Genomic DNA, 57671 nt, shown 5'->3' with positions numbered 1-57671 from the left:
CTCGTTCACCTGAAAAAGCACGGAGTTGACGTAGTTAGCACCATTTTTCATCGCCGCGTCATTCACCGTGAGCAACAAATCCACCTTTTCTTTGATGGGTACTTCAAAGGCATTTTTCTTGATCGGAGCCTTCCAGCTCACTTCGCCGAAGCCCTTTTGCGGAGCTAGCTGCACGGGTTCCTTCATCAGCTTGGCGTTGGCTTTCGCGATGGCTACGGCTTCTTCGGCGGCCTTGGCGGTTTGGGATTCACTTTTGGCATCCACCACGGCGGCAAAGCCCCAACAGCCATCGGCGATCACCCGCACGCCCACGCCGTACGACTCGGTATTGACTAGGTTCTGCACCTTATCCTCGCGCGTGACGACAAACTGGTTCAAGTACCGTCCAATTCGAATGTCGGCGTAGGTTGCTCCTTTAGCAGTGGCGGCATTGAGGGCGGCGTCGGCCAGGCGCTTCTTCAAGGCCACATCTAGCGCGTTTTCAAGCAGCGCTTCGGGCGTGACGGCCCGGCCCAGCACCGGAATCGTCGGTAGCATTAAAGCGCCCGCGCTCATTCCGGTCAATTGCATAAAATCCCTTCGGTTCATGGCTGATTGGTTTTTGGTTAATCTAGGTTTTTGTGAGGAGAAGTTTAATAAAGTTTTGCAAAACCCTTATAGACAATCTACATGGCCTGCAAAATACACACAATACCTCATAAAGTAGCTCTTCCCTAATTTGTCAAGCTTTTCATTTGGCAAAGTTCTATACCCCGATGTTCAATTTACTGACTGTACTTGCGTTCTGAAATGCTTTACCGAAAAACCTTAAACCTTGTATTTCTACAATACATCCATTTACTTTGAATCTCAAAGTTCTTTAAATAAGAAAGTGGAGAGATTTAAATCGACTGGTAGTTCCGGATTTCATCAGAATGGACGGTCAGCCAGTGTGGAATACTTTGTTGAAAGCAACTCGGTGGTGCGGCAGATTTGGGGAAAGAGCGACACCATTCTTTTCATATTTGCGGGTGCCGCCGCCGAATTCGCCCTCAACAAAGCGGTGGACTGGCTGTACTTTACGGGACGCCTGTCTGCCGATCCTCTCGGCAGACTTTTCTCAACGGTTTCCTACGCGAGGACGATTGTCTTCTCAGAAAAAAAGTCCGCCCTACGCGCCATCGATTCTATAGCGACAATCCACGGGGCAGTTGAAACAAAGCGCGGCGCAAGTATACCTGACTGGGCTTACCGTGATGTACTTTTTCTGCTCATCGACTACTCCATCCGTTCCTTCGAGGTGCTGGAGAGAAAGCTGACCAGGCCCGAAAAGCAGGAGGTTTTCGACGTCTTTTACCGGGTAGGCAGCAGAATGGGAGTAAAAGGGTTGCCCGACACTCTTGAAGACTGGGAAGAGATGCGGCAATCTCACCTTCACCAAAACCTACGGCGCAGCCACTACACGGATGACCTGTTTAAGCAGTACCGCAGCCACCTGGGTATGGTACGGTACCGCTTATTACTGGAAGCACAAATATTGGTAGTTCCACCAAAGGTGCGCGCGTTGCTCGGTTTGCGACGCATCTCACTTTTAACCCCCTTGCTTGGCCTCTACAAGTTGAGCAGGCACATCAAGCTCGATTGGGTTTTGAAGAATCTCATTTTACCGCCTAAGTATAAGGATGAGTTTATGAGGCTGGACACGGTACCCGCTTCGCAGCAACGCATCAGCTCAACTCACTAGATCAAAACTACCCCTTCACATAGGTCGTCCCGTAAGGTGCACGTTGCGGACGCGACAGCATCGAGTTGGCTTCGGCGTCGTTGAGGAACCGCTCCTTTTCGGGATCCCATTGGAGCTTGCGGCCCAGCTTCATAGCCGTGTGGGCCAGCAGGCAGGCTGAGCAGGAGCGGTGGGCGATTTCGACGTGGCTGATCGTTGGCTTGTCATTTTGGATACTTTCCAGCCAGTTGCGGTGCTGCTCAGGGCTTTCGTAGAGGTGCACCTCATTCGCGCCGATGACCGAGCCAAGGATTTTCTTGTCGCTGGCCTTAAAAGATTCGTTTTCCTTGGCGGCTTCCGCCGCGCCGGGATCAGACGCCGTCACGCCCACGTTGCCGCGCGATACGAAAATCCAGCCATCGGTCCCCTCAAACTTCACCCCGTTGGGATTGTCCCCGCCGATTTCCATGACCACTCCGTTGGCGTATTTCGACATTACAAGAAAGCTGCCGTGAACGTTCCAGAGGCCTGAGCCGGGCAGTGGGAACGAACCTAAACCTGTAATCTCGACGGGACCGGTGAGTTCGGTATCCATGCCCCAGTGGGCAATGTCGAGGTGGTGCGAACCCCAGCCCGTGATCATGCCCGCGCCGAACTGCTCCAATCGCAACCAGCCCCCTCGTCCGCCCAGGCTATCCTGTGGGTGAACCCGATCCAGCGTATAGTACACTTCAGGCGTAGAGCCCAGCCACATATCGTAGTTGAGGTTAGCGGGCACGGGCATTTTTTCGGGATTTCCGCCCGCCGGATCGCCCGGCAGGCCAACGTACACTTTTTTCAACTCCCCAATACGACCGTTGCGCACCAGTTCGCAGGTACGCTTGAACTGCGGCCAGGGATCGGCGGAGCGCTGCTGGCTGCCGAGCTGGAACTTGATCCCTTTTTTCTGCACCATGTCGCTCAGCATCCGGCCTTCCTGAATGGTCAGCGAAGTAGGCTTCTGCATATACACATGCTTCCCGGCCACGGCGGCCTCCATGGCGGGTTGCGCGTGCCAGTGGTCAGGCGTGCTGATGATGACGGCATCAATGTCTTTACGGGCCAGTAATTCCTTATAATCGTCGTAGGTTTTTACGTCCACGTAGTTGTCCTGGCCGGTCTTGTCGGCGTATTTCTTTTCAATCCATTTTTTGCCCATCGCCAGGCGATTTTTATCCAGATCGGCCACAGCAATGACGCGCGCCACTTCGTTCTTCATCGTTTCGGGCAAATCGTGCCCACTGGAAATGCGCCCGAAGCCGATTTGCCCAATATTGATCTTATTGCTGGGCGCATTCTTGCCAAATACGCTGGCAGGAACGATGGTCGGAAATACGGAGGCAGCGATGATGCCGGCGGTGCCGGTAGCGCTGGTTTTTAAAAAGGAACGGCGGTTTTGGTTAGTCTCTTTCATATCTTTTTTTGTTAGAGTTCAGGTAGTTCGAAATACAGTGTTTTTCGAAAAAAGGCCGACAGCCAAACTAAAATCCAATCGAATTCCCTCCGTCCACGGGCAGAGAAATTCCAGTGATGAATTTGGCGGCTTCCGAGGCCAGGAATACGGCAGCCCATCCGATGTCTTCGGATTTGCCCCAAGTACCCATCGGCGTGCGGTCCATCGCCTTGTCACGGCGGGCGGGGTCGCTATCCATAGCGGTGAGCATCATGGGTGTTTCTATAAAACCCGGTGCGATGCCATTTATCCTCACATTATGTGGAGAAAATTCGGTAGCCAGCGCCTTGACCATGCCCGCCACCGCCGACTTGGACGACGAATAGGCCACCACGCGGTCGATCCCGTAGAGCGCGGCCATGGATGTAATCATGATAATGGAACCCGCTTTTCGCTCAATCATCCGCTTGCCAGTTTCGCGGGTGATCGCGAATACCGCGTGGAGGTTGGTCTGCATGATTCGGTCGAAATCCGCGTCGGTTGTGTCCACCGCGTGTTTCTTCATATTAATGCCCGCATTATTGACCAAGATGTCGATGGGGCCATGCGCTTCTTCAATGCTGGCAACCAGCGCGGGAATGGTAGCCAGCTCAGTAATGTCGTGAACAAAATAAACGGCCTGATCGCCCAGCTTGGCGACGGCTTCTTGCAAGGCACTCTCGCGCCGACCGGTCAAAACTACCTTGGCTCCGGCTTGCACCAGGCACGCTGCGATGTGAAAGCCAATGCCGCTGCCGCCACCGGTGATGAGGGCAAGTTTGTTTTTTAGGGAAAATACGGCGAGTTGCGGCATAGAGTCGCTGGAAATGTTATCGGGCATGTTAGGAAAAGATTTAATGTGGATACCAACTAGCGTAGCTGGTAGGTGGCGGTTATCTTTTTAATTTCTTCCAGCGTACGGTCTGGCTTTTGGTAAGGCGCGGGAATGGGCATTTTAGAAAATTCCTGAAAATACAGCACGCAGGCATCCCGCCACCACAGCGCCTCGCGGCGCTGCGCGGCCAGCCGCCCGGCTACATCCGCAAATAGTTCCGGATCAACGGCTGGTTCCACTTTTGCCCAGTCTTTTTGCATCTGCACCACAGACTCAGCGCCTTCGTAGTACCGATGGCAAAGTTCATCCCACAAAGTACGGCCCGACGAGAGTTTTTTGTCCCAGGCTACATGATGGAACCACAGCAGGTAGGGCAGCGGGCAAGTTTCGGGGTCGCTCCATTGGGCTTGTACTTCGGGCGCGTACTGCGCCAGCGCATTACTACCCGTTTTGGTGCGATCAAAACCAATACCGTTGGCATCGGCCCGGTGGTAGTACACGGCGGTCCAGTCGGGGCGGGCGCTCCGGGCCAGCCAGGGTTGGGGGCCAAAGTGCAGTCCCTCGCCCATGATGTGGTGGAGGCCCAGCGGCGTGGTGAAGTTGACGTAGTTTTCGCGGGAGTTTAGCAGCAGATCGGTGATGATCGCAACGGCTTTTTCGTCCTGGGTGAACGTCATTCGGGTCCATTCCTGCGCGATGGCTTCGGAAGTAAGCATGTGGTCCCAGGCCAGCCGCCCGAAGGCGTACCAGTTGGCTTGTCCGATCATATGGCCTGTCCAGTTGCGGTCGGATCCGGTATTGGCCACGCCCGCCATGGCGGTCTTTTCGTAGCCGTGCAGCGTTCCGTCCACGACCTTTGCTACCGTCGAGCCTTTTCCCTTCACGTAGGTATCCGATTCCAGACATTCTTTGAAGAGCGGAGCCAGATAAACAAAGTTGGTGGAGAAGCCCAGGTACTCCTGCGTAATCTGAAATTCGAGCGCGAGTGGCGTTTTGGGCATGGCCCCGAAAAGTGGTGAGAAAGGTTCGCGGGGCTGGAAATCAATCGGACCATTCTTGACCTGAATGAGCGCATTTTCCTTAAATGTTCCATCCAGCGGTTTGAACTCTTCGTAGGCCGCCTTGAAGCGATCGCCATTCGGATCGGCTTTGTACACAAAAGCCCGCCAGATCACAACCCCGCCGAAAGGTGCCAGTGCCTCGGCCAGCATATTGGCTCCGTCGGCGTGGCTGCGTCCGTAATCCTGCGGGCCGGGTTCACCTTCGGAATTGGCTTTGACCAGAAAGCCGCCAAAATCGGGAATAGCCTTGTAAATTTCTTTAGTTTTGTCTACCCACCACTGCCTTACTTTCGGATCCAGTGGGTCAGAGGTAGCCAGTCCGCCGAGGATTTTGGGCGCGGCGGAGTTGATGGAAAGGAAAATTTTGATTCCGTAGGGCCGAAACACACCCGCCAGCGCCTGTACTTTGGGCAGATACTCAGGCGTCAGGAATCGCGCGCTGGCGTTGACGTTGTTCACTACCGTGCCATTGATACCGATGGAGGCATTGGCCCGGGCGTAATCCGTGTAGCGCGGGTCCAGGTTTTCCGGCAACTCGTACCATTTCCACAGCGAAGCTCCCGCATAGCCGCGTTCGATGCTGCCGTTGGTGTTGTCCCAGTGGTTGAGCATCCGGAGCTGGATTTTGGGGCTGGATGAAGCATCCAGTTGCGCCAAAGATTGTCCGGTTTGGATATGACGCAGAAATGCAAAACTACCGTAGAGCAGCCCTTTGTCAGTTTTGGCAGAAATAATAAAATCGGAGTTCGCTTTATAGAGGTGGTACCCCTCGTCGTTGGCGAGTTTCTCCGCCGGGTCGATTTTCAAAATAATCTTTCCGGCTTTACCCGAAGCCGTGATTTGGACTTGTACTTGTTTTCCCAGTAATCCCTGCAAGCCTAACTGCAGTTCTTTGGTCGCTGAACCAATCATGGGCGTACTCGAACCCGAAACAATAGATTGCAAAGCCGTGGCATACTGCTTTCGCTGGGCTTCGTTTTTAATCAAATCGTACTTCAACCATAGCCGGTAGCCATCGTCGGCGGATGCAGAAAAACCCAGGCAAGTACCAAGTACCAGCAGCACCACTTGCAGGGATCGCTTGATGGCCATTTCCAGTCCTCGTAACTCAGCCAGCGCCTTCAGGCGGCCAATACCCGAATAGCCGGGATAGGTTTTTTTGTTGAGATCGTCCAGCATCTGAAAACCGTGGTCGGGGCGCATGGGTAGTTGGGCGTTGGTTTCGTTGTCACTCTCTCTTCTCTTTTCTTCCTGCAAAAGAGCCTTAACTACCCCGTACATATCGACATCACCGTTCAGGTGCGGGGCTTCGTGGAAATTTCTTGTACCCAACTCGCGGCGAGTAGTGCGCAAATGCACAAAATGAATGCGGTCGCCGAAGCGCTCGATTATACCGGGCAAATCGTTGTCTTCCCGAACGCCCAGCGAACCGGTACAAAAGGTGATGCCATTGGCGCGAATGTCGGCGGCAGCCATAAGTTGCGCCAAATCAGCTTCGGTGCTAACTACCCTGGGCAAGCCCATCAGCGGACGCGGGGGGTCGTCGGGATGGATGCACAGGTTTATCCCGAGTTGCGAGGCCGTCGGGGCAATCTCTTTGATGAAATAATACAGGTTTTCGCGTAGCTGCTGGTCGCCGATGTGAGCGTATTCGTCCAGCAGGCTTTGAAAAACGGCCAAATCAAAAGCTTCCTCCGAACCGGGTAAACCGAGTAAAACGGTATCGGTCAGTTTGGCAACCTCTTCCGGCTTCATTCCCTGGAATTTTTCCAGGGCAGAGGCCTGAATTTCGGGTTCGTAGTCGGCGGCGGCATTGGGTCTTTTCAAAATATACAAATCGAAAAGCGCGAAATCTTCCCACACAAACCGCAGCGTTTTCTGCCCTTCCGGCATTGTGTAGTCCAATGCGGTGCGCGACCAGTCTAATACAGGCATGAAGTTGTAGCAGACCGTCTTGATGCCGCAGATCGCCAGATTCATCAGCGACTGCTTGTACTTTTTAATAAGCTGGTCGCGGTCGGGTAGTCCTTTCTTGATGTGCTCGTGAACGGGCAGACTTTCGACCACCAGCCATTTCAGCGGATTGTAGCGGTTATTGTCGGCTTCGATAATCCTTATTCTTTCTTCAATCGCCTCCACCGACCACACCTCACCTACCGGAATTTGGTGCAAAGCACTCACAACGCCACTGCACCCGGCCTGCCGGAGGTCCATCAACGATACCGGGTCGTTTGGCCCGAACCAACGCATGGTATGAATCATTGTCCGCTGGTGCCGATGGGTGAATCGTCAACTTTTACGTCGCCGACGACGTACTGCATGCCGTCGAGCAGATATTTCAACAGCGCGGGATGTTCGGTGTAGCTCTGGGCATTGTGCGAGGGCGAGGCGTAGAATACCCGGCCCTTGCCGTAGCGCTTGATCCAGGAAATGTACTTTTTGGCTTCGGGATTTTCGCCCTTCAAACCCTGAATTTCGCTGGTATTGAGATACAACAAAGGATGAAAATCCTGCTTGCTGTACGCGACATTGAACATATAGGCTTCATCCACGTGGGTAAAGCCCTTACCGTCGAAGGCTTGCAGCAGTGGGTTGCCAGGATCAGCCAGTTGTACTTTGAGGGGCTGTTGTTTCGGATGATAATCAAAACTACCTCCCATCATTTCGCTGAATTCCATCGACTTGTTCTGCATTACGATGCCGCCGTGAAGGGCCATCAGGCCGCCGCCTTTCTTAACAAAACTTAAGAGATTTTCTTCCAATTCCTTCGCTTTGGCGGTAGTTTCAGCTTCCGACAGCGATTTGTTTTCGCTCAACTTGTCGTAGAATAAATCCCGGCGTGGATTGATGGAGCAGTTGTTGTTAAGTACCACAGCGTCGAACTGTTTAAGATTATTTTTCTCAAACATGGCGATGTCGTTGCTGGATACTACTTCGAAGGCGCCACTTTTCTCGCCCAGAATCTCGACTACGGCGGCGGTATGTGGAACTACCCAGTGATTGAAGCCCGTGAAGAGGGAGAAGAGCAGGACTTTGTGCTTTTTCTTGGTGGGAAAGGTAGTTTTGGCCGGGGCCAATTTTTCAATTTGGGCCTTCCAGGCGTCGGTTAACGCGATGGGTTCGAGGCTTTGCGCGTGGAGTATCTTGCCAAAGGAAAGGGATACGCAGAACAGGAATACCAGGAAACGATTTTTCATTTGCATGCAAAATTGTAGTTTATTTACTCAAAGGACGCAATTTCCTCAATTTAACCCTTTTTGATTAAACGGATGGATTGGCGTAATTAGTTTTGCTCTAAAAAAGAACCCTTGACACTATCCAATGGCCGCTATCGCGCTCTTCGACGCCACCCAAAAAACGATTCAAATTCAAGCCCGGCTGATTTTCTACGGCTCGGAAGCTACGCCCGAAGCGGGGCGGGCCATCGTGGAAGAAATCAACCGGATGTACAACGAACCCAAAGCGGAAGTAACGCTAGCGGGAAAGTCCTACCGCGTCTTTTTTGTCATTGAGTACGCACTTCTCACCACCGAGGAAGCCACGCAACTCATCGCCCAAAACGACAATTTTCAAAATAACTTCATCCGGTTGGAAAAGGAGAATATCGTCACGCGTTCGTTCATGGGCTTCGGTCTGGGCGACAACGTGGGCCACTGGATCGTGAGCGACCAACTGGGCCAGTCCACCACGGCTGCGCACGAGTTCGGTCACGGCATGGGGCTGGACCACCCAACCCGCCTCGACTACCGGGGCAGCGGCAGTCCGCCGCCGATTATGGCTCCGCGCGGTACGCTGGTCGATGCGCAATACCAATGGGAGCCCTCAGCCAAAGCGGGCGAAGTAGGAGGTACAATGAAGCCTATCCACCGGCGCGTTACGGTAGAAGAGATACAGCAGATCGTCGAAAACATCACGATTCGTCCCGACAAAACGGGCTACCTCGGACGGCTTTCAAACATTACTTTCGATGAAGTTGGTAGACACAGCACGAGTATGGGGTAGTTTATAAAAACAATAAAATAAGGCAATAAGCGATACCTATCAGTCTAACAGGCGCTCCACCAAAATATCCTCATCAAGTTCAGGCCAGTGAATTCCCTCGCCGTTGCCAATAAAACGCCAATTGGCGAGTTGCTCATTTGTAGCATCCCTCAAATTAGGAAACCACTCCAACGGCACGGCCAACTCTCTACCGTCTTCCAGAAACACGACCATTTTGTCTTCAGAAAATGACAGATTAATGGCATTATGCGATTTAGTTATTGCCCAAGTGCTCATTCCATTTTGCTTTAAAAAGTTCAGAATTATCTTCAATTATGCTTCTGATTGCTTTCAACTCTTTGGAGTTAAATTTAGCAGATTTTATCAAAACAACTGGTTCAATGATGAATTTTGCCGTTTTGTCCGCTTTCTCAACGTGTATATGTTGAGGCAGATGGTCGTTGCTATAAAAAAAGAAGCGGTAACCGTCTTGAATCAGAATCGTCGGCATAATCAAATTCCCTTTACTCCCAATTCATTCCTCAATGTCGTGTCGCCGGGCGAATTGTGCGACCAGTAATCCGAGCGGATTTGCTCCGTCTTCACGGCGCGGGTCGTAAGTACCTTCCCACGCGAGGGGTAGGTTTCTTCCCAACCCGCGATGGCGTGAGGAAAAGCTTTGTCAAAAATGATCCGAAGCTCGCGCTGAGCATCAGGATAATTCAGCGAATACTGTTGCAAAGATTTTCCGGTAAAGGCATCGCCCGCATAATCGGTCAAAGTACCCACAGCTTTTTGCGGTTCTAGCTTTTGTCCGGCAATGCGGGCAGCGTAAGCCGCCGGGATGACGCTGGTTTCTCCTTTCGGCAAAGCCTGCGGGTCCATCCGTAGCCGCGTCCAGATTTCGTCTTCCAGCCAGGCGGCGTCGATCTTGAAATCTTCCGTGGCGTCCTTCTCAAAGTACGAGCGCTTCATCACGTCGTATTTGCCGCCGTCGAGGTTGAGCTGCGTATACACCTGACCACACCAATCCTGGGATGACATCGTGACCTTCTGGCTGCGTTCGTATTTTTTGGTGTTGATCGGCGTAAACACTGAACTGTACAGCGAATAATCGTAAATCCCCGTAACGAAACGGCGGATGGAATTGAGCTTAAGTACCGAAGTCGCCTTGTCCTTGGCGTCCGATTCCAGCTTCACCTGTTTATCGGTGCGGAAGTCTTCCGTCACGAAAATCAGAACGGCCTCGCCGGGGTTGATCGCGCCGTATTGTACCTGATCCAGTTTGTACCGGCTGATTTCGGCCTGCCCGTTGTACCAGTAATCGCGGAAGTTTTGCGGAGCGGTGTAGTTGTCAGTGCCGCCCGCCAGTTGGCAGCTCGCCCAGATCGCGCTGGCAGCAAGAACAATGAGTGAAGAGTTTAGCTTTTTCATATGATATCGAGTCACGAAATTTCCAAATGCTTCTTCCGAATCATCAGACCATTGTTTTCCCCAGCCATAGCCCCAGAAAAGAAGCTAACAGACAGAAAATCAAGCTCAATCCGACATTAATAACGGCATCGCCCCAGCGATCGTTCAGCAGCATCGCCAGGGTCTCGTTGCTAAACGTGGAGAAAGTACTGAATCCGCCACAGAAGCCTACGGCAAGGAAAGCGCGGTAATGCATCGCCAGTTCGGACTCACGCAGCGCCATCCAACCCGTGAAGAATCCCAGAATCACGCAAGCCAGTACATTAGCGGCCAAAGTACCATAGGGCAAATTTACTGAGTACGCCGCCAGTCCGCGTCCGACTCCGTAACGGGCCAAACTACCCAGGCCACCACCTAAGAAGATAAGAAGGAGGTTGTTCATAGCGGCAAAATAGCAGGATTTCGGGAGGTTTTGCCAAAGTTTGGGGTAGTTGCCAGCCTTCGCCGCGCCCGACTGCTGCCAGTACTGATATCAATCGGTCATGCCAGTGTTCCGTTTACGGACTTTATTGACTTGTCAGCGTTTTTTTCGTTTGTAAGCTGTTGATAGACGCCATCCCACAGCTTGATACGGCTCTTCAGAGCTGCAATTGTAGCTTCGGTGGCTTCGGTCCAAAACGCCTCGTTATTGTCGCACAGATTAGCCGTCATTTTTAAGGCCAGATTGCTGTGGTGGTCGCCGTCTACTTCTATGTGACGTTCGATGTAGTACTTGAAAATAGAGATGTCGTTGGGGAATTTTTCGTGTATCTCGTTGACAATTGATATGAACATTCCCGGAATCAGATCTTCCCGTCCGAAGGTGAACACGGCTGCCTGCAGGTAATCTTTTTTGCTCTCAATCGTCTGAAACGTGAATTCCACAAACTCCCGGGCGGCAAGCGGAGTACCCGACGTAGTAAGAGCAGTTTTGAGATCCTTACCTCCTTGTAGTTCATTTATAAAGCCTTCGATCTGCCTCGTATCTGCCCCACACTGTTTCATGGCATCCAGGTACAACTCAAAGTGGCTCGTTCTTTTCCCATCCAAATCGACGTCTGATTCCTCACCTACCACAATCTCATTGATAAGATAGCGGGTATCAGCCGAACCCACCGGAAACCAGGGAATGGATGTACAGGTCAGATTATTTTGCAGGGCTTTCAGCAACGACATAAAATCCCAAACGGCATAGACATGGTATTGCATGAATACCTTCAAATCATCAACATCCTTAACAGCTGAGTATACTTTATGATTGATGATTTCCTGCCGCAAGGGTTCGATTTCCCTTTTTATTTTCTCAATATGCGTGATCATTGTTGTTGGCAATTAGTGGGTATAAGTGGTAGTTCATATAACTCATACTTACGCTTAAAGTTTTGTCTATAGATTGAGTTGGAGCGGCCTGTTTGTCACATAAAGAGCTTGGATGCGGATTCTATTCCAGAGAAATTCGGAGGAGAGGAACATTTGACCAGGCAGTTTCTTTTCCTCACATCCCCAGCAGTGGCAGATGCTTTACCTCATGGTATCTCAGCGCGGCCTTAATGCACCTTTTCACCTCCACTTCCGGGACCTCCTCGTCCAACTGAAAAACGATGGCGCGGTCTCCTTCGAACGTAAACAGGTCACCAAAAACCGTTTTGAAAGCGGGCACCAACCGGCTGGTGCATTTGAAATACATCGCATACTGACCGGGCCTTTTTTCCTTCCAGTCCATCCGAAGGGTGCTGCCTTTTTTGGTCAGGTAGCTGGGTTCGCCCCATTTCAGGGTTTCCTCCAGATCGGTTATTTCCTCAGTTTCATCTGCCGTTTCCAACACCAGCCTTCTCAGGTTTCCCATCCTCTCCCGCACGAAATCAGGGTAGTTTTCGAAAACGGATTTTACTTCCGGGCTGGTGTCGAGGGAAAAAAATTTCTTTAAGAGTGGGGTTGTCATCGCGTGCATTGGCTTTGCGGGTTTGCCTTTCCTTTAACCCATTATGGAATGGTTTTTTCTCAATCTGCTGAATCGCGCTGTCAAAAATCTAGACAGCGTTCAGGTTTGGCTACAAATTTCAATGGCCTGATGGAGATGATGAGTCGTTGTTTCTGGCTCATGCCTCGACTAAATTACCAACTCCCTAATCCTATGTAAAGGCTGGTTTCGAAATTTAAGGTTTACGCTCTGTTTTTCAAAGTTATGGGAAATTGGCTGGCACATCATATACTTTTTTTCCTATTTTAGGACGGAACATCCCTTATAAGGGGGTTCAGTAGTTGGGCTGATTTCGCCAAATGCCATCCTATATTGCAAGATAGCCAGAGAATTTTCGAGGCACGGACCAATTGTGAGAGCCTGATATTTAGCTGTAAATCGAACTCAACTTCTCCGACAGGTTATAACAAACTTGATAGTGACATATACCACACTGACCTATTACGCGTGACAGAATCTTTTTCATTATCCCAGCAATACGTTCAATTCTCCAGGCTCATCGAGACCCACACAAATGACAAATATTGGTTGTGGAAGGTTACCGCTTTTTGCGCCATTTTATCGTGGTGTTTAGCGGTTCCAGCTTATTCAGTTATGGCCGACGCAGATGCCTGGGCCTTCATCAAAAACCAATCGCATAATATCCTCGATCCGGCAGGCCTGGATCACTATGTCCGCCGCGAAAATATGATCATGCGCTGGACCTTGCCCCTCCTCTTCTATATTACCCGCAGCGCAGTGCTCATTCTGCTTATACAAGGACTTCTAGGATGTGGATTCCTTTATTTATTTCTACGGGAAGTTTTTCGAAGCACCGGCGACCGGGTGCTGACCGTCCTCATGGGGCTGGGGCTTTCAAATATGTTTATCTTCTCCTGGTTTTTTGTGGATACGATTGGTTATGGTGATGGATTCGCCTATTTCTTTCTAATGCTGGCGCTCGTATCTCGTAAATCTCTGCCAATCTTTATTTTTCTCCAGATTGCTTTTTTTACTGATGAACGTGCCCTGATAGGTGCAGGTTGTGTTATTCTGTGGTGGACAACCAAGGAGGCGCTACCAAACCAACATAAGGATCATACCTTCGGTAATTTCCTGAAAAAAGCGTTCACACCAAGAACCTGGGTAGTGATAGCAGGGGTGGGGGTATATTTTGCATTCCGCTCCTACATCATGGATACTTATTTCCCTCACCACACTTACAGCACCGTTGGCGAACCCGTAATGTTTGCGGACGCCCACCGTCAGGGGCTGGGCGGTAGTTTGTGGTTCGCTTTTGAGGGTATGTGGCTGATTCTGGGGATAGCGGGTTTTGTGCTATACCGCACAGGTAGGTTCTGGCTGCTGGCTGCCCTGACGGTAGCGTTCGTGATGCTATTGATAACCGGCATTTTTGTTCACGACATCAACCGAGATTACGGGTATGGCTTTCCTTTATTATTGATTGCCAACCTGATTCTTGCCAGGTGTATTCCCCCGGCCGAGTACCGAAAATTAGTTTTCGTCAGTGCCTTCTTCTGCATTGTTAGCCCCATGTGCTATACAATGGGATACAACAAGGTAATATGGGCAGAGCCCTTGCCTGTAAAGGCAATGATGGCCCTCGACCGAATCAAGGGTTGGGGAACCTTTGACTAAGCACTTTTCCGGCAGCAGTTGGGTAAAGATTGATCCAGAGCGGATCGAGTTAGCACCGAACAACTATAAAATGGTTTGATCAAGTACCTTATAATTCACACAAAAAACAAGTAGAAAACTACTGCTTAGATAGTTCCACTGTTGCCCACATCTGGCTTTTTGAGCAGAGTGTCGCAGGAACCAAATCTTACGATATATGATAAAAGAAAAGATCAAATTCATTGACTATTGGGCAAAGCAACTTGTTTTGCAAGAACAAATAGAGGAAATCAAATCTTCAACATTTACAAAAATAATATTTAGCATTGATGGGCTCCTGTTTATACTGCACATTTTAATTATCACGCCTTTACTGTCTGATCCGATTTATGATGTGAGATCGGAAAATGGATATCCTGAGATGTATCAGTATTTTAAAGAATTCATTATAGTTGTTTTACTTCTGCGCATTGTTCTGAAAACGAAAATAATAACCTTCCTCATTTGGGTATTTTTGTTTGCCTATTTGCTATTTGATGATTCTTTCCAGATTCACGAAAATGTAGGGTACTATCTAGCCAACACATTGAGCTTACCGCCTTTATTGGGTTTGAGAATACAGGATTTTGGCGAGCTGCTGGTCAGTTTCACGGTCTTTAGTGTTTTATGCCTTTTCCTTCTCCTATTTTATAGAACTGCTCCGGTTCTGTTCCAACGGGCAACCATCGTGTTTTTTATCCTGCTTTGCATGCTTGCGTTCTTCGGCATTGTCGTCGATATGTTGCATGTAGTTGTTGCTTCCAAAAGAATTACGAACTATGTATTGGGATCAATTGAAGACGGCGGTGAGATGCTGGTAGTTAGCCTGATGACAGTATATGCCTATTACTTGAATTTCTGTTATTCAAGCCAATTACTGCGCAGTTAGAAGCTTTCCGTATTGATTATAAGGTTTAGACAAGCAATGATTCGTAGTGAGTACCTCATCATACTCAGGATTCTATCCTCTTCCGAACGCAATTCGGATAGTTTTTGAAAACGGAATCTACTTCCCGGCTAGTAGTGAGGTTATGGTTTTTCATTTGAAATTGACAGATATTTAGTCCTCGCCTCTAATTTTCTTCAAATGCTCTATATCATCCATATCCTTCTTGCGAGCGGTTGCTTTTTTGTCCTCAATCAGATCAAGATAGCTTATGTAGTGAATTGGAGTTCCTTCTATATCTACTGTTCCTTTTCTTTGGTAGGCTTCGAAGAATTTGATATCGGCTTTGATTGAAGGTAAAGCATCGAAAGTAAAATCATCAAATTCAAATTTGAAAAACGATTTTCGGGGATTTGGGATTTGCTCATCTCTGAATTTAGAAATATCCTGCCCTAATTCTTCAAGAACTTTTAAAAAGTTGAAGTAATTGGTATAAGTAGGGTTATACCAAATATTAATATCAAGTTTATCGGCTAGTTTTCCGGCAGCATTTGAAGATATTCTGAAATATCCATTGAGAGCTACCGCAGTACCTCCGATTATCAAATAATGAATTTGGTACTTTTCCAGCAGCTTGCAAACACCCAATAATTTCTCCATAAGACTGTCTCCCATAAAACTCACTTGGATTCATTATTTTTCTTCTGTTGCACTGAAATTGAATAGATCTGTTTCAGTACTTCTTGAAACTTTTCATGTTTCATTAAACTCAATTCGTAATTCTCAGCTCCCTTTTCGCTGGCTTTCAATTCTTCAAAGGAGTTAAATTTCCTGACTGTCTTCATTTTCTGAGTAGTTTTAAATAATTGGGTATCTGAGCATCTGTTTTTCATTTGCAGATATCCACGTTACTAATGTAAGGAAATGCAACGCCAGATTTCTAATCGGAGTTAGCGGATTGCCCTTCGGGAGTGGTGGTGAGGTTGAGATATTTGATAATCCCATCTGCATATTCTAAATAACTGCTCAATTTTAGCGATTACCCAGCTAACCTCATTCTATGACGAGTGCTGCATCTCCTCATTTGCAACGTAATCGCGATCCGCGAAAATGAAGTAAAACAAGAGAACACCACAAAAAATCCGCCCAACTCCCTCCATTTTCCAAAGTTATCCTTACTTTCGAAAAAAGCCTCTCTCCTCCCTCTATGCAAAAAACCGCTCCCCGCCACGAACTACTCAAAATCCTGGGCGTTGGCTTCGGCATCGCTGTCACTATCGGTGGCACCATTGGTACGGGTATCCTGCGCAAGCCCGGCCCCATCGCCGAACAGCTCGGCGATCCATGGCTTATCATGGGCTTATGGGCGGCAGTGAGCTTGTACGCTTTACTGGGTACTTTGTGCACCATCGAGTTGGGTACTTCGGTACCTCGTGCGGGGGCCTGGTACGTGTATGCGCAGCGCGCCTTTGGCGACTATGCGGGCTTTGTGGTGGGGCTGAACAGCTGGTTCGGTACCTGCGCGGCGCTGGGTTTTGGGGTCTATACCATGAGCGAGTACCTGGCTTTGCTACTACCACAACTTCTTGGCTATGAGCCTTACCTGGCCGTGGCAATGCTGGCGACACTGGCCGCCTTACACTGGATTGGGCTGGCGCTGGCAAGCCAGTTTCAGAACGTAATGAGCTTTGTCAAAGCCGTCGGTCTATTCGCTTTTGTGGCTTTCTGCTATATCTACGGACAGGAAGTTACGGCGGAACAGACGATGGCCACTACCAGTCGTATTGCCGAAACGGGTAGTTGGCTGGGGCCGATGATATTTTCGTTACAAGCCATTTTCTATACCTACGACGGCTGGCACACCGCCGCCTACTTCGCCGAGGAAGACCGCGATCCGACCCGCAACCTTCCGCGTTCCATGATCGGCGGCGTCAGTCTGATCATCGTCATCTACCTGCTCTGCAATCTGGCCATCCTGTATATTCTGCCAATGGATGAACTGGCGGGTTCAAAACTGGCCGCCGCCGACGCCGTACGGCTCATCTTCGGCGAGCGCTCGGGCAAATTCGTGACGCTATTCCTGATGATTTCAATTTTGGGCATTGTCAACGCGCAGCTTATGTTTAATCCGAGGGTACTTTACTCTATGAGCCGCGACGGACTTTTCGTGCGGGCCGGAACGCGCGTCAACGCGGGCGGTACGCCTTCCTTCGCCATGCTGATCACGGCAGGGCTAGCCATTACGTTGATTTTGATCGGAAAAGAAGCCTGCGAAAAGCTCTCGGACATCGCCACATTTTTCTTCGTGTTGGGCTACACGTCGGGCTTCGCCTCGCTGCTGGCCCTGCGGCGTAAGGAGCCGGATTTGCCCCGTCCCTGGAAAGTACCTGCTTACCCGGTCTTGCCCATCGTGATGCTGATCTTGTCCGTCGCTTTTCTGGTGGGGGCCGTGGTGCAGGATTTGCCCAGTTCGCAGTTTGCGCTGCTGTTTCTGGCCATAAGTTACCCGCTGTACTTGGGCGTAAAGCGACTGAACCGCTGATTTTTTATTTCAAAACAAACAAATCAAACCTGAGAAAGGCCTGCATGAGACGACTACTCCCATTCTTTGTCTTACTATCCCTGTTTATTTCATGTACGGCAAAAAAGCAGAATGACAAAGTAGAATTTAAGGACCTACCCGCTTCGGGGCTCTCCGGTCGGGAGCTGTCGGTGGCGCATTGTGGCCAATGTCATGCCTACGTAAGCCCCGAACTACTGCCGAAAAGTAGTTGGCGGGATGTGCTCCCGGCTATGGGTCACCGGATGGGAATATACAGTGGCGGATTCAGACCCGATAGTTTGTTTGATGCCGCCAAAGGCGGCGCGGTAGTGCGCGCTGCCGGCATTTATCCTGAAACGCCGGTTGTGGCCAAAGAGGACTGGCAAAAAATAGAGAAGTTTTATTTCGACAATGCGCCCGAAATCATCCCACCTCCACGGCGCGAGAAGCCCATTCGAATAGGGTTAAAACACTTCAAGTACCGGGAAACCTCCTTTTCTCATCGACCTGCTCTGACCACCATGGTCAAAATTCTGCCTGACAAGCGAGGGATCGTTTACAGCGATGGAAAGGGAGGGCGCAATGTTTTGACCTTTCTAACTCCGGCGCTTCGGGAGAATTACAGCATTCCGTTGAATTCAACGCCCATCCAGTTTTACGAGAAAGCAAATGAACAGTACCTGACGACAATCGGGAACGGCGTTTTCCCGACGGATGCATCCAATGGTACTATGCAGCGATTGGTAAAAAACGGATCAAGCTTTAAAATGGGGGCCGTTGCTATTTCGAATCTGCGACGACCCGTTTCTATGACTCACGGAGATATGAACAATGACGGGCATGACGACGTGGTAGCCTGTGAGTTTGGCAATGAAACCGGACAGTTGGCCTGGTACAAAAACAACGGAAGAGGAGGCTACGACAAAAGAATTTTGCGCGAAAAACCCGGTGCGATCAAGGCCATTATTAAGGACGCCAACAACGACGGATTGCCAGATATCTATGTACTGATGGCGCAGGGCGATGAAGGCATTTTTCTGTACGAAAATCAGGGAGGGGGTACTTTTCGGGAAAAGAAATTACTCTCCTTCCTGCCACTTAATGGCTCTCAATATATTGAGTTGGCCGATTTCAACAAAGACGGCTTCGATGATATAGTTTATGTCTGCGGCGACAATGCCGACAAAACGCCAATTTTGAAAAATTACCACGGTATTTACATTTTCCTCAATGACGGAAAATCCAATTTTGAGCAATCTTACTTCTACCGGTTAAACGGCGCTTATAAAGCTATGGTACGGGATTTTGATCTGGATGGGAAGCTGGATATTGCCGCCATTTCTTTTTTCCCGGACTACCTTCGCTATCCCGAGGAAAGCTTTATCTATTTGAGAAATAAAGGAAATTTGAAATTTGACGATTACTCATTTCCCGAAGCCTCGAAGGGAAGATGGGTGGTAATGGATGCCGAGGATATGGATGGGGACGGAGATACCGATCTGGTATTGGGTTCTTTTGTGTATTTATTACCGCAAGGCGATACCACCGGCCTAGGCAAAAAGTGGCTGTCTACCGGGCCTTCGGTCATTGTGCTGGAAAATACCATTCGTTAGGCTTAGTATTGAGCCTGTATTTATCACCTCTCCTCGGCTGATTCAATTCCGCAGGTTTTTATGATTACCAAGTAATTATTAGAAAAACACACCTTATTCATACAACATACTATCCCAACGCGAAATGCAACTACAATTCCACGGCGCGGCCCGAATCGTTACGGGCAGCAAGCACCTTATCACTACCGACCTGGGTACCAAAATATTACTGGATTGCGGACTTTTTCAAGGCATCCAGACCGACGAACTGAACCAGAACTTCGGCTTCGACCCCGCCGAAATCGACTACCTCGTTCTTTCTCACGCTCACATCGACCACAGCGGGCTGATTCCCCGTTTGGTAAAACAGGGCTTCAATGGACCGATTTACTGCACGGGCGCCACGGCAGATTTGTGCCAGATCATGCTCATGGACAGCGCCTATATTCAGGAAAAAGACGTAGACCGCATCAACAAGCGTCGCCGCAAGCAGGGCCGCGAGCAACTGGAAATGCTGTATGATTCGAAAGACGCCGAACGCGCATTGGATTTGCTGAAACCCGTTCGTTACGGCCAGAACTTTCAGCTCGGCAAGGACGAGGTGGATGTCTTCTTTACCGATGCCGCCCACATCATCGGCAGCGCGGCGGTCAATATGAACATCAAAGACGGCGGTACTTTCAAGAAGCTGACTTTTACGGGAGACATCGGGCGGCCCGAGGACAAAATCCTGCGGCATTGGGATGCGTTCCCTCAGGCCGATTTCATCATCTGCGAGTCTACCTACGGTGACCGCCTGCACGAGGCGCAACCCGACCTGCAGGCTCACTTGCAGCGCATCGTGCACAAATGTTGCGTCGAAGATCGGGGCAAGTTGATTATCCCGGCCTTTGCCATCGACCGGACGCAGGAGCTTATCTATGCCCTCGACCGCTTGTCGAGCGCGGGCCAGTTGCCGCGCATTCCGGTGTACATCGACAGCCCGCTGGCGATCAAAGCGACCCGGATCATGAAGAGCAACGAGGCCTATTTCAATCCCGAAATTCTGGAATACATCGAGCGCGACGGCGACGCCTTCGCGTTTCCCTACCTGCACTACGTCTCGGACGTGGCCGACTCCAAGGCCATCAACGACCGTGACGAGCCTTGTATCATCATTTCGGCGTCGGGCATGGCCGAAGCCGGGCGCGTGAAGCACCACATCAAAAACAATATCGAGAAACCCACGACTACAATTCTATTCGTAGGCTATGCCGCGCCCCATACGCTGGCGGGGCAACTGAAAAACGGCGAGAAAAATGTCAGGATTTTCGGGCAGGATTTCGAAGTGAAAGCGAATATCCAGTCGCTGGAATCTTTCTCTGCCCATGGCGACTACAACGAGATGATCGACTTCCTGTCCTGTCAGGATGCATCACGGGTAAGCCAGCTATTTCTCGTCCACGGCGAATACGACACCCAGGCTGCTTTCAAGCTAAAACTTCAGCGCGAAGGCTTCAGCCACATACACATCCCGGAAATGCACGAGCGGGTAGTAGTGTAGGTTGTTGAGTTGTTGATACGAGAAAAAAGACGTTAGGCTCATCTGCTCCACCCGACTCAAAACCTTATGCGATTCTACCCATCAACTTTGTCGCTCTGTGGCTTTGCTACTTTAAAAGCTATTGCAGCTTCTTGATCACCTCCTTCTTGTCAAAAATTACCCGCCAAACGGCGAAGGGTAGTTTTTGATCAGGAAAGCATTCCTTGCAAATAGGACTACTCTTGGGAACGGGGGCGTTGTACACCAGCAGGGTATCGTTGAGTTTTTGCACATTGTCGAACTGCGGCAGGTCTTTTTCGGCATTGTAAACATAGGCACCCAGCAGTTCGCGCTCTTTGGGAGCCAATGTGGGGTTTTCAGGAGCCAGGATACCAAGAAGTTGAATGTTGACCACGTACTGTTTCTCGATGGTGGCAATGAGCGGCACGTGCCCCAGATTGGCGCAGTACTTCAGCGCCTCATCGGGGTGCTGCGCCAATTCTTTTTCCAGTCCTTTTTGGATAATAACGGCCATTTCCTTGCCCCATTCGTCCGCCGCTGCCACGAGTTGGGCGTCGGTGACGCGCCTGATCTTTGAACCCGCTATCTCTTCTTTCAAGGCCTTGGTCTGATCGATCCGATTATCGGTATTGCATCCTCCGGCGGCAAGCACTAGGAGAAGCAGCAGGACAGACGGTTGCGATAGATTCCTATTTTTAACTTTCATATATTTATTTTTCAATACTAACGACCCCAATTTGGCGCCGACCCGCTGGTTCACAAAATATTCCAGCCACGAAATTACGTATCTTTGCGCCCCCAAACGAAGGAATGTAATTGATAACAACATGCAAGATAAATTAGAAGCCATCAAAGAACGCTTTCACGAGGTGGGCCAGCAGATCATCCAACCCGAAGTGGTTAACGATATGCAGCGTTATACCAAACTGAGTAAGGAATACAGTGATCTGGAGAAGGTAGTTAAACAGTATGACGCCTACCAGAAAATCCTGAAAGATATTGCCGGAGCCAGGGAACTCGTCAATACCGAAAAAGATCCGGAGATGCGCGAAATGGCCAAGGAGGAACTCAACGAACTCCAACCCCAACAAGAGGCCATGGAGGCGGCGTTGAAAGAAATGCTTATCCCCAAAGATCCCAACGACAGCCGTAACAGCATTCTGGAAGTTCGGGCGGGAACGGGTGGTGACGAAGCGGCCATTTTTGCGGGTGACCTGTTCAGGATGTACCAGCGATTTTGTGAAAAAATGGGTTGGCGGCTTTCCATCCTCGACTTTACCGAGGGTACCAACGGTGGCTACAAGGAAATTGTGAGCAAAGTGGAGGGAGAAGACGTGTACGGCAAGCTCAAATTTGAGTCAGGCGTCCATCGCGTGCAGCGCGTTCCGGCGACCGAGTCGCAGGGACGAGTGCATACTTCTGCCGCAACGGTGGCCGTACTTCCCGAGGCGGAAGAAGTCGATGTGGAAATCAATATGAACGACGTGCGCGTGGATACCTTCAACTCTTCCGGTGCGGGCGGGCAGTCGGTGAACACGACTTACTCTGCGGTGCGGCTTACGCACATGCCGTCGGGTCTGGTGGTGAGTTGCCAGGACGAGCGTTCACAGCTCAAAAACAAGGCTCGCGCTCTCGAAGTACTTCGTTCGCGGCTTTATGAGATCGAGCTGAAAAAGCACAACGACGCCATCAGCTCGCAGCGCCTGTCGATGGTCGGCAGCGGCGACCGCTCCGATAAGATCCGTACTTATAACTACCCTCAAAGCCGGGTGACGGATCACCGCATTGGCTACACGGTTTATAATTTGCCGACGGTCATGGAAGGCGAAATCGGCGAATTCATCGAGCAGCTGCGTATCGCCGAAAACGCTGAAAGAATGCAGGAAGGGGAAACGGTATAGGTAGTTCTGCGTTCTTAGTTCAACGCTTTCGGATTGCAAAAGCAGACTGCACAGGTGTCAAACTATAAGAAAGACTTCGCAAAAACGGCGAACTATTTCTTCCCAAACTCCTGTGGGTAAGTTTCCTGCTTGTATTTTTCAAAGGCAACATTTTTGTAGAAGTCGCCGCCGAAGAAGGTTATAATTTCGTGGAATTCTTTGGCTTTCAGGTAGCCGGGCAACGGCTGAATCATGTGTAGTTGCTCGTCCAGAAACACCGTGCTGGGGTAGCTCAGTTTGTTCTGTAGAAGACTGGCCGCAAATTCGTGAACGCCGCTGTTGCCTTGCTGGACAAATTTGAATTTCTGACCGCCCAACGTGACTTCTTCGCGCTGCTCGGCGTTGAATTTCACGGGGTAGTAATGTTTGTTAATGTACTCCACCACCTTGGGGTCGGTGTAGGTTTCACGATCCATCACTTTACACCAGCCGCACCAGTCGGTGTACACGTCGATCAGAATTTTGCGCGGCTCCTGCTGGTTGAGTGCAAAAGCCTGTTCCACCGTCAGCCACTCGATTTTAGCGGGTTTCTCGCGCGGCACATAGGTTTCGGAACGTAGCGCGGTAAAGAGAAAAATCAAAGTTATGGCCAGTACGGCACCGACGAGAAGACGTATCATTTTGAATGATGAGTTGTGAATGATGAATGCTTGGTTGTGAGGGGCATATCTGCTGCTAAAATTGAAGACGCAGCGCTATTCTAACGGAAAAGCACCAAAAAACGTGCCGAAGGTGGGAATTCCGTTTTTCCGTTTTTCCTTTCCTCCCTTTCTCCTTTACTACACCACCTTCACCGCTATACGATGACAGGCGTTGTTGATGTACCCCTTTGGGTTCCAGGCGGGAATCACCATCGGCTGCGACTTGCCTTGGCTGTCGGTAGCCTTGGCCCAAACTTCGTAGTAGCCGGGGCCGGGAAATTTTACCTTCGCCGTCCAGTGCTGCCACGCCAAACGGTTTTTGGGCGCTTTCAAATCGCATTTCTGCCAGGTACTTCCATAATCCAGTGACACCATCATTTCCTTCACCGCCAGGTCGCCCGCCCAGGCGTGGCCGCGCAGATCGAGCGTTTGGCCCGTTTCCAGAATCGCGCCCGAGCGCGGGTAGGTAATCAGCGACTTCACCGGCATGGATTCGATGATTTTCATATCCTCGTCCGGTACTTTGGCCCCCGGCTCCACGGGATAAGCCGGCACTCGGTAGCTGTCGCCGCCCATTTTCTCGCCATCGTGCACGATATTTCTGATCGAAATCCGGTTGAGCCACTTGCCCGACGTGGAAGCAGGCCAGCCACCGATGACCAGCCGCAGCGGCGGGCCGTGCATGATGGGAATATCTTGTCCGTTCAGCGCCCAGGCCAGTAGCGTTTCATCTTCCAAGGCCTTGTGCATCGGTACGCCGCGCGAAATCGGGTCTTTTTTGGGATCGCCACTGAGGTGCGTATCGTTGCCGTAATAGCCGATATAAACCGCGTCGGACTTGATGCCCACGCTTTCCAGTACGTCGCGCAGCCGCACGCCCGTCCACTCGGCGCAGCTTACCGCGCCCTCGCTCCACTGGTTGCCCGAAGCAGGTGGATTGTAGCCATTGCGACCATTACCGCCGCATTCCAGCGTCAGTTGGTAAGTGTGGGCCTTGAATTTTGTTTTCAAATCCTGCATCGTGAAGGTTTTCTTCTCCTTCGCCGACTCGCCGTCGATGGTGAGCGTCCAGGTTTTCAGGTCGACATCGGCGGGAGGGTTGCCGTTGTTCCGAATAAACATTTTGTCGGCGGGCGTCACGGCATCGTCCAATAGGTGAGCGGGCGTCTCTACGTTCCAGGGTCGGTCGCTGAGTACCGTAAGATTCTTGTCTTTTCCGGCGGGCAATTCACTGCCTTCCAGCGCGAGCGGCGTGTAGTTCCTGGGTATTTTATCGGCAAAGGCCACTTCCGTTCCCAATGCGGCAGTCAGCGAAGCCAGCGCGCTTTTTTTCAAAAAGCCCCGGCGGTCGTGAAATGATTTTTTCATGGTAAAAAAACGCAAATGCGAGTAGTTTCTTTCAATTGAGCAAGGTACCAACGGTTTTTACAAACCCCAAAAACTACCCATCCCATTCCCAACTAAACTAATTGCCCGGACTTTTGCTTTTAACTAGAAGGTTGAAAAACGCTCATTAAAATCACCAATGGATAAACGTAGCATTGTCCATTATCCATTGTCCACTGAATAAATGATTACCATCGTCGCCGGCACCAATCGCCCGCTTTCCAAGACCATCGAGGTCGCTCATTTTTACCGGAATTTACTCCTGAGGCACCACACCACCAGCCAAATCCTGGACCTGGCTGACCTGCCCGATGATTTTGTCTTCTCGGCTCTTTACAACAATACTGGCCAGAACGATAGCTTCAACGCGCTGCACGATGTCATGGCGGATTCGGATAAATTTGTCTTCATCGTGCCGGAGTACAACAATTCCTTTCCCGGCGTGCTTAAAGCCTTCATCGACGGGATGAGCTACCCGAGCGTGTTGACCAATAGAAAATGTGCCCTTGTCGGCATCTCGGATGGCGTACAGGGCAATGCCTTGGGACTAAGCCACCTTACCGATGTGCTAAACTACCTCGGCATGAACGTGCTGGCGCAGAAAGTGCGGATTCCCTTTATGCAGAAGAACTTTATAGAAGGCGAAATCAAGGACGCCTTCATCGCTCAACTCATCGACGATCAGGCGAAGCTGTTGCTGCGCTTTTAAAGAAGGCGGTTTCGGCGACTGGTTCGCCAGAAAAACCAGATGATACTGGCCACGATAACAAGCGAATAATCTCTGATTTCCGATCGTCCGACCAGCATCCAGGAATTGTTATAAAAGGCATGGAACAATGTGACGAAAGCCAGGTTGCGCGTGGCGTAATACACAAAAAAATAAGCCGCGCCCATCGTGAAAGGACTCCAAAGCGACCACAGCGGATTGTTGTACTGCCATAGGTAGGCCGGAATGTGCGTGGCTGTAAAGAACACCAGTACCGCCAGAAACAGTAGTAGTGTCCGCTCCCGCGTTAGACGTCGGCTCTCTGCCAATCGCACGGGTAGGTAGCGAAACAAGTACTCCTCGATAAGCGCGCCCGGCAACGAATTCAGCAGGAAAATGGGCAGGAAACGCTCGAAGCCACGGGTCGAAATGAGCCGCTGAATGTCCCCCGGAAGCCGCAGAGCCAGGAAAATATTGGCTCCCAACCACACCAGCACGCCGATCGCCAGTCCCCACAACCAATCTTTGGCCTTAAAAGGAATAAGCAGCCAGTGCAGATCAGCGTATTTTTTTACCAGAAAGTAAATGAGCATTGCCTGCACGCTGTATACCATCAGCCCGAGCCCAATCAACGGCCATTTATTAGCCGAAAACCGCATGGGTTCGATTACTTTGAAATAAAACAGCAGATTGGCCAACAAGGCAAACAAACCGTTGGCCAGCAGGATCACCCACAACTGCCAGGTCTTCATTCCGGGCGAAATATCCGTACTTTCCAGGGCCGGTGATTCCAGATTATGGGGCGATTCGATGGTAGAGGTAGTTTTTCGGTAAAGATAATCGGGCGCAGGGGATTGGCAACCTTTGGCTTTTCTTTGGAAAGGGGAGGACGGTCAGAAGGTTAGCTTTTACGCGTATTCGCAACTACGCGCCCCGGTTGAGAACGCGGGAATAGCTCAACCTCAGTTTAATAATAGTTCAAATTCTCCTACTCCCACTTACGTTTCCCCAGCTAACACGATCATACCAAAGTAAAATACAATCAAAACGGGTTTTTAGTCAGGAAGAACCGATCATTGGAAAATTATTCTTCCTGCCATGAAAAAATACGCTTGCCTCTTTCTGTTTTTGGGGTATGGATATCTGATGGGCCAATCGAATGGTGGAAAGCTCCCATCTGCTACCCCTCCTAACGTCCTCTTCATCACCGTCGATGACATGAACGGCTGGGGTTTGATGAAGCATTACCCGCTGGCTAAGACGCCCTACCTCGACAAGCTGAAAGGCCAGTCGTACAACTTCATCCAGAATATCTGCGCCTCACCCGTTTGCGTGCCTTCCCGCGCGGCTTTTTTCAGTGGAATGTACCCCCATCGTACAGGCGCCTATTACAATGGGACCAACCCCTGGCAGGAAAATTCGGTGTTGGCCAAAACGGAAACCATGCCCGAATGCTTCAAACGAAATGGTTACGAGACCTTCGGCCGGGGCAAGATTTTCCACGCCGACATTGGAAAAGAGCGCGAAGAGGCAATGTTCGATAACCGGCCCATTTACAAGGGCGGCTTTGGACCTTTCGCCGAAAAGGAAGACTGGGTGGGGCCGGGCAATTTCGAGTCCGTCAAAGCCTGGGACGGACCTGACTCCGATTTTCCCGATGTAAAGAACGCCGAGGCGACCATCGAATTTTTGCAAAAACCGCACGACAAACCCTTTTTCTGCTACCTGGGTTACTGGCGACCGCACACGCCCTACACCGCACCAAAGCGGTTCTTCGATCTGTTCAACGAAAAAGACATCGTGCCGACGGCCGGGTACCGGGCCGGAGACCTGGACGATGTACCCATGCAGGGCCGCGAACTGGTGGACTCGCTCTGGCGCTTCGGCGGCCGCGAAAGTCTGGAAGATGCCCACCAGGTTTTCCGGCGCATGATGCACGGCTACCTGGCCACGACGGCCTTCGCCGACTGGTCGGTGGGGCGAGTCATCGAGGCGCTGGATAAAAGCGATTTTGCCAAAAATACCATCCTCATCGTGGCCTCCGACAATGGCTACCACATGGGCGAAAAGGAGCGCTGGCAGAAAGGTACTCTCTGGCAGCTGTCGGCTTATGCGCCACTGCTCATCCGCTTGCCGAATGGGCAGGCGTACGAGTGCCCACAAACTACCAACCTGATCGACCTGTACCCGACGCTCGTGGAATTGTGCGGCCTGAACCCGCCGAAGCACGCACTGGACGGTAAAAGTTTGACGCCGATTTTCAGAAATCCTTCGGTAAAATGGTCGCCTAGCGTAATGACTTACGGCGAAAACTACTCTTCCGTGACCGATGGCCGCTTCCGCTACATCCGCTACCCCGACAGCACGGAGGAGCTCTACGACCACCAAACCGATCCGCACGAGTGGAACAACCTAGCAGCCGAGACAAAGACAAAAAGCGTTAAGATCCGTCTTGCCAAGGAAATTCCGAAGACATGGGTCAAGTCGCTGGGCGGCGGCACAGAGAAAAAGGCGGGGTATTAGAATACCGAAATCTCGCGGCGGACGCCGTAGTTTCGCTGGGTAAATGTCTTTTGTACCAAAAAGGAATAAAAATGCGAATCGTCCAGCTAATTAACCCTCGACATCAGCAGCGGTGCATTGCCGTGGTCGATGAACCCGATCTGGTAGTTATCGGGCAATACGACAGTATATATGAGTTTGCGATGGCTGCCCTCGAACAAGCCAGGCCGCTGCGGGAACTGATCAGTGAAAACCTGTCGGTGGACCGCATTCTCTACGATGACGTGTATGATGGGAAAGTAGGTTGGCGATTCTTGCCCGCCGTGGATCATCCGGTCGATCCGCGCTTTTGTATGGTGTCGGGAACAGGTCTGACCCATAAAGCAAGTGCGGAAAATCGGCAGAAAATGCACGACGCCCAAGCCGCCAACCACCTGACCGACAGCATGAAAATGTACCAGTGGGGTGTGGAAGGCGGAAAGCCCGAACCGGGAGAAATCGGCACGCAGCCCGAGTGGTTTTATAAGGGCAATGGAAGTGTTCTACTGGCCCATGATTCAGTTTTGACGATTCCCAACTACGGCGACGATGGCGGTGAGGAACCCGAGCTGGCGGCCGTATATATCAACGATAAAGACGGGAACCCGCACCGAATCGGTTTTGCCACGGCCAATGAATTCTCCGATCACGTGATGGAGAAAAAGAATTACCTCTACCTCGCGCCTTCCAAAATCAGAAACTGCGCCCTCGGCCCCGAACTGGTACTAACCGATGCCATTGCCGACGTGAGCGGCCACGTTTCTATCCGGCGCGGCGGACAGACGGTTTGGGAGAAGGCCATCAAAACGGGCGAAGACCATATGGCCCACAGTTTGGAAAACCTGGAATACCATCATTTCAAATACGCCAACCACCGCCTTCCGCTGGATCTTCATGTGCATTTCCTGGGAGCCGATGCATTCAGTTTTGGTGAAAATATCCGTCTGACCGATGGTGACGAAATGATCGTGCAGTGGGAAGGTATGGGCCGTGCGTTACGGAATAGGCTGAAAATAAATACAAGTGAAGAAAAAATGATCGCGATCACCTTGCTTTAGCCAGGAAGCCATTCAATCCTGACTGCTGCGGGCAAAGCTTTATTCATAGTAAAAAGCGCGAGGATGGGGCTTTTTGACACAAACCAGCCCCGACCTATCCTCTATCTCAATGTTCAGACTTTGCATCGTTGCCCTTTCCCTGCTACTTTCTTCCGTTACCCAAAAGGAGCTGGCGCCAACGACCCAACCTAAGCCCACAGCGCAGAAACCGAGCGCGGCCCGCCGGAATGCCGTACCACCCAACGTCGTGCTTATCATGGTGGATGATATGGGCTGGAGCGACATCGGCTGTTACGGTGGCGAAATTCCGACACCTAATATTGACCGCCTGGCCAAGGGCGGGCTGCGCTTCAAGCAGTTTTACAACACCGGACGCTGCTGTCCCACCCGGGCTAGCCTGCTCACGGGTCTGTACCCGCACCAGGCGGGCATTGGCCAAATGGCCGAAGACCCTGAGCGGCCCGAAGCCTTCCACTGGGGTACGCCCGGCTACCAGGGCTTCCTCAACCGCCAATCCGTGACGCTGGCCGAAGTCCTGAAAAGCAACGGCTACCATACCTACATGACCGGCAAGTGGCACGCAGGTATGCATGGCGAGGAGAAACTACCCCTCCAGCGCGGCTTCGACCGCTACTACGGCATTCCGGCCGGTGCCGCCAGCTACCTCAGGCCCCAGGGCGGGCGAAGCGTGTGGCGCGACAACCAAAAACTCGCCCCCCCCACTGATCCGGGCTACTACACTACCGATGCTTTCACCGACGAGGGAATCAAGTTTTTACAGGAGCAGAAATCCGATGCGCCCTTCTTTTGGTACTTGGCCTACAATGCCCCTCACTGGCCGTTACACGCTAAGGAAGAGGACATCGCCAGATTCAAGGACACCTATAAAATCGGTTGGGAAAAAATCCGGCAGCAGAGGCTGGATCGGCAAATCAAGATGGGACTGATCGACCCGGATTGGGGCTTCTCGGAGCGCGACAGCCGGGTGCGGCCCTGGGAGAAATTGAGCCAGTCGGAAAAGGACACGGTGGCTTACCGCATGGCGGTGTACGCAGCACAGGTTTATGCCGTGGACTACAACGTGGGCAAGGTACTTGACTACCTGGAAAGTAACAAGCTGATGGATAACACGATGATTATCTTTCTGGCTGACAACGGTGCCTGCGCCGAAAGCTACGACGAATTGGGGTCAGCATCTTTCGGCCGCATCAACGATCCCGATTTCAGTGGTGCAGTTTCGTACGGCATCGGGTGGGCCAACGCCTCCAACACTCCTTTTTTCGAGTATAAGGTCAAGCCTTACGAAGGCGGCATCGCCACGCCCATGATCGTTCATTCACCCGGGTTGCCTAAAAACCGCCGGGGCAAACTCACCAACGAAATCGGTCATTTGATCGACTTCATGCCAACGATTGTGGAAGCAAGCGGGGCGACTTACCCCACCACTTTTCACAATGGCCAGAAAATTCAACCCATGCAGGGACTGAGCCTGATGAACACCATCGAAAAAGACGCGCCGATCGAGCGCGAATGGCTCTTCTGGGAACATCAGACTTACTGCGCCGTGCGGAAGGGCAATTTCAAGATGGTAAGGAAAATGGGCGATGCCGCCTGGCAGCTGTTCGACCTGAAAAACGACCGTACCGAACGACGCGACATCGCTGCCCTGCGTCCCGACCTGGTCAAGGAGATGAACCAGAAGTGGCAGGAATGGGCGGACACCCATCAGGTTTTTCCGAAGAAACTCGACTAGCATGATCCATTCACTAGCTTCGGCAAACAAGTACCTGATTTCGTTGCTGGCCTTAATTGCTTCGGCAGCCTTCAGCCAGAAACCTTTCATTATGGTCCTGGGCGTCGCTCAAGATGGTGGGTACCCTCAAGCAGGCTGCCAGAAAGAATGCTGTCGCGCGGTTTGGCCGGATAAGAATCTGCACGGCTCTGTTTCCTGTATCGCGATTGTCGATCCGGAGAGCCAGGAAAGCTGGCTATTCGACGCTACGCCCGATTTTGCCGGGCAGACGCACCGGCTCGCACAAGCTGATGATGGTAAAGCCTCGCTCACAGGAATATTCCTTACCCACGCTCACATCGGACATTATACGGGCCTGATGCAGCTGGGACGGGAAGTGATGGGCGCGGGTAAAGTACACGTGTACGCCATGCCCCGCATGAAAGATTTTCTGGGAAACAACGGTCCCTGGAGCCAGTTGGTCAGTTTGCAGAATATCGAAATTCGTACCCTTTCAGATAAAAAAGAAATAGAGCTGAATGAGCGCATCCGGGTGATGCCTTTTCGGGTGCCGCACCGCGACGAATTTTCAGAAACGGTCGGTTATAAGATTATGATTGGCAGCAAATCGCTGATCTTTATCCCCGATATTGACAAGTGGCAGAAGTGGGAGCAAAACCTGGTAGAAGTTGTGGAGGCAAATGATTTTCTGTTGATTGACGGTACTTTCTATCAGGACGGCGAAATAGCCCGGCCCATGAGCGAGGTACCTCATCCGTACATTTCCGAAACAATGGAGCTGTTGAGCACCCTGCCCTTGGCAGAGAAGAAAAAAGTCCATTTCATCCACTTCAACCATACCAACCCCGTCCTGCGTCCCGGCTCGGCGGAGAATCTTGAAGTCCGGGAACGTGGCTTCCGCATCGCCGAAGAAGGCCAGAAAATTGATTTTTAAAATTAGAAATGAAAAATTCAGCACCAGTAAATGAATAACAAATTGAGCAATCCCTACACGATCGGCATCGACTACGGCACGGACTCCGTGCGGGCGCTGGTAGTCGACACCCGCACCGGGGAAAGTGTTGGCACCGCCGTGCATTACTACGAGCGCTGGAAGAAAGGCCTCTACTGCGACGCCGAGGCCTCGCAGTTCCGCCAGCACCCGCTCGATTACCTCGAAGGACTCGAAAGCGTCGTGAAGGGAGCCTTAGCCGAGGCACCCGCCGAAGTTCGGCAAAACGTCGTCGGTATTTCGGTGGACACCACGGGCTCCACGCCCGTGGCGGTGGACCGGCAGGGCACTCCGCTGGCGCTGCTGCCCGAATTCGCCCACAATCCCAGCGGCATGTTCATCCTCTGGAAGGACCACACCGCCAACGCCGAAGCGGAGGAAATCAACCGGCTCGCCCACGGCTGGGGCACGGATTTCACCAAATACGTCGGCGGCATTTACTCCTCGGAGTGGTTCTGGGCCAAGATCCTGCGCACCCTGCGCACCGACCCGGCCATCCGCGACAAGGCCTTTTCCTGGGTCGAGCACTGCGACTGGATTTCCGCCGTGCTGACGGGCCGCACCGACCCGCTGACCATGAAGCGCTCCCGCTGCGCGGCGGGCCACAAGGCCATGTGGCACGAAGAGTTCGGCGGCCTGCCCTCCGAGGAATTCCTGACCCGGCTTGACCCGCTGCTTTCCGGCCTGCGCGAACGGCTCTACACCGACACCCACACCTCCGATCAGGCCATGGGAACGATTTCGCCCGAATGGGCCGAAAAGCTCGGACTGCCCCCTAGTGTTGTCATCGGGGTGGGCGCCTTCGACGCTCATATGGGGGCAGTCGGGGCCGGGATCGAGCCGTATGCCTTCGTCCGCGTGATGGGGACCTCCACCTGCGACATGCTTATTGCGCTGAACGAAGAAATTGGCCATTTGCTCATCCGGGGCATTTGCGGCCAGGTGGACGGCTCGATCATCCCCGGCATGCTGGGCACCGAGGCGGGGCAATCCGCCTACGGCGACTACTACGCCTGGTTCCAGCGCATCGTCACCGAGCCCGTGCGCGAGCTCCTCGGGGATGCCGCCGCCGACCGGCTGAGCGAAAAGCTGATTCCCCACCTTTCGGAAAAAGCCGCCCAACTACCCGTCACCGAACACGACCCGGTGGCCACCGACTGGATCAACGGCCGCCGCACCCCCGACGCCAACCACACCCTGAAAGCCACCCTGACGGGGCTGAGCCTGGGAACGGATGCGGTGATGGTTTTCAAATCACTGGTGGAAGCGACGGCTTTCGGTTCCAAGGCCATCGTGGACCGGTACATTCAGGAAGGGGTGCCCATCCGGCAGGTGATCGCCATCGGGGGCGTGGCTAAAAAATCTCCGTTCGTGATGCAGACGCTCTCGGACGTCTTGAATATGCCCATCCGGGTGGCCCGCTCGGATCAGGCCTGCGCACTGGGGGCGGCCATGAACGCCGCCGCGGCGGCGGGCGTCCACGCGGACCTTGCTGCGGCCCAGAAAGCCATGGGATCGGGCTTCGACGAAAGCTACGCGCCTGATCCGGCGAAAGTCAGTATTTATCAAAAACTATACGCCAGATACCAATCTCTGGGGAAATTCACTGAACACAATGGTTGATTTAAAAGCATACGAAATTTGGTTCGTCACGGGCAGCCAGCATCTGTACGGGGAAGAAACTCTGCGGCAGGTAGACGAGCATTCCAAGATTATCGCCGAATCTTTCGATGCCGCTTCGCAGATTCCGGTGCGGGTAGTTTTCAAGCCTGTGGTCAAAACGCCGGAAGAAATTCTGGCCGTGTGCAAAGAGGCCAACGCTACGCCCAACTGCGTAGGGATCATCACCTGGATGCATACCTTCTCGCCCGCCAAAATGTGGATCGGCGGCCTGAAGGCCCTGCAGCTGCCGCTGCTGCACCTGCACACCCAATACAACCGCGACATCCCCTTCGCCGACATCGACATGGACTTCATGAACCTCAACCAGTCGGCCCACGGCGACCGCGAGTTCGGGTTCATGGTCACTCGCATGAAGATCAGCCGGAAGGTGGTCGTCGGCCACTGGCAGGGTGAAGCCGTGCTGGCGCAGATCGGCGGCTGGGCGCGGGTGGCCGTGGCCCGCCACCGGATGCAGACGATGAAGGTGGTGCGCTTCGGCGACAACATGCGGCAGGTGGCCGTGACCGAGGGCGACAAGGTGGAGGCCCAGATCAAGTTCGGCTTCTCAGTCAACACCCACGGGGTCGGCGATTTGGTGAAGGTCATCGGCCAGGTTTCCGACGAGGAGATGGAAGAATTGATGCAGGAGTACGCCGACAGCTACCGGCTGATGGCCTCGTTGGTGAAAGGCGGCGCCATGCGCGAATCGCTCGTCGAGGCGGCCCGCATCGAGCTGGGCCTGAAGTACTTTCTGGAAGACGGCGGCTACTCGGCCTACACGAATACTTTCGAGGATTTGCACGGTATGCGGCAGTTGCCCGGCATCGGCTCACAGCGGATGATGGCGGCGGGCTACGGCTACGGTGGCGAGGGCGACTGGAAGACCGCCGCCCTGGTGCACGTGCTGAAGACGATGGCGACGGGGCTGCCGGGCGGCACCTCGTTCATGGAGGATTACACTTACCATTTCGATCCCCAAAACCCTATGGTTCTCGGCTCGCACATGCTGGAAATTTGTCCGAGCATCGCCGTCGGCCCCGTGCGCTGCGAGGTGCATCCGCTGGGCATCGGCGGCAAGGAGGATCCCGTCCGGCTGGTGTTCGATGGCGCGGCAGGGTCGGCCCTTAACGTCTCGCTGATCGACCTGGGCCACCGCTTCCGGCTGCTGGTCAATGAGGTGGAGGCCGTCGAAAGCACGCAGGATTTCCCCAAACTACCCACGGCGCGGGTACTTTGGCAACCCCAGCCCAGCATGGAAGTCGGCCTACAAGCCTGGATCCTGGCCGGAGGCGCGCACCATACGGTGTACAGCCAAAGTCTCCGCACCGAGCACATCGAAGATTTAGCGGAAATGCTGGGCGTGGAACTGGTGGTGATCGACAGGGACACGACCATCCGGGGGTTGAAGAAGGATTTGCAGCTTGGGGAGGTACTCTACCGGTAGGTTGAGTTATCAGCTGCTTACTATGATGCAGTGATGACTGAAAACTTTCCACTTTTCGTTAGTTTTCAGTCATCTCATTTTCAAAACGCTGCAAACGATTATCCCGAATCAAAATTCGCAGTGGCCCTACGGGACGCCCTTCGTTGTGCAATCGATCCACGGCGGTGACATAGTACAGGTATTTTTTTTCGGCTACCGCAGTACGATCAGTGAAGTGCGTCCCTTCGTAGCATTGCCCTACAATGCGGCGTGGGTCAATGGCTGATGGTTTTTCGCCTTCTTCAAACCGGTAGATGACGTAGTAGGTCGCCGAGTCGCCGTCGGAGGCGAGGGGCGGAGCTTCCCAAAACAGATTCAGTCCCGCCATTTGTAGGGTGGCACCGAGCCTTTGTGGGCTGAGGGGTACGACGTTGTCCTTCCAGGGCATGGAAGGTATCAGAGCCGGATATTTGTAAAATTCGTTTCTGAGCGAATCCACAAAACCCAGCGAATTGCGGCGCAGGGAGCGCGAGCTGAAAAATATGCTGCCGTCGGCGCCGTCTTTACGAAGGTACCTTACCTGATCGGGGATTTCGGAAGTATTACGCCAGTGTTTGTCGCTGTCTTCGTACCCCACGCGATAGGCAGCCTGGCCCACGTAAAAATGGCGATCGAAGCTGTTCTCCGCCCACCAATCCACCAGGTTTTTGAAAGGTACTTTGGCAAAGCCCCCTGAAAAATAGACCTGTGGTGCCACATAGTCGATCCAGCCTTCCTGCAGCCACTTGCGCGTATCGGCAAAAAGATGGTCGTAGGAGGTCAGGCCGCCCGTGGTATTGGAGCCGTTGGCGTCGTCGCGGCGGTTGCGCCAGACCCCAAACGGACTGATGCCAAACTTGATGCGCGGCTTCACCACGGCCAGTGAATCGTGGATTTGCTTGATCAGAATATCTATGTTGTGACGTCGCCAGTCATTCTTATTAGCGAAACCCTGACCATATTTTTTGAAGGTTGCCTCATCCTCCAACGTTTGTCCCGCTACGGCGTAGGGATAAAAATAGTCGTCGAAATGAATCCCGTCCACATCGTAGTTGCGGGCCACGTTGACGGTCATTTCGGTAATAAACTGTCTTACCTCCGGTATGCCGAAATTGAAGAGCTTGGCTCCGTCGTAACTAAGTACCCAGGCCGGGTGGGTTCGGCTGAGATTTTGTGAAGATACGCTTCGCGACGAGCGGTGTACCAGTCGATTGAGGTTGAGCCAGGCGTGAAATTCCAGCCCCCGGCGGTGCGACTCCCGCACCATGTAGTCGAGTGGATCGTAAAACGGCACTGGCGGGCGCCCCTGTTCGCCTGTGAGCCATTCTGACCAGGGTTCGCTACTCTTGGCGTAGAAAGCATCGCCTGCCGCCCGTACCTGCACGAATAGGGCGTTCATGCCAATGCCTTTATAAAATTCCAGCAAATCGACAAATTCCGCACGCTGGCGATCAGGCGTGAGATTCTTCTGGCTCGGCCAGTCGATGTTATCTACCGTAGCTACCCAAACCGCCCTGAACTCCCGCTTAGGCGGCCGTTCTACTTCAAAGGCTTCTGGCTGCGCCTGGCATGCACTGAGCCCGAAATACAGGAGAAAGGGAGATAAGAGTCCAAAACCAATTTTTTTCACACCGACAATCAATCATAGTCTTTTCTTGAATCGTCAAAGTAACGGATTTTAGGGCAATTTTGGTGGGTTCATGGCCGCTTTCAATCTCCTCCGAATCCATCTTAACCGCCGCTAGCCGCTATCTTTCAATGGCTTGGAACGTTGTGAGCGGCAACGGTCGCTACAATATTTTACCTCCTCCCAATTGCTTGCCCACTTTTTCCGCCACGCAAAGGGGCGCCCGCAGTTATTGCATACTTTCGTGGGTAAGTCTGATTTTTTTTTCATTTTCATGGTAAATGCAGGAATCTTTGTGATTTTAACGGAATATAGTACCTTTCATACCTCACCTTACTATCTGCTAACTGTACCCTGATTTGGAAAACATAGATAAAAAACAAAAGAATACCATCCTGTTCGAGACCGCCTGGGAGGTTTGCAACCAGGTCGGCGGTATTTATACCGTCATCCGTACCAAGGTACCCGCGATGGTGGAAAAATGGGGCGAGGGGTATTATCTGCTTGGCCCGTACTTCCCCCAGAGGGCATTGTCGGAGTTCGAACCCATCGAAGAACTCGATGATACGGCGGCGGGCCGCACCGTAGCGGCCATGCGCGAAATGGGCTATGGTGTCCACTACGGCTACTGGCTGGTAACGGGCAAGCCCCGGGTTATTCTATTCGACGTCATGAGTTCCATGGATCGGCTGGATGAGATAAAATTTCGCCTTTGGGAAGAGCAGCGGATTTCGACCATCAACACCGAAGATCTGGTGAATCAAACCATCGTTTTTGGTGAAATGTTGCGCGTTTATCTCACGGAATTTGCCGCCGAAAACGCCAAGAAAGCCGACATTGCCGTGCAGTTTCATGAGTGGATGTCAAGCAGCGGACTACCCGGTTTGCGCCAGGCCAATGTCAAGATTGCCATCACGTTCACGACCCACGCCACCATGCTGGGACGGTACCTGGCCCAAAACGTGGAGGGTTTTTACAACAAACTCCCCTTCTTCGACTGGGAACACGAAGCCCGCCATTACGGCATTGTGACACAGGCCGCTTTCGAGCGACAGGCCGCCCAAAACGCCCATGTCCTAACCACCGTGAGCGATGTCACTGCCCGCGAATGTGAGGTCTTTTTAGGCCGGATTCCCGATCTGGTAACTCCTAACGGCCTGAATGTCATGCGATTCCAGGCTGTACACGAATTCCAGAATCTGCACCTCAAATACAAGGAGAAAATCCACGAGTTTGTACTGGGCCACTTTTTTCCGAGCTACTCTTTTGACCTTGACAATACCCTTTACCTATTTACATCGGGGCGCTACGAATTCAGCAACAAGGGCTACGACCTGACGCTGGAAGCGCTGGCCCGTCTTAACTGGCGATTGATTCAGACCGGTTCGGAGATGACGGTTGTGATGTTCATCATTACCAAGCAGCCCTATTTTTCCATCAATCCCGATGTACTGCATTCGCGGGCGGTACTGGACGAACTGCACGAAACTACCACGGCCATCGAGAAGCAGGTTGGAGAAAAACTTTTCCTGGCAACGGCCGCCGGCACCGACCACAAAATGCCGGACCTCAACCAGTTCGTAGACGAATACTGGCGGCTACGGCTGCGGCGCACCATCCAATCCTGGAAAACGGATGAACTACCCGCCTTTGTCACCCACGATCTGAAACAGGAAGACGGCATCACTGATTTCTGCCGCAAGGCCAACCTCGTCAATAATGAGCGCGACCGCGTCAAGATCGTCTACCACCCCGACTTCGTGTCTTCCACCAACCCACTCTTTGGATTGGACTACGGGCAGTTTGTACGCGGCTGCCACCTTGGCGTGTTCCCGAGCTATTATGAACCCTGGGGCTACACACCGCTCGAATGCGTGGTGCGGGGTGTACCCACCGTCACCAGTGACTTGTCGGGCTTTGGCGACTACATCATGCAGATCATGCGCGATTATGAGAACCGAGGCATCTATGTCATCAACCGCAAGACTCAGAACTATTCGCAGGCCGCCGACCAGATGGCCGACATTCTTTTCAAGTTTGTAAAAATGAACCGTCGCGACCGCATTATGCAGCGCAATCGTGTGGAGAATATTTCGGATGTATTCGATTGGACCAACCTGCGTTCCTACTACGACACGGCGCACGATCTGGCGGTGAAGCGGAAGAAGCCGTAGTTAACCTGAAATTGTCTGATAGATCAATCACCTAAAGCTGAGCAAATGGAAAATGTATGGATCATCGTAGCTTTATTACTGATATGGTATGGCAGGAGAGCCGTAACAGAGAACCCGGACCAGCCCAATTGGAGTAAAGCCCTAGTAGCCGTACTCTTCTGGCCTCTTTCCATTTTCTTCACCACGTGTTCGAAGCAAAAAGAGAAAGGCGATCCTTTCATTTCCTGAGGGAGGCGAACAATTTGCCTAAAACCTGAAACGCAACGTGCCCCGGCTAGACTTAGCCGGGGCACGTTGCGTTTCAGATGCGCTCTTCTAACCTATTGGACTTTGAGCACCTTTATCGTTTTAGATTCGGTAGGGGTACTTACCTTCAGCAGAAGTAGGCTCGTTGGTTGACGGCTTACCTCGAACACGTGCTGCTCTTCCCGGCCCGCCTGCTCGATCTGGTGACTACCAATTACTTTGCCTCTTGTGTCAGTCAGAATCATATTGACCGGCTGGCTGGCAGCACCACGCACCATCACCGACACCCGGCCATCTTCCACGGGGTTACCCAACATGACAACATTCAAACCATTGGCCTCTTCTGACCCGGCCCCGAACCGCGCACTGCTACTACCGCAAACGGCCAGCCAGTTGTAAACGAAACTTGCCTCGCCACTGGTACCCTGTTGGGTAGCTTTGAGCGTAATAGTGGGGTTATCAATATACACTCCAAGTGTGTAGGGGCCCGGCGCAGTCGTCGGGAGCTTCTCACTGACGACCGAGAAAGTGACAGGCTGGCCGTTGATTCCGCTGTATTGGGGATCGAAGGTCAGCGAGCGCTTGTTGGGTTCGCCCGGCGTGGGGCTGCAACTGATGGTAGTTACGCCCGTAATGGTGAAATTGGTTGGCTCCGGAGTGGGAGCGGGCGGAGTGGTGCCACAAACGGCCAGCCAGTTGTAGACGAAACTCGCCTCGCCACTGGTACCCTGCTGAGTGGCTTTAAGAGTAATGGTCGGTCGGTCGGTATACACTCCAATGGTGTAGGGGCCCGGCGCGGTAGTCGGAAGCTTCTCATTAACGATGGAGAAAGTAATGGGCTGTCCATTCGTTCCGCTATACTGAGGGTTGAAAGTCAGCGAGCGCCGGTTGGGGTCGCCCGGCGTGGGGTTGCAACTGATAGTCGTCACGTCTGTGATGACGAAATTGGTTGGCTCCGGATCAGGAGTGGGCGGGGTGGTGCCGCAAACGGCCAGCCAGTTATAAATGAATCTTGCCTCGCCGCTGGTTCCCTGCTGGGTGGCCTTGAGCGTAATGGTGGGATTATCGATATAAATTTCGATCGTATAGGGCCCCGGCGCGGTAGTTGGAAGCGTCTCACTAGCCACTGAGAAAGTGATGGGTTGCCCGTTCAGGACGCTGTACTTCGGCATGAAGGTTAGCGAACGTTTGTTGGGGTTACCCGGCACGGGGCTGCAGCTGATTGTGGTTACGCCCGTGATGGCGAAGGTGGGGTTTGCGGGCAAAATAGCTTGAATGGCTTTATCCGCCTGGATAAAGCCGTAGCCGGTACCAAAGTCGAAGCCTGCATCGAAGCCCGGCGTGGAGGGGTCGTCCATATCCAGGGCCGTATTTTCCAGGGCGGTCAGAATAGCCGCAGGGCTAATGCCGGGCGCTTTCTGCTTCATCAGGGCTGCCACGCCAGCCGCATGCGGAGCCGCCGCCGAGGTGCCGAAGAAGTTTGGAAATGCATCGGTATCGCGGTTAGTATCTGAGATAAAGAATGTGGTATTGGTACCATCGACGCTCGTGATTTCTGGTTTCTGGCGTACAACAGGCGCACCAAGCCGGGTACCGTTGGTGCTAAAAAGGATGGGGGTACCCCCGGCTGAAGAAAACGGCTCGATAGTAGCCGTAGACAATGCATTATTGTAAGCAGGTGTGTTGTAAAAAGGAGCTGCTCCCACTGCAATTGTCCTGGTGGCATTGGAATGACCCACTACTGTCGAGCTTTTGGTATCATACTCGGTGGGAACGTCATTGCCAAAATTCACCCATTTTACGAGAGTCGGGTCAGGCGTACTTCCCGTAGTTACATCCTCATACTTGGCGAGCACCAGTTCGATAGTCAATGCGCTACTGCCAGTATTCCTAAGGCCGATGATCTCGACGGGATCCCCCCCTATGCTCTCGGCTTGTGATGAAAATTGTGACAGAAAAGTCCCATTAAAGTAGACTAGCAAATCCATATCTGTCCGGGCACCACTGCCACCACTGACGGAGAAAAAGGGGTCGTCCCACTGGAAAGCGATGGTGATGCTCCGGCCAGCCCCAATGGTAAGTGACTGGAACTTATCCCCCCCCCAAAAGTTGTGCGCGCCCACATAGTACGTAGGGCTGGCAGGTGGTGTCGTTCCCCGGTAAGCACTTTGGTAAGATTGCCGGGCCGAGTTGCCCGCTGAGGAGAAATAGGTAACACCACTATTACTAACTACGTCATCGACCGCCTGGGCAATGGGGCCATCCTGAAAGAATGGTTCGGCAAAATAAGAGACATCATCGGTAATAATTTTACAACCGGCAGCAGCCAGGGCCCGAATACCAGCCGCGAAATCGAGTTGCCCTTCAAAAGCCGTATAAAAGGCCTGCGGAGAGCCGGGGGCGACATCGTGGATCAGTTCAATCATAGCCCGGCCTTCGTCGATGCCACCATCACCACTGAATTCTTTCAATACCTCAACGTTCATTGGCAAATCGCCCGAAGCAACTCCCGAAGCGGCACCGCCGAGTCTATCGTAGGAGTCGGAAAGCACCCCAACCTTCACTCCCGCCCCATTCACATCGTAAGTGGTGCGGGCAATGTGGGAGCGCATCGAAGTATCTCCCTGCGAGGTAACAGACCCTACGTTATGTATGGGTTTGTAAGACGGACGGGCAGAACGCAACACGGAAACATTCTTCAAATCGTCCAGCTTATCAATGGGAAGGTAGCCCGTTACCTGTTGCTTAAGCACACGGCCTTTAGTCAGGCCAAGAGCCTGCAGACTCTGAAGTAGGGCCTGGCCCTCCTGCTCGGAATTGGCCACAGCGCTGATGGCAATGGAATTGCCTTCGGTCATGAACAGATTTTCGCGTACTAATCCACCAGGAAATGGGGCTTGCGTATTGATGCCGTTATTTTCGATAACGGGCAGCAGGTCAGTGCTGACTTTGGCAGCTCGGGCCGCGGCCTTCACAGCGGCTGGTGTTTGCGCCTGCACCGCAAACGATGCAAGGAACAGGGCCATAATGGTGTAGACTACGGCCCTGAAAAGAGGTAATGGTTTCGTCATGGTACTTTGAATAGGTTAGGGGAAAGGTGAAAAACGAACTTGCGTTAAATGATAGTTACACTAATATTTAACAAATTTTCCTGACAAGCAAATTGATTCACCTAATTACTGACTTTACTACCAGAAAACAAACATAATGCAGAAAATATGAGATATACTTTCAACTTATTCTGGTAGGTAAACTTCATACTGTCGCTAAATCTCAGAAATTAATGAATGAACCACCCCACACTGATAAAAACAGGTCTTACGCTTCAATCAAGCATATCGCGGATGAATGAAGAAACAGACAAAATTTACCATACACTTCGTGTATGTCCTAAAAAAAAGGTACGGCTGAATCTTATTTCAGCCGTACCTTTTTTCCTTGCTTGTATCGCTTCCCGCTCTATTGATGCTGCTCGCGCAGCAAGTCATTCACCGTTTTTACCGGATTAAAAGTGATAAGGGGTACTTCCACGAATAGCGTGTTCCAGTCGGCCATCGCGCCGTTCCAGAGGCCGGGTAGTTCCTGGGCTTTGAGCTCCTGACCGTCCTTCGATTTGTTAGAAACAAAACCCGTCATCGGGTCACGAAACTTGCGGAGCGGATAGGTGTTGCCATTTCGGTCTCTCATCGCGCAAACCAAGTCAACGGGATTGAAATGCGTAGCGTTCTTGAAAATGGTCTGTTGGTCGTCGTCGTCCATATCGACCTGAGCCGATTCCACGATTTGCAGTGAAGAAGATCCATCGGAATTCTTGGCCCAGAAAGGCCCCCCACCCGGTTCGCCAACGTTCTTCACCATTCCACAGACGCGCAAAGGTCGTTCCAATTTCTTGCGGAAATAATCAGCCTTATTCTCCTCGTTCCAGGAAGCGAATTCTTCGGGCGGCATGACACAAAGTTCATTCCGAAAGAACGCATCCAACTCGTCCAGCAGGGCTGCGTCGGTGCCCTGATCGAGACGATCGAGATAGCTGAAAATGGCGGCGCGATAATCCAGAAGTACCCCCGCAATTGCCTTTTTGTAGGTGATGGTAGTTTCTTTCAGATGGTCGGGTACAACGTTATCTACGTTTTTGATAAAAATCACGTCCGCTTCCAGACTTGCCAGATTTTCCAGCAAAGCCCCGTGTCCTGCCGGGCGGAATAAAATGCTGCCATCCTTCTCGCGGAAAGGCGTGTTGTCCATATTTACCGCAACGGTGTCGGTAGCGGCCTGCTGTTCCGAAAACGACACGAAGTACTTCACGCCGTACTTACTCTCGTAGTCCGACCGCGCCTCTACAACCAGTTTTTCAAATTTGTCGCGATGCTCGGGCGACACCGTGAAATGCAACTGCACGCGCTTGTTGGCATTGGCATACAACGCTCCTTCTACCAGGTGCTCCTCCAGCGGCGTGCGGGCTCCGTCGGGATAATTATGAAATTTGAGCAGTCCTTTGGGCAGATTCCCGTAGCCCAGCCCCTTCTCGGTGAGAAAATACTCGGCGATAACCGAATGTTCGGCAGTGGTAATATCGTGGCCGTCGGCGGCCATCACGTCTTTTAAGTCCCGGTAAAAGGCGAACTTCTCGAGGTTCCCGAAAAACTCTTCTACCGATTTATCCGATTTACCTTCTTCCAAAAAAGCGAAAAGAGACTTGAACATGCGGGTGGCTGCGCCGGAAGCAGGAACGAATTTGAGCAGCGACAGGTCATCTTCGTCGATCTGCAGCTCGAAAAGCCTTACTTCCTCCTCCATTTTATCGTCTGTCAGCCGGATGATACCATTCCCGACCGTCGCTGCCTTCGACAGGTTGAGGAATGGAAACCCATCGACAAAAAATTGGATTTGCTCTTCTACCAGCGCGGGGTCGGTGCCGCGCTCTTTGACCTGCTTCAGGTCTTCTTCACTCAACATTAGCATATTTTGAAGGTTATTAGGGTGTTGATTTAGGGTATTATTTTAAGTTTTATTAGGAAAGACCAAAGTTTCCGAAATTTACGGTTTCCTTAAAAAACTATTCCACAATTCGTAATTTGGCGAAACTAAGGAGCAGGGTTTTTTCGCCAACGGCATCGAATTTCACCGTAGCCTTACGGTCGGTGCCATTGATGTCCATTTTACTCACTACACCGAAACCGAATTTCGGATGCTCGACTTTCTGTCCTTCGGTCAAGCCTGAGGTGTCGCTGGGGGCAAAGCCTTCGGAGGGCTGGTGCGTAGCCACGGGAGCCCGGGAAGGAGCCGTCTTTTGGGTGATATTTTTCAGAAAACCCATCGGAGCGGGCTGCGTCTCGCGGGTGGCCATTTCGCGCGTAGCCTTGGTCGTGTTCAAAAAGCGCTGATCGACCTCCAGCAGAAAACGGCTGGGTTCGCACATTTTCAGGCGGCCCCACTGGTAGCGGCTTTCGGCGTAAGAAAAGGTGAGTTTCTGCTCAGCGCGGGTAATGGCCACGTAAAACAACCGCCGCTCTTCTTCCAAATCCTGCCGGCTTTCAAGCATCATCTGGCTGGGAAAGAGATCTTCCTCCATCCCAACGACGTACACGTTTTTAAACTCCAACCCTTTGGCGGAGTGAATTGTCATCAGCGTTACACGGTCGTTATCGCCGTCATCGTCGGGTTCGTCGGCGTTGGTCAGCAGCGCCACCGATTGCAGGAAAGTACCGAGCGTCTTATCCTCGTTTTCGGGATTATCCACGAACTCTTTGATGGCGTTGAGCAATTCCTGTACGTTTTCGTAGCGCGAAAGCCCCTCTACCGTCTTGTCCTCGTATAGTTCTCGCAGAATGCCGGAGGTTTTGGCTACATGCGTCGCCACCTCGAAGGCATCCTTGCCCTGGTCGATCATGAGCATGAAACTCTTGATGAGGTAGGCAAACTTATCGATAGGTACCGTGGCCCGGCCGCTTACATACTGGTGGATGTTGCTGACAACATCCCAGATCGGCACGCTGTTCTCTGCCGCCGACACGGTGATTTTGGCTACCGTGGTGTCGCCGATGCCACGCTTGGGTAAGTTGATGATGCGCTTGAACGCTTCCTCATCCTGCTGGTTGACGATAAAGCGCAGGTACGCCAGTAAGTCCTTGATTTCTTTCCGCTGGTAAAAAGATAGCCCCCCCACGATGCGGTACTTAATGCCTAGCCGCCGCAGGGCTTCTTCAAAGGAGCGCGATTGGGCATTGGTACGATACAGGATGGCGAAGTCATTGTTCCGCAAACTACCCTGCATTTTTTCCTCAAAAATGGAAGTCACGACCAGGCGGCCTTCCTCGTTGTCGGAGTTGGCCTTGATGACATCGATCAGTGTTCCTTCCTCATTTTCGGTGAAAACCTCCTTCCGGAGTTGTGCCTTGTTGCGGGCAATGACCGAATTGGCCGTGTTGACGATGTTCTGCGTGGAGCGGTAGTTCTGTTCCAGCTTGATGGTACGAACGGCAGGAAAGTCTTTCTCGAAATTGAGAATGTTCTCAATATTGGCCCCCCGGAAAGCATAAATACTCTGCGCGTCGTCGCCCACCACGCAGATGTTCTGGTGTACGGCCGACAGCTTTCGGGTGATCAGGTACTGCGAAACGTTGGTATCCTGAAACTCATCCACCATCACGTAGTGAAACTTGTGCTGGTACTTGTAAAGTACCTCCGGAAAGTCGCGAAAAAGAACGTTGGTATTGAACAGCAGATCGTCGAAATCCATGGCGTTGGCCTGGAAGCAGCGGACGGTGTATGCTTTGTACAACCGCCCGATCTCGGGCATCCGTGCCGCCTTGTCGTCGGCCTGAATGATGCTGTTGTTCAGGTAATCATCCGCTGACACCAGCCGGTTTTTGGCCCCGGAAATACGGTTGAAGACCGCGTTGGCTTTGTAAACCTTATCGTCGAGATTGAACTCCTTGATAATGCTGCGCAGCAGCGACTTGGAATCGTCGGTATCGTAAATGGAGAAGTTGCTGGTGTAGCCCAGGTACTTGGCTTCGATGCGCAGTATTTTGGCAAACACCGAGTGAAAAGTACCCATCCAGATGTTGCGGGCCTCGTAACCGACGCTCGTCTCGATGCGGTGGCGCATTTCGGCGGCGGCTTTATTGGTAAAGGTAAGGGAGAGAATACGGAAGGGATCGACCCCATTCTCAATAAGATGAGCGATCCTGAAAGTCAGCACGCGGGTTTTGCCCGACCCCGCCCCGGCAATAATCATGAGCGGCCCCTCGCCATGCATCACCGCCTGGCGCTGAGGCTCGTTCAAGCTCGATAAGTAATCAGTCATACTTTATTTCCTAATCTTCGATGGTAAAAAGCGCAGTCGTCAGTTGCAACAAGCAATAGGCTATAAGCTTTAGGCCTGGCTACCGAAAAGCCTACCGCCTATAGCTTACAGCCTACAGCTTCCTCAAACATCAAAGTTAGGAAAAAAAGTCAGGCCGCTCACGGCTTACTCCACCGGAGCGCTTACGATGTTGGCCACGCGCCAGATGCCGCGGATTTCGTTGGAAGGCACCGTCACACTACCTCCCATCGGGTTGTCCGAGTGCAGGGTAAGGTAATGTTTGGTCAGGAGATCGTTCTCGCGAATCCGCTTCACCACGAAGAAATCGCGATAAATTACGGCAAATACCCCGCCTGACTGATAAATCCAGTCGCCCGTGTCCACGGGGACGGCCAGGATGCGGGCACCGTGAACGAGCTGCGGACTCATGCTGTTTCCCGACACTTCCAGCACCACAGGCTCTTTCAGGTTGCTCACCAAATCCTTGCTGACCGTGCACGAATCCAGATCCTCAAAACGGTATCCTTCGCCGTAGCTTTCCACAAAACTGGCGTGAAATTTCACGGGTACGAAAGGTACTTCCACGTAGTCCGTTTCATCCATACTCACGTAAGCGTTGGAATAACCACCGTCGGCCAGTACCGGGCCCTCACCCCGCAAAAGAAAATCGGAACGTACCTGCGGATAATGATTCAGGATGCCGATGATCGTGTCATAAGAAGGTTTGGCCCGACCGCTAAGGATATTATAGAATTTGGAAGAGTTTTCGTCTAAGTCCTTGGCAATCTGGTAAATGGTGATTCCAAGAGCGTCGAATACCTGCTTTAGTCGATCCTGGATGGAATTGTCGGTTTCTTTCATTTCGGGAATATATATTTTATATGTGTAGTATTATATGCCAAAAGTAAAATACAATTATGACATAAAAGTACGAATTCCTAGAATATATATTCCCAAAAAGCACTAAAAATTTATAAACCACTCCTGCTTCCGCACATGGACTAGCGTCTTTTTGTAATTAAGCGACTCCCCTTTTTTTTCCAAAAGCACAGGCAAAAAATGGCTCTGCGCATCACTTCTTTTTGTCTCCTATCCACTCACCCATTAATTCCGTGTAAAAATCCGCCACCCCGGAGGGCAGATTCTTGTCGCCGCCACTCCACATGACTTTGTTCTCTGAATTACCCTTTTTTAGCAGGATGTACTGGTACACATTCCCCGGATGATCGTAATCGAGTTGTCTGAACCCGATCTCTTCCAGTTGGTGAAACCAGTTTTTTGTTTTCTTCCGGTTTTCCCTTTTTACGAATTGAAAACCCTCAGCACCCGGCTCTTTCACGAACACCTCACCCGAATCCAACAGGCGGTATTCCCGCACCGTCCCGGAGAATCCGCCGCCCTTGCCCACCGCAATCACCGCTCCCGAATGGCTGAGCGGATCGGCTGATGGTTGTTGTCGAACACAACCCGGCAACACTAGTACCAGCGCGATTAGACATGGGAGAAGAGCTTTTATATTCATATAGGTTAATTTTACGGGCAAAAATAGATGAATTTCTCAGATGCCGATACGCTGTTTGCCGAGCTTTGGGAGTGACTCGCAGTATGCCATTCTGGGAGTGAGTGCATTGGTTTTTACATACTCCCTCAGTAGGTCACTAACTCGTTTACGCGTTTTCTTTTCGCATCCTTCCTGCTCCTTTTTCGGTTCGCACCTCTACCCCTCTGTGCCTTTGTGCCTTTTCTTCCCTACTTTTGCTCCCGATTACAACTGCTACCAAACCAGATGAAAAAAGTACCCCTGCACGAAGTGCACGTCAGGCTGGGTGCCAAAATGGTGCCTTTCGCCGGCTTCGAGATGCCCGTCCGCTACTCGTCCGACCTGGACGAACACCACACTGTCCGTAATGGTGTTGGTGTTTTTGACGTGTCGCACATGGGTGAATTCGTGTTGCGCGGACCCAAAGCGCTTGACCTGATTCAAAGAGTCTCGGCCAATGACGCCGCCACGCTTTTTGACGGAAAAGTACAATACAGCTACCTGCCTAACGCCACGGGCGGCGTGGTGGACGATTTGCTTGTGTATCGCCACGATGAGAACGAATACTATCTGGTAGTGAATGCCTCCAATATCGAAAAAGATTGGGCCTGGATCACGAGTCACAACACCGAAGGGGTGGAAATGGAAAACATTTCCGACCGACTGTGTCTGCTGGCCGTGCAGGGACCGAAGGCCACAGCCACGCTCCAGAAACTAACCGACGAGGATCTGACAGCGATGGACTATTACACTTTCAAAACCGGCACGATGGCCGGCATCGACGATGTGCTTATTTCGGCCACAGGCTACACAGGAGCAGGCGGCTTCGAAATTTACGTCTGGAATAAAGACGCCGAAGCCATGTGGGACGCAATCTTCGCTGCCGGAGCCGAGTTTGGCATCAAACCGGTAGGCTTGGGCGCGCGCGACACGTTGCGGCTGGAAAAAGGCTACTGCCTGTACGGTAACGACATTGACGACACTACCTCCCCGCTGGAGGCGGGCCTGGGATGGGTCACTAAATTCAACAAAAGCTTCATCAACGCCGAGGCCCTCAAAGCCCAAAAAGAACTTGGCTTACACCGTAAGCTGGTCGGCTTCGAGCTCACGGAGCGAGGCATCCCGCGCGGCCACTACGACCTCTGCAATCCCGAAGGCGAAAAAATCGGCGAAGTCACGTCCGGCACCATCTCCCCTACCCTGCAAAAAGGAATCGGTATGGGTTATGTACCTACTGCCTATGCCAAGCCCGGCACCGAAATCCGCGTAAAAGTGCGTGATAAGTTATTGGGGGCGAAAGTGGTGAAACTGCCGTTTCTTTGAAAGTGGCAAAGTTCCAAAGCACCTAAGTACTTTTCAGTAAAAACCCAATTTAAGGGTATTGAAAATCAGGTACTTTGGAATTGTTTAAAACTATGACAAATCATTCATTCAAAATCAAATCTTGAAACAACTTGACGTTTGCCTGACGCCTGATTTGCTGCATTTGCATCAGTTGAATAATGTGGTAGTGGTGGTGGCTGATATTTTCCGGGCTACTTCCTGCATGGTGACGGGATTGGCCTATGGGGTGGGCAGTATCACGCCCGTAGCCACTGTGGAGGAGTGTAAAGCGCTGCAGGAGAAGGGGTACTTCGCCGCCGCCGAGCGCAACGCGATGAAAGTGGAGGGCTTCGATCTCGACAACTCGCCTTTCAGCTATATGTCGGAAAGGTTAATCGGCTCGCACATCGCTATGACGACCACCAACGGCACCCTTTCCATCGCCAAGGCCAAGTCGGCCGCGGTGAAGGTATTGATCGGAGCATTTTTGAATTTGGGCGCTCTGGTAAACGAACTCCGTTCCGAGCAATACGATGTGCTGGTACTGTGTGCAGGCTGGAAAGGGCGCCCCAACCTGGAAGACACGCTTTTCGCCGGGGCATTGGCCGAGGCCTTGAAAGACGAGTTTATTTTAGTGGAAGATGCTGCTTTGATGGCGCAGCGCTTATACCAGCAGGGCCGGGGCAATCTGCTCAATTTTGTTGCCAACTCCTCACACGTGCGGCGCTTGCAGCGGCTGGGCATCCAGAAAGACATTTCGTATTCACTGCAAACCGACCTCTACGATGTCGTACCCGTGCTGCGCGGCAGCCGCCTGGTGGCCATGCATTGATTTTTTCCCTTCAAAAACGAAAAAACAGGTTTCCACTGACTGATCGCCTTGTTTTTTCGTTTGAAAACCTGATGCTAAATCGTTGAGCAATGATTAGAGTTCTTCCGCTTGCCTTTTCTTTCTTCCTATTTCTGGTTTTAGCGGGTTCCGCTGGGGCGCAGGTCATACCTAATGTACCGCAAGCTGACACCTCGTTGAACAACCCCGACCGCGACATGGTGGAACCCGAAAAAAAGCCTGACCAGTTCGGTAAAAACATCGCGGACAGCATCCAGACCTTCGCCATCCGCACGGGAAATGTCTCGTATTACTCGGTATGTCCCGGTAGCCGAATTATGGTACCTTTTACACCGCAGGGACCGTTTAATGACGACAATGTTTTTTCCGTGCAGCTCGTGGATGTCCGGGGCAACTTCGTTGCCGTTTCGGAGGGGGTAAAAAAAGGACCAATCATGGCGACCATTCCGGCTGACAAGCGCGGTGGGCATCTGTACCGTCTGCGGGTAGTTTCCACCAGCCCGGCAGTAGTTGGTAGCGAGGTTTCACTGCGGTTGTTACCCACCCCCACGGCACGGCTGGAATCCGCTGATGGTTCTACCTCTTCACGCATCATGCCTGGTCAGGACGCGCAGTTGCGGGTCAGTTTTACGGGGTCGGGGCCATGGTCGTTCCAGTTGTCCGACAGCACAACAATCACTGAAACCGTTACCAACCCCTACTATTTATCTACGAAACTCGAAAAAATCAAAACGTACAAACTGCTCGGCGTATCCAATGCCTGCGGCAGCGGCAGCGTTGAGGGCAGCGTGATCGTTAATGTCGATGCCAACCCCGAGCCACGTCTGGCCCTGAAAGACCCCGATAAGGGCTATCGCGTTTGTACCAACACGCCTTTTCAGGTGAATTTCAGCGCGACGGGCGCGTACAAAGCGGGCAATAATTTCCTGGTGCAGATTTCGGATAGCAAAGGTGCCTTTAAGAACATTACTTCCGGCGATACTACCGCTCCAATCATGGCCCGCGTGCCGGCCGGTACGCCCACGGGCGACTATACCCTGCGCATCATCTCCACCTCGCCCCGCCTGGTTAGCGACAGCACCCGCATTACTATCGCCGCTCCCACGCAGACCGTACTGCGCAGAGATTCGGTCAAACTAAAAGAGGGCGGCAGTGCCGATCTGACGCTGCAGTTTCAGGGCGGCGGGCCATGGTTCGTGCTGCTATCCGATGGTACTTACGAAAACAATATTCTGACCTCGCCCTACAGCATCAAGGTGGCGCCTTATAACTCCACCATTTACAAAATCACATCGGCGGGCGGGCTTTGCGGAGTAGGTACTTTCAGCGGCAGTGCCTACGTAGCGGTGGATGTGCCTCCTTCTAATATTGTGATGGAAAAGCCCTCACAGACTCTGATTTGCTCGGGCGGCGAAATCTCCGTGCCCTTTACCACAACGGGCAGATTCTACGCTGCCAACAAATTCATCGTGCAGGTGTCCGACAGCACGGGCCGCTACGTGGACATGCCCACCACGGGTAAGGAAAGCCCTTTGAAGGTAAAAATAACGCCATCTTCCATGCGTGATACTCTTTCGACGCATCGCATCCGTATTGTGGCTACCGCGCCGGGCGTGGCGAGCGAGGCCCAGGAAATTCAGGTGATTGCCCCGGATATGGCCGTGGGAGAAGTTTCAGGCCAGGGAGCCATTACGCCGGGCAATTCCACCCGCATCCGGCTTAAGTTCAAGAACGGGCTGCCACCCTGGTCGTTCACCCTTTCGGACGGCAGCGCCGTGCAAGGTACCTTTCTGAACCCCTATCTTATCTCGGTGTCACCTAAGACCACTACGGATTTCACGATCAGCTCGCTTAAAAATGCCTGCGGCACGGGTACGAGTCGGGGATCAGCCAGGGTGATAGTGGATAATTAATCTTTGGAAACATAGCTCCTTTTCAAACAATGCAGGTTTTTCAGCGTGAGATCCGATTGCCCGCGTTTGCGAGGGGTTTTCATTTGATTACCGAACGGGTGGAGCGCGAAATTCCTGAATTACGTTCTCTGAGCGCCGGGATTCTGCATGTGTTTATCAAGCACACATCAGCGAGCCTGACGATCAACGAAGACGCCGACCCGACGGTACGGCAGGATTTCGAGAGCCATTTCAATAAGATGGTTCCCGAAAATGCGCCCTACTACGTTCATAACTACGAAGGCAGCGACGACATGCCCGCGCATCTGAAAGCAGCGATTTTAGGTAGTTCAGTGAGCATTCCTGTTTCCGACGGGCGACTTAATCTGGGTACATGGCAGGGCATTTACCTGTGTGAACACCGGGATCGGGCGGCAGGGCGGAGTCTGGTACTGACTGTCTATGGAATTTAGGCGAAGAGATCTGCCGAATGCAGAATAGCGGGTTTCTGCCGGCATATAATTCCAAGATTATTACTTTTGCTCTGAACCCGGCATTTGGTAAGTGGGTTAAAAACAAAAACTCTCGAAAACACTTTGGAAAAGAACGCGAAGATTTACATTGCCGGACACCGGGGTATGGTGGGTTCGGCCATCCACCGCAAGCTGAAAGCGGAAGGGTATACCAACTTTGTCGTCCGCACATCCACCGAACTGGATTTGCGCGAACAGGCATCTGTACGGGAGTTTTTTTCCGAGGAGCGCCCCGACTACGTTTTTCTGGCTGCTGCCAAGGTGGGCGGCATCATGGCTAATAATATTTATCGCGCCGACTTTCTGCTGGAAAATCTGCAGATCCAGAACAATGTCATTGACAGTGCCCACCAGTATGGCGTCAAAAAACTGATGTTCCTGGGGTCGTCCTGCATTTACCCCAAAATGGCACCGCAACCTTTGCGGGAAGACTACCTGTTGACTGGCACGCTCGAACCGACCAACGAGCCTTACGCTATTGCCAAAATCGCGGGAATCAAACTTTGCGAGGCCTATCGCAGTCAGTACGGCAGCCATTTCATTTCGGTAATGCCCACCAACCTGTATGGCCCCAACGACAACTACGATCTCGAAAACTCGCATGTACTACCCGCGATGATCCGGAAATTTCATGAAGCCAAAGTGGAAGGCAAGCCAGCCGTACAGCTATGGGGGACCGGCTCGCCGCGCCGTGAGTTCCTGCATGCCGACGACCTGGCCGACGCCTGCTATTTCCTGATGCAAAACTACGATGAACCGGAACTGGTGAATGTCGGTACGGGCGACGACCTGACCATCAAATCCCTGGCTGAGTTGATCAAAGAAGTGGTGGGCTATGAGGGTGAGATTCACTGGAATACAGACAAACCCGATGGCACCCCCCGCAAGTTGATGGACGTAGGTAAGCTTCATGGTCTGGGCTGGCAGCACTCGACGGACATCGGACAAGGCATCCGGGCTACGTACCAGGATTTCCTGCGGAAAACAGAGACCTATGCTGTTTAAGCTGAGCCAAAAACAAGCTGAACGGCAGCTGGTTTAAACCTAATAATAGTAGGCGAAATGGAGTTTTTGCCTACTATTATTTCACCATTGAATAATATTCCTTCCTAAATTAGTAACAATATTCGGGAAACTAACTAGCTTTGCGGCAATAAATAAGCATCATTTTAATCTGTGCAAAGCAAATGTCTTCCAACCTGAAACTCGATCAGATAGATCGTAAGGTACTCGAAATACTGCAATCGAACGCCAAAATTACCAACGCGCAGCTCTCCAAAGAAATCGGCCTCTCGCCCGCTCCCACGCTCGAACGCGTTAAGAAACTCGAACAGGGTGGCATCATTAAAAGCTATCATGCCCAACTCGATCCCGCCAAGGTTGGTCTCGGCGTAACGACTTTTGTCCAGATCTCGCTGACGGGTCACAAAAAAGTGACGACCGACTCGTTTGTAGCTACTGTCAACACCATTCCTGAAATCATTGAGTGCCACCACATCACCGGCACGGGCGATTTCCTCCTGAAAGTCATTTCGCAAGACATCAGTTCTTACCAGAAGCTGATGCTTGAAACGATCAACGAAATCGAGGAAGTTGCCAACACGACAACGATGGTCATCATGTCCACTTTCAAGGACAGCAAGATTCTGCCCATCCCCTGAGTAGCAGTCAAACCAAATTTCCTGCCTGGCCCTACCGTTCGGCAAATTAGTTTTTGTTGAGCCCGGGTTTACCGAACGGATATCCTACCCGTCCGGTCAAACAGTCTTTTCACCATTCCGTCGAGAAGTGTACTGGATTTTCATTTTCCTGGCTTTCATCATCGGCATGGCCACCACCATCCAGGCGGGGGTCAACTCGCAAATGCGGGTGGCGATCGACAACCCGATCCTGGCGGCCATCATCTCGTTTTCGGGCGGGTTGACAGTACTTATTTTTGCCTTTACTTTTTTCAATACGGGGCCGGTACCTTCGTTAGAGTCGTTGCGGCAGGTGAGTTGGTGGAAATTCTTTGGCGGTGCGTTTGGCTCATTCTACGTGCTGTCGGTCATCTTTATCGTCCGCGAACTCGGGCCTGCCAACATGCTTGCCCTGGCCGTTGCCGGGCAGCTTATCGCCGCTATTATCATCGATCACTATGGCTGGCTGGGCTTTTCGATTACCCCGGTCAGCCCAATGCGCATGATTGGCGTGGGATTTTTAGTTGTGGGGGTATATTTGATTTTGAAAAACTGAGGGAGGTAGTTTTTTTGTGGAATCGTGGAATCGTGGAATCGTGGAATCGAATTTAGTATCTACCTGGGTGTTAAACAATTTAATATCAGTTAAACAGTTCAACGATTACACAATTCCACATCAAAATGGATATCCATTACCGAATTTACCCCACGCTCCTTAATACCTTTGCCCGCTTTCAGAAAGGCTACCTAACTGAGCAGGAGTTGTTGGACAGGATCAATCGTGTACCCATTCCCCAGACACAGGCGCAGGCCAAAGGGGTGTCATTTGAAGAAGCTGTCATTAAAGGAACTGACGAAGAATACTTCAGCCCCGAAGTACTTCGCAAGGCCCGCGCCCTGTTGCCGCGTCCCATGGCCGACACGCAGGTTTATTGCCAGTACCAGCTTGGGGATGTACTTCTGTATGGTTACGTCGATGTGGTGGGCAAAACTATGGCTGTGGACCTGAAAACGACCGGTCGTTACACACCAGGCCGCTTTACGCATAACCACCAAAATTTTTATTTGTTGGCCCTGAAACCCAAGGGCGTCCGCACGCTGCGTTATGTCATTACCGATTTCCAGGAAGTATACCAGGAGAACTACGACCTGAACATGGATTTTTCCGTTCAGGAACAGCAAATCCAGCTTTTCCGGGAATTTCTGGAAAGTCATCGGGAGGCAATTACAGATGGAAAAATATTTAATGGGTGAAGGCGCTCATGGGGATGCAGAATTTGTTATTTAGTATATGCATCTCTATTTTTAGTTTTCCTATCCCTCTCACCCACAGTGCTCGCTCTTCATGGACCGTGTCCCCACCCTGGAACAGATTAAAAACGCCCTGCCCACGATTGGAAGGATTGCCATTTTTGGAGCAACCACGGCGGCTCTTGGTACTTGTTCGGACAATGGTCTAGCTCACGAACTTGTAAAACATCTGCATGACACCGTTACCGATACCCAGCAGGTCGAGGATTTGGTTAAACTTTACGGCAAAGCGGGCGAGGTTAGTGGAGGGCTGGTCAGTGGTTTTCTGGCTAACCACATTGGGAATGTGGGTGAAAAGCTCAGCTATGGCATCAACAGTGATCTGGAAAAAGCCCTGCAAGAAGCTATTGCGAAGGCTGTACCTCAGCTCAAAAAGGAATTACTCGATTATTACGGTGTAGAACTGGACGAGGCAGGCCGGGCTGCTTTCCATAACCTCTTTGAGCGAATTGGTAAGGTACAGCTACGTGGGCTGGAACTTGAAAAGGAAGACATTGAAGTGTTTGTCCTGCGCGACCATGCGCTTTTCCAAAACCTTTTTACTGAACCCTATAAGGACTGGGACGACGTATATTACCGCCCCGACAATTTTCCCGAAAACTTTGAATCCGCTATTGCCTATGGTTTAGCGATTCTAGTACGGCAACATTTTCATGAACTCCTCAAAGACCAGGACAACCGTCGCGCCCAGGTCGCCTATTTTATCTATTTGCTGGAATTCAACGCCCGTACCAGCCAACAGAATGGTGAAAAGCTCACGCGTGTTTTGGCGGCACTTGATAAACTGTCTAACCTGCCCGAAGTGCTGGAAACGCTCTCCCGCGACTTCAACCATGCCCACGAACTTACGGTAGAATGTCTGAGGTCGCTTAACCGCCACGTGCGGGAGGCAAAAGCCGAAATCCTAGACGAAATCCGCTTGCATCACCAGCCGGATTTGTATTTGCCCGAACGAAGCGCGGCCAAGCATTATGACTACCACTACAAAGCTGAGTATACCGACTTTGTGGGACGCGATAGTGAACTGGAACAGCTGCGGCAGTTTGTCCTTACCAATCCCGAACGTCGCTTTTGCTGGTGGATGCTCACCGGAGCGGGCGGTAGCGGCAAAAGCCGAACTGCGCTAAGGCTGTGCCGCCAACTCAAAAGCTGGCACTACTATGCGGGTTTCCTGGAAAAACACTCCCTGGAAAATATGGGGCTTTGGGTCAACTGGCAACCCAGGCACCCCACTCTGATCGTGATCGACTACGCAACGCTGTATCTCGAAGCGGTAAAAGAACTACTGAAAACACTCGAACACCACCAAAAACACTACCAACACCCGGTGCGGGTGCTGCTACTGGAGCGGGATATCCGCACCGACTGGTGGGAGCGGCTCACCCTCGCCACCGAAGTCAAACGAAGTTGCTACGTAGGTGATGAGAAGCCCCAATCCTCCGATATGCTGGCCCTGCCTCCGCTCGGCGATTTGCGTTGGGACATCATTTCCCAAATCCACCACCGTAATCACAAGCGCCCGCCCTCCGACCCCGCTGTAACCCTGGAAACTCTTCACGGCATGGACCCACTTGACCGACCGCTTTTTGCCTTTTTTGCGGGCATGGCCCTCGTGGAGGGCGAGAACATCCGGGGCTGGAACAAAGCAGATTTGTTGGACAATTTGCTGGTGCGCGAGGAGGAAAATCTCTGGAAGATAGTCGACCACCCCCTGGCCGACAAGCACCTGAACTTACTGGCTCTCGCTACGCTCACGCGCGGCCTGAGCAGTAACCAGTTAAAAAATATACGCAACCGAGGCTACGACTGGCTGCACTTAGCCCGTACGGAGCGCGTGGATGAAGTGTTGTACAGCCGCATGAGTGGCTTTAGGCAAGTGGAAGGCGCGAAAGTGTATAAAGGACTGGAACCTGATCTTGTGGGGGAATACTTCGTGCTGCGCCGCCTGAACCAAATCCTGACCGCCGACGCGGAATACGGCTCCGATACCGTGAGGGAAATAATCCAGACTGCCTGGGCCACCCAACCCGAGGCCATGCGATTGATGGCGTTTATGACGCACCTTGATTTTTTTCAAGCTCACCAAGGCGTTCACGAATATTTACTAAAAACCCTCCCCCACGAGGAAGCATCTGAGGAGATATGGGAAGAATGGGGCTGGCAGTGGGTAAATTTTACAGGTTTATTGGATGGCGATACTTGCGAAAGGTACTATGTACTATTCAATGATGTGGCGGAACCCTTTCTGACAAAAAAAGAACCTTTAAAAATAAAAAAAGCCCAGGCCTTGTTCAATCTGGCCGCTGAGTTGAGCGGGCCGGACCTGCTCTCAGACGCGCAAGGGC

48 protein-coding genes and 1 pseudogene (1 of these 49 running past the window's edge) are annotated in these 57671 nt (G+C 52.0%); 25 read left to right on the top strand and 24 right to left on the bottom strand.

Going from position 1 to position 57671, the window contains the following annotated elements; all coding sequences use genetic code 11:
- Nucleotides 1-588 carry the 5' end (the start) of a TldD/PmbA family protein gene (locus IE117_RS00240; protein ID WP_189562244.1) on the bottom strand. It extends 1053 nt beyond the left edge of the window, so the window shows 588 of its 1641 coding nt (coding positions 1-588); the start codon lies at nt 586-588; the stop codon falls past the left edge of the window.
- A gap of 343 nt (nt 589-931) precedes the next feature.
- On the opposite strand from IE117_RS00240, the gene IE117_RS00235 reads away from it, so the two are divergent.
- Nucleotides 932-1723, top strand: coding sequence for an oxygenase MpaB family protein (locus IE117_RS00235; protein ID WP_189564161.1), 792 nt, complete (start codon nt 932-934; stop codon nt 1721-1723).
- 7 nt (nt 1724-1730) lie between these two features.
- Here IE117_RS00235 and IE117_RS00230 read toward each other — a convergent pair whose 3' ends face one another.
- The 5 genes and pseudogenes from IE117_RS00230 to IE117_RS00215 all read right to left on the bottom strand — a co-directional run bounded on the left by IE117_RS00230 (nt 1731) and on the right by IE117_RS00215 (nt 8266).
- Nucleotides 1731-3155 (bottom strand): Gfo/Idh/MocA family protein, encoded by a 1425-nt coding sequence (locus IE117_RS00230; protein ID WP_189562242.1) that lies wholly within the window; start codon nt 3153-3155, stop codon nt 1731-1733.
- Between the two features lie 67 nt (nt 3156-3222).
- Nucleotides 3223-4014, bottom strand: coding sequence for an SDR family NAD(P)-dependent oxidoreductase (locus IE117_RS00225; protein WP_229580072.1), 792 nt, complete (start codon nt 4012-4014; stop codon nt 3223-3225).
- A 29-nt stretch (nt 4015-4043) separates the two neighbouring features.
- Entirely contained in the window at nt 4044-6161 is a 2118-nt protein-coding gene (locus tag IE117_RS26185; RefSeq protein WP_229580616.1) for an alpha-glucuronidase family glycosyl hydrolase, read from the bottom strand.
- A pseudogene (gene uxuA / locus IE117_RS26180) lies at nt 6138-7331 on the bottom strand (mannonate dehydratase); the annotation flags it as partial. The pseudogene uxuA and the gene IE117_RS26185, both read right to left, overlap by 24 nt.
- Nucleotides 7328-8266, bottom strand: coding sequence for a ThuA domain-containing protein (locus IE117_RS00215; protein WP_189562239.1), 939 nt, complete (start codon nt 8264-8266; stop codon nt 7328-7330). The pseudogene uxuA and the gene IE117_RS00215, both read right to left, overlap by 4 nt.
- Nucleotides 8267-8390: 124 nt before the next feature.
- Between IE117_RS00215 and IE117_RS00210 the strand changes: the two genes are divergently transcribed.
- Nucleotides 8391-9071 (top strand): M10 family metallopeptidase domain-containing protein, encoded by a 681-nt coding sequence (locus IE117_RS00210; RefSeq protein WP_189562237.1) that lies wholly within the window; start codon nt 8391-8393, stop codon nt 9069-9071.
- Nucleotides 9072-9110: 39 nt separating this feature from the next.
- On the opposite strand, the gene IE117_RS00205 is transcribed toward IE117_RS00210, so the two are convergent.
- From IE117_RS00205 to IE117_RS00180, 6 genes are all read right to left on the bottom strand, one after another.
- Nucleotides 9111-9383, bottom strand: a complete 273-nt coding sequence (locus IE117_RS00205) for a DUF2442 domain-containing protein (protein WP_229580069.1) — start codon at nt 9381-9383, stop codon at nt 9111-9113.
- Nucleotides 9325-9561, bottom strand: coding sequence for a DUF4160 domain-containing protein (locus IE117_RS00200; RefSeq protein WP_189562233.1), 237 nt, complete (start codon nt 9559-9561; stop codon nt 9325-9327). The genes IE117_RS00205 and IE117_RS00200 overlap by 59 nt, the downstream gene beginning before the upstream one ends.
- Nucleotides 9562-9563: 2 nt before the next feature.
- Nucleotides 9564-10484 (bottom strand): hypothetical protein, encoded by a 921-nt coding sequence (locus tag IE117_RS00195; RefSeq protein ID WP_189562231.1) that lies wholly within the window; start codon nt 10482-10484, stop codon nt 9564-9566.
- 43 nt (nt 10485-10527) lie between these two features.
- The gene (gene crcB / locus IE117_RS00190; protein ID WP_189562230.1) at nt 10528-10905 is read right to left on the bottom strand and encodes a fluoride efflux transporter CrcB; all 378 of its coding nucleotides are present in this window, start codon (nt 10903-10905) and stop codon (nt 10528-10530) included.
- A 98-nt stretch (nt 10906-11003) separates the two neighbouring features.
- A complete protein-coding gene (locus IE117_RS00185; protein ID WP_189562228.1) occupies nt 11004-11822 on the bottom strand; it encodes a DUF3050 domain-containing protein in 819 nt (272 codons plus the stop codon).
- Between the two features lie 175 nt (nt 11823-11997).
- On the bottom strand, nt 11998-12444 hold the full coding sequence (locus tag IE117_RS00180; protein ID WP_189562226.1) for a DUF1801 domain-containing protein: 447 nt from the start codon (nt 12442-12444) through the stop codon (nt 11998-12000).
- Between the two features lie 486 nt (nt 12445-12930).
- On the opposite strand from IE117_RS00180, the gene IE117_RS00175 reads away from it, so the two are divergent.
- Both IE117_RS00175 and IE117_RS00170 read left to right on the top strand, forming a co-directional pair.
- Nucleotides 12931-14121 (top strand): hypothetical protein, encoded by a 1191-nt coding sequence (locus IE117_RS00175; protein ID WP_189562224.1) that lies wholly within the window; start codon nt 12931-12933, stop codon nt 14119-14121.
- A gap of 196 nt (nt 14122-14317) precedes the next feature.
- Nucleotides 14318-15028, top strand: a complete 711-nt coding sequence (locus IE117_RS00170) for a DUF8692 domain-containing protein (RefSeq protein WP_189562222.1) — start codon at nt 14318-14320, stop codon at nt 15026-15028.
- Nucleotides 15029-15199: 171 nt separating this feature from the next.
- On the opposite strand, the gene IE117_RS00165 is transcribed toward IE117_RS00170, so the two are convergent.
- Nucleotides 15200-15685 carry a hypothetical protein gene (locus IE117_RS00165; RefSeq protein ID WP_189562220.1) on the bottom strand — a complete coding sequence of 162 codons (486 nt, stop codon included), beginning with the start codon at nt 15683-15685 and terminating at the stop codon, nt 15200-15202.
- Nucleotides 15686-16232: 547 nt separating this feature from the next.
- Here IE117_RS00165 and IE117_RS00160 point away from each other — a divergent pair.
- The 3 genes from IE117_RS00160 (at nt 16233) to IE117_RS00150 (ending at nt 20702) form a co-directional block, all read left to right on the top strand.
- A complete protein-coding gene (locus tag IE117_RS00160; protein WP_189562218.1) occupies nt 16233-17567 on the top strand; it encodes an APC family permease in 1335 nt (444 codons plus the stop codon).
- A gap of 44 nt (nt 17568-17611) precedes the next feature.
- Complete coding sequence (locus tag IE117_RS00155) at nt 17612-19180, top strand: FG-GAP repeat domain-containing protein (RefSeq protein WP_189562216.1); 1569 nt, start codon at nt 17612-17614, stop codon at nt 19178-19180.
- A gap of 124 nt (nt 19181-19304) precedes the next feature.
- Nucleotides 19305-20702 (top strand): MBL fold metallo-hydrolase, encoded by a 1398-nt coding sequence (locus tag IE117_RS00150; protein WP_189562214.1) that lies wholly within the window; start codon nt 19305-19307, stop codon nt 20700-20702.
- 118 nt (nt 20703-20820) lie between these two features.
- Here IE117_RS00150 and IE117_RS00145 read toward each other — a convergent pair whose 3' ends face one another.
- Nucleotides 20821-21408 carry a hypothetical protein gene (locus IE117_RS00145; RefSeq protein WP_229580067.1) on the bottom strand — a complete coding sequence of 196 codons (588 nt, stop codon included), beginning with the start codon at nt 21406-21408 and terminating at the stop codon, nt 20821-20823.
- Between the two features lie 121 nt (nt 21409-21529).
- Here IE117_RS00145 and prfA point away from each other — a divergent pair, with 121 nt between their 5' ends.
- Complete coding sequence (gene prfA, locus IE117_RS00140) at nt 21530-22603, top strand: peptide chain release factor 1 (protein ID WP_189562212.1); 1074 nt, start codon at nt 21530-21532, stop codon at nt 22601-22603.
- Nucleotides 22604-22695: 92 nt separating this feature from the next.
- On the opposite strand, the gene IE117_RS00135 is transcribed toward prfA, so the two are convergent.
- Together IE117_RS00135 and IE117_RS00130 are read right to left on the bottom strand one after the other, a co-directional pair.
- Nucleotides 22696-23262 (bottom strand): thioredoxin family protein, encoded by a 567-nt coding sequence (locus IE117_RS00135; RefSeq protein ID WP_189562210.1) that lies wholly within the window; start codon nt 23260-23262, stop codon nt 22696-22698.
- 159 nt (nt 23263-23421) lie between these two features.
- Nucleotides 23422-24651 carry a sulfite oxidase gene (locus IE117_RS00130; protein ID WP_189562209.1) on the bottom strand — a complete coding sequence of 410 codons (1230 nt, stop codon included), beginning with the start codon at nt 24649-24651 and terminating at the stop codon, nt 23422-23424.
- Between the two features lie 202 nt (nt 24652-24853).
- Here IE117_RS00130 and IE117_RS00125 point away from each other — a divergent pair, with 202 nt between their 5' ends.
- Nucleotides 24854-25378 carry an NADPH-dependent FMN reductase gene (locus IE117_RS00125; protein ID WP_189562208.1) on the top strand — a complete coding sequence of 175 codons (525 nt, stop codon included), beginning with the start codon at nt 24854-24856 and terminating at the stop codon, nt 25376-25378.
- Here IE117_RS00125 and IE117_RS00120 read toward each other — a convergent pair.
- Nucleotides 25375-26127, bottom strand: coding sequence for a CPBP family glutamic-type intramembrane protease (locus IE117_RS00120; protein WP_189562206.1), 753 nt, complete (start codon nt 26125-26127; stop codon nt 25375-25377). The genes IE117_RS00125 and IE117_RS00120 overlap by 4 nt on opposite strands.
- A gap of 346 nt (nt 26128-26473) precedes the next feature.
- On the opposite strand from IE117_RS00120, the gene IE117_RS00115 reads away from it, so the two are divergent.
- From IE117_RS00115 to araA, 6 genes are all read left to right on the top strand, one after another.
- The gene (locus IE117_RS00115) at nt 26474-27898 is read left to right on the top strand and encodes a sulfatase (protein WP_189562204.1); all 1425 of its coding nucleotides are present in this window, start codon (nt 26474-26476) and stop codon (nt 27896-27898) included.
- A complete protein-coding gene (gene araD1, locus IE117_RS00110; RefSeq protein ID WP_229580064.1) occupies nt 27850-28974 on the top strand; it encodes an AraD1 family protein in 1125 nt (374 codons plus the stop codon). Before IE117_RS00115 ends, araD1 begins: the two co-directional genes overlap by 49 nt.
- A gap of 109 nt (nt 28975-29083) precedes the next feature.
- Entirely contained in the window at nt 29084-30727 is a 1644-nt protein-coding gene (locus IE117_RS00105) for an arylsulfatase (RefSeq protein WP_189562201.1), read from the top strand.
- A 1-nt stretch (nt 30728) separates the two neighbouring features.
- Complete coding sequence (locus tag IE117_RS00100) at nt 30729-31661, top strand: MBL fold metallo-hydrolase (RefSeq protein WP_189562199.1); 933 nt, start codon at nt 30729-30731, stop codon at nt 31659-31661.
- A gap of 42 nt (nt 31662-31703) precedes the next feature.
- Nucleotides 31704-33341 carry a ribulokinase gene (locus IE117_RS00095; protein ID WP_189564158.1) on the top strand — a complete coding sequence of 546 codons (1638 nt, stop codon included), beginning with the start codon at nt 31704-31706 and terminating at the stop codon, nt 33339-33341.
- Nucleotides 33334-34824: an L-arabinose isomerase gene (gene araA, locus IE117_RS00090; protein WP_189562197.1), complete on the top strand. Its 1491-nt coding sequence runs from the start codon at nt 33334-33336 to the stop codon at nt 34822-34824. Before IE117_RS00095 ends, araA begins: the two co-directional genes overlap by 8 nt.
- Nucleotides 34825-34882: 58 nt before the next feature.
- Here araA and IE117_RS00085 read toward each other — a convergent pair whose 3' ends face one another.
- Together IE117_RS00085 and IE117_RS00080 are read right to left on the bottom strand one after the other, a co-directional pair.
- The gene (locus IE117_RS00085) at nt 34883-36472 is read right to left on the bottom strand and encodes a glycoside hydrolase family 10-like protein (RefSeq protein WP_189562195.1); all 1590 of its coding nucleotides are present in this window, start codon (nt 36470-36472) and stop codon (nt 34883-34885) included.
- A 111-nt stretch (nt 36473-36583) separates the two neighbouring features.
- Entirely contained in the window at nt 36584-36739 is a 156-nt protein-coding gene (locus IE117_RS00080; protein WP_308439254.1) for a DUF2256 domain-containing protein, read from the bottom strand.
- Nucleotides 36740-36837: 98 nt separating this feature from the next.
- Here IE117_RS00080 and IE117_RS00075 point away from each other — a divergent pair, with 98 nt between their 5' ends.
- The gene (locus IE117_RS00075; RefSeq protein WP_189564157.1) at nt 36838-38643 is read left to right on the top strand and encodes a glycosyltransferase family protein; all 1806 of its coding nucleotides are present in this window, start codon (nt 36838-36840) and stop codon (nt 38641-38643) included.
- 320 nt (nt 38644-38963) lie between these two features.
- On the opposite strand, the gene IE117_RS00070 is transcribed toward IE117_RS00075, so the two are convergent.
- The 5 genes from IE117_RS00070 to IE117_RS00050 all read right to left on the bottom strand — a co-directional run bounded on the left by IE117_RS00070 (nt 38964) and on the right by IE117_RS00050 (nt 47720).
- Nucleotides 38964-41960 (bottom strand): S8 family peptidase, encoded by a 2997-nt coding sequence (locus IE117_RS00070; protein WP_229580061.1) that lies wholly within the window; start codon nt 41958-41960, stop codon nt 38964-38966.
- Between the two features lie 388 nt (nt 41961-42348).
- The gene (locus IE117_RS00065; protein WP_189562191.1) at nt 42349-43845 is read right to left on the bottom strand and encodes a DUF4301 family protein; all 1497 of its coding nucleotides are present in this window, start codon (nt 43843-43845) and stop codon (nt 42349-42351) included.
- Nucleotides 43846-43945: 100 nt separating this feature from the next.
- Nucleotides 43946-46198: an ATP-dependent helicase gene (locus IE117_RS00060; protein ID WP_189562189.1), complete on the bottom strand. Its 2253-nt coding sequence runs from the start codon at nt 46196-46198 to the stop codon at nt 43946-43948.
- A gap of 165 nt (nt 46199-46363) precedes the next feature.
- Nucleotides 46364-47059 carry a S24 family peptidase gene (locus tag IE117_RS00055; RefSeq protein ID WP_189562187.1) on the bottom strand — a complete coding sequence of 232 codons (696 nt, stop codon included), beginning with the start codon at nt 47057-47059 and terminating at the stop codon, nt 46364-46366.
- A 211-nt stretch (nt 47060-47270) separates the two neighbouring features.
- Entirely contained in the window at nt 47271-47720 is a 450-nt protein-coding gene (locus tag IE117_RS00050; RefSeq protein WP_189562185.1) for a hypothetical protein, read from the bottom strand.
- Nucleotides 47721-47984: 264 nt separating this feature from the next.
- Between IE117_RS00050 and gcvT the strand changes: the two genes are divergently transcribed.
- The 9 genes from gcvT to IE117_RS00005 form a co-directional block, all read left to right on the top strand.
- On the top strand, nt 47985-49061 hold the full coding sequence (gene gcvT / locus IE117_RS00045; RefSeq protein WP_189562184.1) for a glycine cleavage system aminomethyltransferase GcvT: 1077 nt from the start codon (nt 47985-47987) through the stop codon (nt 49059-49061).
- A gap of 121 nt (nt 49062-49182) precedes the next feature.
- Nucleotides 49183-49893, top strand: coding sequence for a 2-phosphosulfolactate phosphatase (locus IE117_RS00040; protein ID WP_189562182.1), 711 nt, complete (start codon nt 49183-49185; stop codon nt 49891-49893).
- A gap of 89 nt (nt 49894-49982) precedes the next feature.
- Complete coding sequence (locus IE117_RS00035; protein ID WP_189562180.1) at nt 49983-51824, top strand: hypothetical protein; 1842 nt, start codon at nt 49983-49985, stop codon at nt 51822-51824.
- Between the two features lie 29 nt (nt 51825-51853).
- Complete coding sequence (locus IE117_RS00030) at nt 51854-52276, top strand: secondary thiamine-phosphate synthase enzyme YjbQ (protein WP_189562178.1); 423 nt, start codon at nt 51854-51856, stop codon at nt 52274-52276.
- A 123-nt stretch (nt 52277-52399) separates the two neighbouring features.
- Nucleotides 52400-53341 carry a GDP-L-fucose synthase gene (fcl, locus tag IE117_RS00025; protein WP_189562176.1) on the top strand — a complete coding sequence of 314 codons (942 nt, stop codon included), beginning with the start codon at nt 52400-52402 and terminating at the stop codon, nt 53339-53341.
- A 182-nt stretch (nt 53342-53523) separates the two neighbouring features.
- Nucleotides 53524-53997: an Lrp/AsnC family transcriptional regulator gene (locus IE117_RS00020; protein ID WP_189562174.1), complete on the top strand. Its 474-nt coding sequence runs from the start codon at nt 53524-53526 to the stop codon at nt 53995-53997.
- A gap of 127 nt (nt 53998-54124) precedes the next feature.
- A complete protein-coding gene (locus tag IE117_RS00015) occupies nt 54125-54571 on the top strand; it encodes a DMT family transporter (protein ID WP_189562172.1) in 447 nt (148 codons plus the stop codon).
- A gap of 125 nt (nt 54572-54696) precedes the next feature.
- Nucleotides 54697-55269, top strand: a complete 573-nt coding sequence (locus IE117_RS00010) for a hypothetical protein (RefSeq protein ID WP_189562170.1) — start codon at nt 54697-54699, stop codon at nt 55267-55269.
- A gap of 91 nt (nt 55270-55360) precedes the next feature.
- Nucleotides 55361-57671, top strand: a 2311-nt coding sequence (locus IE117_RS00005; protein WP_189562168.1) for an ATP-binding protein, incomplete at its 3' end; no start/stop codon positions are given.

The organism is Persicitalea jodogahamensis, from assembly GCF_014651615.1.
Lineage (GTDB): Bacteria > Bacteroidota > Bacteroidia > Cytophagales > Spirosomataceae > Persicitalea > Persicitalea jodogahamensis.
This window is presented reverse-complemented; position numbering and strand designations above follow the sequence as displayed.

Coding starts and splice junctions, on each gene's coding strand:
- IE117_RS00160 (WP_189562218.1), top strand. CDS start 16,233: ATGCAAAAAACCGCTCCCCGCCACGAACTACTCAAAATCCTGGGCGTT.
- IE117_RS00070 (WP_229580061.1), bottom strand. CDS start 41,960: ATGACGAAACCATTACCTCTTTTCAGGGCCGTAGTCTACACCATTATG.
- IE117_RS00155 (WP_189562216.1), top strand. CDS start 17,612: ATGAGACGACTACTCCCATTCTTTGTCTTACTATCCCTGTTTATTTCA.
- IE117_RS00130 (WP_189562209.1), bottom strand. CDS start 24,651: ATGAAAAAATCATTTCACGACCGCCGGGGCTTTTTGAAAAAAAGCGCG.
- IE117_RS00055 (WP_189562187.1), bottom strand. CDS start 47,059: ATGAAAGAAACCGACAATTCCATCCAGGATCGACTAAAGCAGGTATTC.
- araA (WP_189562197.1), top strand. CDS start 33,334: ATGGTTGATTTAAAAGCATACGAAATTTGGTTCGTCACGGGCAGCCAG.
- IE117_RS00225 (WP_229580072.1), bottom strand. CDS start 4,014: ATGCCCGATAACATTTCCAGCGACTCTATGCCGCAACTCGCCGTATTT.
- IE117_RS00180 (WP_189562226.1), bottom strand. CDS start 12,444: ATGACAACCCCACTCTTAAAGAAATTTTTTTCCCTCGACACCAGCCCG.
- IE117_RS00145 (WP_229580067.1), bottom strand. CDS start 21,408: ATGAAAGTTAAAAATAGGAATCTATCGCAACCGTCTGTCCTGCTGCTT.
- gcvT (WP_189562184.1), top strand. CDS start 47,985: ATGAAAAAAGTACCCCTGCACGAAGTGCACGTCAGGCTGGGTGCCAAA.
- IE117_RS00080 (WP_308439254.1), bottom strand. CDS start 36,739: ATGAAAAAAAAATCAGACTTACCCACGAAAGTATGCAATAACTGCGGG.
- IE117_RS00150 (WP_189562214.1), top strand. CDS start 19,305: ATGCAACTACAATTCCACGGCGCGGCCCGAATCGTTACGGGCAGCAAG.
- IE117_RS00170 (WP_189562222.1), top strand. CDS start 14,318: ATGATAAAAGAAAAGATCAAATTCATTGACTATTGGGCAAAGCAACTT.
- IE117_RS00010 (WP_189562170.1), top strand. CDS start 54,697: ATGGATATCCATTACCGAATTTACCCCACGCTCCTTAATACCTTTGCC.
- IE117_RS00210 (WP_189562237.1), top strand. CDS start 8,391: ATGGCCGCTATCGCGCTCTTCGACGCCACCCAAAAAACGATTCAAATT.
- IE117_RS00030 (WP_189562178.1), top strand. CDS start 51,854: ATGCAGGTTTTTCAGCGTGAGATCCGATTGCCCGCGTTTGCGAGGGGT.
- IE117_RS26185 (WP_229580616.1), bottom strand. CDS start 6,161: ATGGCCATCAAGCGATCCCTGCAAGTGGTGCTGCTGGTACTTGGTACT.
- IE117_RS00060 (WP_189562189.1), bottom strand. CDS start 46,198: ATGACTGATTACTTATCGAGCTTGAACGAGCCTCAGCGCCAGGCGGTG.
- IE117_RS00200 (WP_189562233.1), bottom strand. CDS start 9,561: ATGCCGACGATTCTGATTCAAGACGGTTACCGCTTCTTTTTTTATAGC.
- IE117_RS00230 (WP_189562242.1), bottom strand. CDS start 3,155: ATGAAAGAGACTAACCAAAACCGCCGTTCCTTTTTAAAAACCAGCGCT.
- IE117_RS00050 (WP_189562185.1), bottom strand. CDS start 47,720: ATGAATATAAAAGCTCTTCTCCCATGTCTAATCGCGCTGGTACTAGTG.
- araD1 (WP_229580064.1), top strand. CDS start 27,850: ATGGGTCAAGTCGCTGGGCGGCGGCACAGAGAAAAAGGCGGGGTATTA.
- IE117_RS00120 (WP_189562206.1), bottom strand. CDS start 26,127: ATGAAGACCTGGCAGTTGTGGGTGATCCTGCTGGCCAACGGTTTGTTT.
- IE117_RS00100 (WP_189562199.1), top strand. CDS start 30,729: ATGATCCATTCACTAGCTTCGGCAAACAAGTACCTGATTTCGTTGCTG.
- IE117_RS00195 (WP_189562231.1), bottom strand. CDS start 10,484: ATGAAAAAGCTAAACTCTTCACTCATTGTTCTTGCTGCCAGCGCGATC.
- IE117_RS00125 (WP_189562208.1), top strand. CDS start 24,854: ATGATTACCATCGTCGCCGGCACCAATCGCCCGCTTTCCAAGACCATC.
- IE117_RS00105 (WP_189562201.1), top strand. CDS start 29,084: ATGTTCAGACTTTGCATCGTTGCCCTTTCCCTGCTACTTTCTTCCGTT.
- IE117_RS00185 (WP_189562228.1), bottom strand. CDS start 11,822: ATGATCACGCATATTGAGAAAATAAAAAGGGAAATCGAACCCTTGCGG.
- IE117_RS00165 (WP_189562220.1), bottom strand. CDS start 15,685: ATGGAGAAATTATTGGGTGTTTGCAAGCTGCTGGAAAAGTACCAAATT.
- crcB (WP_189562230.1), bottom strand. CDS start 10,905: ATGAACAACCTCCTTCTTATCTTCTTAGGTGGTGGCCTGGGTAGTTTG.
- IE117_RS00215 (WP_189562239.1), bottom strand. CDS start 8,266: ATGAAAAATCGTTTCCTGGTATTCCTGTTCTGCGTATCCCTTTCCTTT.
- IE117_RS00115 (WP_189562204.1), top strand. CDS start 26,474: ATGAAAAAATACGCTTGCCTCTTTCTGTTTTTGGGGTATGGATATCTG.
- IE117_RS00020 (WP_189562174.1), top strand. CDS start 53,524: ATGTCTTCCAACCTGAAACTCGATCAGATAGATCGTAAGGTACTCGAA.
- prfA (WP_189562212.1), top strand. CDS start 21,530: ATGCAAGATAAATTAGAAGCCATCAAAGAACGCTTTCACGAGGTGGGC.
- IE117_RS00135 (WP_189562210.1), bottom strand. CDS start 23,262: ATGATACGTCTTCTCGTCGGTGCCGTACTGGCCATAACTTTGATTTTT.
- IE117_RS00065 (WP_189562191.1), bottom strand. CDS start 43,845: ATGTTGAGTGAAGAAGACCTGAAGCAGGTCAAAGAGCGCGGCACCGAC.
- IE117_RS00035 (WP_189562180.1), top strand. CDS start 49,983: ATGATTAGAGTTCTTCCGCTTGCCTTTTCTTTCTTCCTATTTCTGGTT.